Annotated in this window: 47 protein-coding genes and 3 pseudogenes (2 of these 50 running past the window's edge); 26 read left to right on the top strand and 24 right to left on the bottom strand. The window is 62.6% G+C overall.

Features of this window, described 5'->3' with window-relative positions; translation table 11 throughout:
* The 3 genes in view from ACTAQJ_RS03975 to ACTAQJ_RS03965 are tightly spaced (at most 53 nt apart) and all read right to left on the bottom strand, a layout consistent with a single transcriptional unit that may run on beyond the window.
* Positions 1-841, bottom strand: partial view of a DUF222 domain-containing protein gene (locus tag ACTAQJ_RS03975; protein ID WP_498700861.1) — the beginning only. It extends 1,034 nt beyond the left edge of the window; the window shows 841 of its 1,875 coding nt (coding positions 1-841); it begins with the start codon at positions 839-841; its stop codon lies off the left edge, out of view.
* Between the two features lie 53 nt (positions 842-894).
* Positions 895-1,299: a (R)-mandelonitrile lyase gene (locus tag ACTAQJ_RS03970; protein WP_498700859.1), complete on the bottom strand. Its 405-nt coding sequence runs from the start codon at positions 1,297-1,299 to the stop codon at positions 895-897.
* A gap of 22 nt (positions 1,300-1,321) precedes the next feature.
* On the bottom strand, positions 1,322-2,260 hold the full coding sequence (locus tag ACTAQJ_RS03965) for a helix-turn-helix transcriptional regulator (RefSeq protein WP_498700856.1): 939 nt from the start codon (positions 2,258-2,260) through the stop codon (positions 1,322-1,324).
* Positions 2,261-2,390: 130 nt separating this feature from the next.
* Here ACTAQJ_RS03965 and ACTAQJ_RS03960 point away from each other — a divergent pair, with 130 nt between their 5' ends.
* A complete protein-coding gene (locus ACTAQJ_RS03960; RefSeq protein ID WP_498700853.1) occupies positions 2,391-3,434 on the top strand; it encodes an NAD(P)-dependent alcohol dehydrogenase in 1,044 nt (347 codons plus the stop codon).
* 82 nt (positions 3,435-3,516) lie between these two features.
* Entirely contained in the window at positions 3,517-6,225 is a 2,709-nt protein-coding gene (gene hrpB, locus ACTAQJ_RS03955; RefSeq protein WP_498702149.1) for an ATP-dependent helicase HrpB, read from the top strand.
* Positions 6,226-6,243: 18 nt separating this feature from the next.
* Here the strand turns inward: hrpB and ACTAQJ_RS03950 are convergent, their stop codons facing one another.
* Positions 6,244-7,887, bottom strand: coding sequence for an amidohydrolase (locus ACTAQJ_RS03950; RefSeq protein ID WP_498700851.1), 1,644 nt, complete (start codon positions 7,885-7,887; stop codon positions 6,244-6,246).
* Positions 7,877-9,334: an APC family permease gene (locus tag ACTAQJ_RS03945; RefSeq protein ID WP_498700849.1), complete on the bottom strand. Its 1,458-nt coding sequence runs from the start codon at positions 9,332-9,334 to the stop codon at positions 7,877-7,879. Before ACTAQJ_RS03945 ends, ACTAQJ_RS03950 begins: the two co-directional genes overlap by 11 nt.
* Before the next feature lie 155 nt (positions 9,335-9,489).
* On the opposite strand from ACTAQJ_RS03945, the gene ACTAQJ_RS03940 reads away from it, so the two are divergent.
* The 3 genes from ACTAQJ_RS03940 (at position 9,490) to ACTAQJ_RS03930 (ending at position 13,091) form a co-directional block, all read left to right on the top strand.
* Positions 9,490-10,107, top strand: coding sequence for a TetR/AcrR family transcriptional regulator C-terminal domain-containing protein (locus ACTAQJ_RS03940; protein ID WP_498700846.1), 618 nt, complete (start codon positions 9,490-9,492; stop codon positions 10,105-10,107).
* On the top strand, positions 10,104-10,862 hold the full coding sequence (locus ACTAQJ_RS03935) for a M50 family metallopeptidase (RefSeq protein WP_498700843.1): 759 nt from the start codon (positions 10,104-10,106) through the stop codon (positions 10,860-10,862). The genes ACTAQJ_RS03940 and ACTAQJ_RS03935 overlap by 4 nt, the downstream gene beginning before the upstream one ends.
* 144 nt (positions 10,863-11,006) lie before the next feature.
* Positions 11,007-13,091 (top strand): elongation factor G-like protein EF-G2, encoded by a 2,085-nt coding sequence (locus ACTAQJ_RS03930; RefSeq protein ID WP_498700842.1) that lies wholly within the window; start codon positions 11,007-11,009, stop codon positions 13,089-13,091.
* 4 nt (positions 13,092-13,095) lie between these two features.
* On the opposite strand, the gene ACTAQJ_RS03925 is transcribed toward ACTAQJ_RS03930, so the two are convergent.
* A complete protein-coding gene (locus tag ACTAQJ_RS03925) occupies positions 13,096-13,761 on the bottom strand; it encodes an alpha/beta hydrolase family protein (protein ID WP_477515574.1) in 666 nt (221 codons plus the stop codon).
* Between the two features lie 113 nt (positions 13,762-13,874).
* Here ACTAQJ_RS03925 and ligD point away from each other — a divergent pair, with 113 nt between their 5' ends.
* Both ligD and ACTAQJ_RS03915 read left to right on the top strand, forming a co-directional pair.
* Positions 13,875-14,900 (top strand): non-homologous end-joining DNA ligase, encoded by a 1,026-nt coding sequence (ligD, locus tag ACTAQJ_RS03920; protein ID WP_498700839.1) that lies wholly within the window; start codon positions 13,875-13,877, stop codon positions 14,898-14,900.
* Positions 14,901-14,914: 14 nt separating this feature from the next.
* On the top strand, positions 14,915-16,054 hold the full coding sequence (locus ACTAQJ_RS03915; RefSeq protein ID WP_498700837.1) for a serine hydrolase domain-containing protein: 1,140 nt from the start codon (positions 14,915-14,917) through the stop codon (positions 16,052-16,054).
* 24 nt (positions 16,055-16,078) lie between these two features.
* On the opposite strand, the gene ACTAQJ_RS03910 is transcribed toward ACTAQJ_RS03915, so the two are convergent.
* The 7 genes from ACTAQJ_RS03910 to ACTAQJ_RS03880 all read right to left on the bottom strand — a co-directional run bounded on the left by ACTAQJ_RS03910 (position 16,079) and on the right by ACTAQJ_RS03880 (position 23,524).
* Entirely contained in the window at positions 16,079-16,699 is a 621-nt protein-coding gene (locus tag ACTAQJ_RS03910; protein WP_498700836.1) for an L-threonylcarbamoyladenylate synthase, read from the bottom strand.
* Between the two features lie 20 nt (positions 16,700-16,719).
* The gene (locus ACTAQJ_RS03905; protein WP_498702148.1) at positions 16,720-17,535 is read right to left on the bottom strand and encodes an ABC transporter permease; all 816 of its coding nucleotides are present in this window, start codon (positions 17,533-17,535) and stop codon (positions 16,720-16,722) included.
* 103 nt (positions 17,536-17,638) lie between these two features.
* Complete coding sequence (locus ACTAQJ_RS03900) at positions 17,639-18,613, bottom strand: ABC transporter ATP-binding protein (protein ID WP_498700834.1); 975 nt, start codon at positions 18,611-18,613, stop codon at positions 17,639-17,641.
* Positions 18,614-18,693: 80 nt separating this feature from the next.
* Entirely contained in the window at positions 18,694-19,902 is a 1,209-nt protein-coding gene (locus ACTAQJ_RS03895) for a LolA family protein (RefSeq protein ID WP_498700833.1), read from the bottom strand.
* Positions 19,903-20,065: 163 nt separating this feature from the next.
* Positions 20,066-21,136 carry an SIS domain-containing protein gene (locus tag ACTAQJ_RS03890; protein ID WP_498700831.1) on the bottom strand — a complete coding sequence of 357 codons (1,071 nt, stop codon included), beginning with the start codon at positions 21,134-21,136 and terminating at the stop codon, positions 20,066-20,068.
* Positions 21,137-21,176: 40 nt separating this feature from the next.
* A complete protein-coding gene (locus tag ACTAQJ_RS03885) occupies positions 21,177-22,094 on the bottom strand; it encodes an N-acetylglucosamine kinase (RefSeq protein ID WP_498700829.1) in 918 nt (305 codons plus the stop codon).
* Positions 22,091-23,524 (bottom strand): sugar porter family MFS transporter, encoded by a 1,434-nt coding sequence (locus ACTAQJ_RS03880; RefSeq protein WP_498700827.1) that lies wholly within the window; start codon positions 23,522-23,524, stop codon positions 22,091-22,093. Before ACTAQJ_RS03880 ends, ACTAQJ_RS03885 begins: the two co-directional genes overlap by 4 nt.
* 113 nt (positions 23,525-23,637) lie before the next feature.
* On the opposite strand from ACTAQJ_RS03880, the gene ACTAQJ_RS03875 reads away from it, so the two are divergent.
* Positions 23,638-24,384, top strand: coding sequence for a GntR family transcriptional regulator (locus ACTAQJ_RS03875; RefSeq protein ID WP_431115174.1), 747 nt, complete (start codon positions 23,638-23,640; stop codon positions 24,382-24,384).
* A 21-nt stretch (positions 24,385-24,405) separates the two neighbouring features.
* Here the strand turns inward: ACTAQJ_RS03875 and ACTAQJ_RS03870 are convergent, their stop codons facing one another.
* The 3 genes from ACTAQJ_RS03870 to kynA are packed head-to-tail and all read right to left on the bottom strand — an operon-like array spanning position 24,406 to position 27,408.
* On the bottom strand, positions 24,406-25,269 hold the full coding sequence (locus tag ACTAQJ_RS03870) for a PaaX family transcriptional regulator (RefSeq protein WP_431115175.1): 864 nt from the start codon (positions 25,267-25,269) through the stop codon (positions 24,406-24,408).
* Positions 25,266-26,504, bottom strand: a complete 1,239-nt coding sequence (locus tag ACTAQJ_RS03865) for a kynureninase (protein ID WP_431115176.1) — start codon at positions 26,502-26,504, stop codon at positions 25,266-25,268. The genes ACTAQJ_RS03870 and ACTAQJ_RS03865 overlap by 4 nt, the downstream gene beginning before the upstream one ends.
* Before the next feature lie 34 nt (positions 26,505-26,538).
* A complete protein-coding gene (gene kynA / locus ACTAQJ_RS03860; protein ID WP_477515586.1) occupies positions 26,539-27,408 on the bottom strand; it encodes a tryptophan 2,3-dioxygenase in 870 nt (289 codons plus the stop codon).
* Positions 27,409-27,538: 130 nt separating this feature from the next.
* Here kynA and ACTAQJ_RS03855 point away from each other — a divergent pair, with 130 nt between their 5' ends.
* The 6 genes from ACTAQJ_RS03855 to ACTAQJ_RS03830 all read left to right on the top strand — a co-directional run bounded on the left by ACTAQJ_RS03855 (position 27,539) and on the right by ACTAQJ_RS03830 (position 32,215).
* A complete protein-coding gene (locus tag ACTAQJ_RS03855; protein WP_431115178.1) occupies positions 27,539-28,045 on the top strand; it encodes an HAD domain-containing protein in 507 nt (168 codons plus the stop codon).
* 179 nt (positions 28,046-28,224) lie between these two features.
* Complete coding sequence (locus ACTAQJ_RS03850; RefSeq protein ID WP_498700822.1) at positions 28,225-29,430, top strand: inorganic phosphate transporter; 1,206 nt, start codon at positions 28,225-28,227, stop codon at positions 29,428-29,430.
* On the top strand, positions 29,427-29,648 hold the full coding sequence (locus ACTAQJ_RS03845) for a hypothetical protein (protein ID WP_498700819.1): 222 nt from the start codon (positions 29,427-29,429) through the stop codon (positions 29,646-29,648). Before ACTAQJ_RS03850 ends, ACTAQJ_RS03845 begins: the two co-directional genes overlap by 4 nt.
* 92 nt (positions 29,649-29,740) lie before the next feature.
* Entirely contained in the window at positions 29,741-30,730 is a 990-nt protein-coding gene (locus ACTAQJ_RS03840) for a hypothetical protein (RefSeq protein WP_498700818.1), read from the top strand.
* Positions 30,727-31,656 carry a hypothetical protein gene (locus tag ACTAQJ_RS03835; RefSeq protein ID WP_498700816.1) on the top strand — a complete coding sequence of 310 codons (930 nt, stop codon included), beginning with the start codon at positions 30,727-30,729 and terminating at the stop codon, positions 31,654-31,656. Before ACTAQJ_RS03840 ends, ACTAQJ_RS03835 begins: the two co-directional genes overlap by 4 nt.
* A gap of 13 nt (positions 31,657-31,669) precedes the next feature.
* On the top strand, positions 31,670-32,215 hold the full coding sequence (locus ACTAQJ_RS03830; RefSeq protein WP_498700814.1) for a dihydrofolate reductase family protein: 546 nt from the start codon (positions 31,670-31,672) through the stop codon (positions 32,213-32,215).
* A 23-nt stretch (positions 32,216-32,238) separates the two neighbouring features.
* On the opposite strand, the gene ACTAQJ_RS03825 is transcribed toward ACTAQJ_RS03830, so the two are convergent.
* The gene (locus ACTAQJ_RS03825; RefSeq protein ID WP_498700810.1) at positions 32,239-32,703 is read right to left on the bottom strand and encodes a hotdog fold thioesterase; all 465 of its coding nucleotides are present in this window, start codon (positions 32,701-32,703) and stop codon (positions 32,239-32,241) included.
* A gap of 160 nt (positions 32,704-32,863) precedes the next feature.
* On the opposite strand from ACTAQJ_RS03825, the gene polA reads away from it, so the two are divergent.
* Both polA and ACTAQJ_RS03815 read left to right on the top strand, forming a co-directional pair.
* Positions 32,864-35,506, top strand: coding sequence for a DNA polymerase I (gene polA, locus ACTAQJ_RS03820; protein ID WP_498702147.1), 2,643 nt, complete (start codon positions 32,864-32,866; stop codon positions 35,504-35,506).
* A gap of 82 nt (positions 35,507-35,588) precedes the next feature.
* Entirely contained in the window at positions 35,589-36,929 is a 1,341-nt protein-coding gene (locus tag ACTAQJ_RS03815; RefSeq protein WP_498700809.1) for a GNAT family N-acetyltransferase, read from the top strand.
* A gap of 45 nt (positions 36,930-36,974) precedes the next feature.
* Here ACTAQJ_RS03815 and ACTAQJ_RS03810 read toward each other — a convergent pair whose 3' ends face one another.
* On the bottom strand, positions 36,975-37,334 hold the full coding sequence (locus ACTAQJ_RS03810; protein ID WP_498700807.1) for a hypothetical protein: 360 nt from the start codon (positions 37,332-37,334) through the stop codon (positions 36,975-36,977).
* A gap of 65 nt (positions 37,335-37,399) precedes the next feature.
* On the opposite strand from ACTAQJ_RS03810, the gene ACTAQJ_RS03805 reads away from it, so the two are divergent.
* Positions 37,400-38,029: a polysaccharide deacetylase family protein gene (locus tag ACTAQJ_RS03805; RefSeq protein WP_498700806.1), complete on the top strand. Its 630-nt coding sequence runs from the start codon at positions 37,400-37,402 to the stop codon at positions 38,027-38,029.
* A gap of 205 nt (positions 38,030-38,234) precedes the next feature.
* On the top strand, positions 38,235-39,710 hold the full coding sequence (rpsA, locus tag ACTAQJ_RS03800; protein ID WP_498700805.1) for a 30S ribosomal protein S1: 1,476 nt from the start codon (positions 38,235-38,237) through the stop codon (positions 39,708-39,710).
* Between the two features lie 94 nt (positions 39,711-39,804).
* Here the strand turns inward: rpsA and ACTAQJ_RS03795 are convergent, their stop codons facing one another.
* Positions 39,805-39,939, bottom strand: coding sequence for a hypothetical protein (locus tag ACTAQJ_RS03795; protein ID WP_498700803.1), 135 nt, complete (start codon positions 39,937-39,939; stop codon positions 39,805-39,807).
* Positions 39,929-40,616 (bottom strand): annotated as a pseudogene (locus tag ACTAQJ_RS03790) (IMPACT family protein). The gene ACTAQJ_RS03795 and the pseudogene ACTAQJ_RS03790 overlap by 11 nt, the downstream one beginning before the upstream one ends.
* 22 nt (positions 40,617-40,638) lie before the next feature.
* Between ACTAQJ_RS03790 and coaE the strand changes: the two are divergent.
* The 4 genes and pseudogenes from coaE (at position 40,639) to ACTAQJ_RS03770 (ending at position 46,546) form a co-directional block, all read left to right on the top strand.
* Entirely contained in the window at positions 40,639-41,880 is a 1,242-nt protein-coding gene (coaE, locus tag ACTAQJ_RS03785; protein WP_498700801.1) for a dephospho-CoA kinase, read from the top strand.
* Between the two features lie 29 nt (positions 41,881-41,909).
* Positions 41,910-44,007: pseudogene (gene uvrB / locus ACTAQJ_RS03780) on the top strand (excinuclease ABC subunit UvrB).
* A gap of 166 nt (positions 44,008-44,173) precedes the next feature.
* Positions 44,174-45,202, top strand: a complete 1,029-nt coding sequence (locus ACTAQJ_RS03775) for a TerC family protein (protein ID WP_223932894.1) — start codon at positions 44,174-44,176, stop codon at positions 45,200-45,202.
* A gap of 30 nt (positions 45,203-45,232) precedes the next feature.
* Positions 45,233-46,546, top strand: a complete 1,314-nt coding sequence (locus ACTAQJ_RS03770) for an MFS transporter (protein ID WP_498700799.1) — start codon at positions 45,233-45,235, stop codon at positions 46,544-46,546.
* A gap of 64 nt (positions 46,547-46,610) precedes the next feature.
* Here ACTAQJ_RS03770 and ACTAQJ_RS03765 read toward each other — a convergent pair whose 3' ends face one another.
* From ACTAQJ_RS03765 to ACTAQJ_RS03750, 4 genes are all read right to left on the bottom strand, one after another.
* Positions 46,611-47,960 carry an alpha/beta fold hydrolase gene (locus ACTAQJ_RS03765; RefSeq protein WP_498700798.1) on the bottom strand — a complete coding sequence of 450 codons (1,350 nt, stop codon included), beginning with the start codon at positions 47,958-47,960 and terminating at the stop codon, positions 46,611-46,613.
* Positions 47,953-48,465 carry a GNAT family N-acetyltransferase gene (locus ACTAQJ_RS03760; RefSeq protein WP_498700796.1) on the bottom strand — a complete coding sequence of 171 codons (513 nt, stop codon included), beginning with the start codon at positions 48,463-48,465 and terminating at the stop codon, positions 47,953-47,955. Before ACTAQJ_RS03760 ends, ACTAQJ_RS03765 begins: the two co-directional genes overlap by 8 nt.
* Positions 48,466-48,509: 44 nt before the next feature.
* A complete protein-coding gene (locus tag ACTAQJ_RS03755; protein ID WP_498700794.1) occupies positions 48,510-49,892 on the bottom strand; it encodes a CoA transferase in 1,383 nt (460 codons plus the stop codon).
* A 69-nt stretch (positions 49,893-49,961) separates the two neighbouring features.
* Positions 49,962-52,496: a DEAD/DEAH box helicase gene (locus tag ACTAQJ_RS03750; protein ID WP_498700791.1), complete on the bottom strand. Its 2,535-nt coding sequence runs from the start codon at positions 52,494-52,496 to the stop codon at positions 49,962-49,964.
* Positions 52,497-52,566: 70 nt separating this feature from the next.
* On the opposite strand from ACTAQJ_RS03750, the gene ACTAQJ_RS03745 reads away from it, so the two are divergent.
* From ACTAQJ_RS03745 to ACTAQJ_RS03730, 4 genes and pseudogenes are all read left to right on the top strand, one after another.
* The gene (locus tag ACTAQJ_RS03745) at positions 52,567-53,346 is read left to right on the top strand and encodes a trans-aconitate 2-methyltransferase (RefSeq protein WP_498700789.1); all 780 of its coding nucleotides are present in this window, start codon (positions 52,567-52,569) and stop codon (positions 53,344-53,346) included.
* A 157-nt stretch (positions 53,347-53,503) separates the two neighbouring features.
* Positions 53,504-53,884 (top strand): GntR family transcriptional regulator, encoded by a 381-nt coding sequence (locus tag ACTAQJ_RS03740; RefSeq protein ID WP_431120231.1) that lies wholly within the window; start codon positions 53,504-53,506, stop codon positions 53,882-53,884.
* Between the two features lie 65 nt (positions 53,885-53,949).
* A pseudogene (uvrA, locus tag ACTAQJ_RS03735) lies at positions 53,950-56,878 on the top strand (excinuclease ABC subunit UvrA).
* A gap of 111 nt (positions 56,879-56,989) precedes the next feature.
* On the top strand, positions 56,990-57,671 hold the 5' portion of the coding sequence (locus tag ACTAQJ_RS03730) for an HAD hydrolase-like protein (protein WP_498700787.1). The gene runs 35 nt beyond the window's last position; only the first 682 of its 717 coding nucleotides appear in the window; the start codon lies at positions 56,990-56,992; its stop codon lies beyond the right edge, outside the window.

Genomic DNA, 57,671 nt, shown 5'->3' with positions numbered 1-57,671 from the left:
TGGCGGTGCGGGTGAGGGCGTGTTCCATCCGGGTGATGGTGTCGTCATCGGTGAGCTGCCGGACTTTTTCCAGTGCGCTGCTGATGATCGTCGCGGAGCGGGAAGGCACCAGGGCTGAGGAGAGGGCTTCGGCCAGCACTTCGCGCCGGGCCGGGATCTCCTGCCCGGCCATCCCGGCCTGGGGAAGGACATCGGGCGCGAGGGCGAGCCTGCGCCGGGCTTCCCCGATGCTGATCCGCAACCGTGCCCGAAGGAACTCAGCGGCATTCCGGTACCCGTCATCCAGGACGCTGGCCGTTCCCGTAACCGTCGCACCCGTGGCTGGTTCAGTCCAACCGGTCCGCCACTCCGGCGTGCCGGCCGACGACCCCGGCGACGCTTGCTGTGCTTCCTTCCGGGTCCTTTCCACCGCCTGCGCTGCGACAACCTGCAAGTACTCCAAGGACCGGGAGATCTCCTCGATCCTGCCGGCAAAGTCAGCGGCCTCAACAAACCCAAACAGCCGCGCCGCATCGGCCGCTGCGGACAACCGCAAGGGGTCCAGAAGAGCCGCGCCATCCTCAAGAAGAGCCGCCGGGACCTGTCCGGGCGCCGCAGGATTGGGATGCCTATTTTCGAAAGGGGAGTTCGGCTGAGCAAGCGCAGCGTCGTTGCCCAGCCTGGCTCTGTCGCCCAGCCCGTGGAAATGGCCGATCGCGATGATGGACGCCGTCGAATCCTTGAACCCGGCCCTGACCAAGTCCGGCATGCTCAAGAAGCGCTGCGACCGGGCCGCGGCCAGGGCAGCAACAACAGGGGACGGTTCCGTCCGAAGTGCTGTCAGCTGCCCCATATCTTCCATGATCAAATCATTTCATCGGGGGCTGACATTATTAGGAAGCCCGCTAAGAACCCTCAGCCCGGATAGCCATACTCCTCATCTGTCACTAGCTCGCCCCACGTTGTTTCGGAACCGTCGGTGGCTCCGGTTGTCTCCCACATGGCAAGGTGGCTCATGAAATGCTCCGGAGCAGCACCGTGCCAGTGCCATTCGCCCGGAGGCGTATATATGGTGTCACCTAGACGGACCACTTTCACCTCGCCTCCGCGCGCCTGGACCAGGCCCACACCGTCCGTCACGTGGAGAGTCTGACCAGCCGCGTGGGTGTGCCACGCCGTTCTCGCACAGGGAGCGAAGCGGACGATGTTCACCCGCAGTCGGGAGGGCTCGTCTCCCTTGGCGATGACGTCGAAGTAGACGTCGCCGGTGAAGAGCCCTGACGGTCCCTTGGTGCTGGTGGTCTTGGGGGTTATGTCCATTGTTCCTTTTTTCGTTGCGGAATTAGTTGCGGTTCGTCTTGCGGAGGTCGTGGCCGGATTCAGACGCGCCGGATTCGGACGTGCCGGATTCGGACGTGCCAGCTTCAGACGCGAGTGTGGTGGCAGCCCAACTCGCCAGCAACCGCAGGGCATCCTCGGTTCCGGTGCCAGGCTCCGCGTTGTAGATGGTCATGGTCAGGCCGTCGTCGGCGGACAACTCAAACGCCTCATAGAGCATGTGCAGGTCCCCGACGATCGGATGCCTGAACTGCTTCTTCCCGGTGTAATGCTGCCGGACGTTGTGCGCCGCCCAGCGCATGCGGAATTCTTCGCTGCGGGTGGACAGCTCACCCACGAGGTCTGTGAGTCCACGGTCGTAGGGGTTACGCCCGGCCTCGGTCCGCATGATGGCCACGGTGTCGTTCGCAGCCCGTTCCCAATCGGTGTAGAAGTCGTGGCTGCGAGGGTCAAGGAACAGGAAGCGGGCAAGGTTGGGCGGCCCGAAAGGAGTGTCAAAGCTATCCGAGTACAGTGCTCTGCCCAAAGCGTTGGTTGCGAGGATATCGAGCCGGCCATTGCGGACGAAGGCAGGCGAATTCGTGATCGCGTCCAAGGTGAGTTGGACACCCTGTCGGATGGACTGCTTCCGTACCGGACGCCGCCGCAGCCGGCCGCCGTCGTTGGCCGCACGGGCGAGGTCGAAGAGGTGTGCCCGCTCGGCGTCGTCCAGTTGCAGAGCGTTGGCCAGTGCCTCGAGGACGCTCTCCGAGACGCCTGAGAGGTTCCCCCGCTCCAAACGGGTGTAGTACTCAACGCTTACGCCGGCAAGCATGGCAACTTCGCCGCGGCGGAGCCCAAGGACGCGCCGATTGCCGCCATAGGCGGCCAGCCCAGCTTGCTCGGGGGTGATCTTCGCTCTTCGGGTAGAGAGGAAATCGCGCGTCTCGGTCCTGTTGTCCATGTTTCCAACGGTATGGCTTTTGGCCCTCCAAGGGAGTCCCTGTCATTACCCCTAACAGCAGTAACTCCTTGCATTTTGGAAAAGAGGGTTAGATGGAAACATCCACTAATCTTCATCACGCAGGAGAAACATGCCTTCCGCTAACGCTTATGCTTCACCTTCGGCCACGGGCGACCTCACCCTGACCACCATCGAACGTCGCGAGGTTGGACCTCACGACGTCCACATTGACATCAAATTCGCTGGCATCTGTCACTCGGACATCCACACTGTGCGCGGGGATTGGGGTCCCCAGCAGTACCCGCTGGTCCCTGGCCACGAGATTGCGGGCATCGTTACCGAAGTTGGCCCGAACGTCACCAAGCACAAAGTGGGCGACCGGGTTGGTGTCGGCTGCATGGTTAACTCGTGCAAAGAGTGCAGGAACTGCTTGGCGGGCGAGGAACAGTATTGCCTCAACGGCAACGTAGGCACCTACGGCGCAGTTGACCGTGACGGCACGATCACCCAGGGCGGATACTCGAGCAGCGTTGTCGTGAACGAGGACTTTGTCGTCACCATCCCTGAAGCGCTGGATCTCGACGTCGCCGCACCGCTGCTGTGCGCAGGCATCACGACGTTCTCCCCGCTGCATCACTGGGAGGCCGGTCCTGGCAAGAAGGTCGCGATCGTGGGCTTGGGCGGCTTGGGCCACATGGGCGTCAAGATTGCCCACGCCATGGGTGCCGAGGTGACGGTCCTCTCGCAGTCCCTGAAGAAGATGGAAGACGGCCTGAAGCTGGGCGCTGACCACTACTACGCCACCAGTGATCCGGCCACGTTCGAGCAACTGGCAGGCACGTTTGACCTCATCATCAACACCGTCAGCGCGTCCATCGACATCAGCGCTTACCTGCAGCTGCTGAGCCTGGACGGAACGCTGGTGAACGTTGGCGCGCCGGCCGAGCCGCTGCCCGTGAATGCTTTCGCCCTCATCGGTGGGCGCCGCAGGTTCGCCGGCTCCATGATTGGCGGAATCCGTGAAACCCAGGAGATGCTGAACTTCTGTGCCGAGCACGGGCTCGGTGCCGAGATCGAGGTCATCCCGGCCAGCAAGATCAACGAGGCCTATGAGCGCGTGCTCGCCTCCGATGTGCGTTATCGCTTCGTCATTGACACGTCCACCATTGGCTAACAAGCTGGCTTAAAAGCACCACCACTGAAAGGGCCACGCCTCCTCACAGCCGTCAGGTTGACCGAGGGGCGTGGCCTTTTTAGTGCTGGCAAGCAGGGACAATGGTGTGGTGACTTTCAGACTGGACACCATCGGGGCAGGGCTGGTCTTCGCTGATTCCTTGGGGAAGCTCGCCACCGCTTTGGAGAGTCAGGGCGACGGCGGAACGGTGGTCGTCCAGGCACCGCCCGGGACAGGAAAGACCACCCTGGTTCCTCCACTACTGGCCAATCTCGTGGGGGAGAGGCACCCAGGCCAGCCCCGCGTCGTCGTCACCCAACCGCGCAGGGTGGCCGCGCGCTCAGCCGCCCGCCGACTTGCCTCACTCGACGGCAGCCGCCTGGGCAGCCGAGTGGGTTTTACGGTCCGCGGCGAGAGCAAATCGGGTTCGGACACTGTGGTGGAGTTCGTCACTCCCGGCATTCTCTTGCGGCGCCTCCTGGCTGATCCCGGACTTGAGGGAACGCAAGCGGTGATCCTGGATGAGGTCCACGAGCGTGGACTCGAAACCGACCTGCTCGTGGGCATGCTCGCGGAAGTCCAGGAACTCCGCGGCGACCTCACGCTGGTGGCCATGTCGGCAACCGTTGACGCCAGGCGTTTCGCCGCCTTATTGGGGCGAAGTGGGTCGGGAGAGGCCGACGACGGCACGCCGGCTCCCGTCGTCGACTGTCCTTCCGTGTTGCATGCCCTGGAGGTCGACTGGGTTCCGGCCGCAGGTCAGCGCCTGGACGAGCGCGGCGTGGCATACAGCTTCCTGAATCATGTTGCTGAAACAACGGTGGGTGCCCACGAGGAAGCGCTCAGGGAAAACCCCGACGTTGACGCTTTGGTCTTCCTCCCAGGCGTCCGTGAAGTTTCCGACGTCGCCAGTCGGCTCCGCGGGCGGGTCCGGGCCGGTGTTGAGGTACTTGAGCTGCACGGCCAGATCGGTCCCGACGCCCAGGACCGTGCGGTTTCCGGCCGGGAACCCGGCGACCCTCCTCGAATTATCGTGTCAACGGCGTTGGCCGAGTCGTCACTCACGGTGCCGGGTGTCCGGCTCGTCATAGATTCCGGCCTGTCACGTGAACCGCGTCGTGACGCGGGCAGAGGCATGTCCGGACTGGTGACGGTGTCCTGCTCAAAGGCTTCGGCCGAGCAGCGGGCCGGACGCGCAGCGCGCCAAGGACCAGGCAGGGTGGTTCGGTGCTACGACCAGCAGGCCTTCGCCGCCGCGCCAGCGCATCAAACCCCCGAGATTTCGGTGGCCGACCTCACCAACGCCGCACTGGTGCTCGCTTGCTGGGGAGCCCCCGGAGGCCGTGGGCTTGCACTGCCCGACGAACCACCGCGTGCCGCTATGGATGACGCCGTGGAGGTCCTGCGGGAACTCGGTGCGGTGACAGTGGAAGGAACTGTCACGGACTTGGGCAGGACGCTCGCGAAGATCCCGGCAGACCCTCGGCTCGCCCGCGCACTGCTGGATGGTTCTGCGCTGGTTGGCCGTCGCCTTGCCGCTGAAACGGTGGCACTGGTAGCCGGTGATCAACGCGCGCCTGGTGCCGATCTCACAAAGCTCTTGGCGGCAGTTCGTTCCGGATCAGACCCGGCAGCCCGACGATTCGCCGAAGACGTCAAACGGATGGAATCGATCGCGCGCCAGGAGACGTCCTCCACCGTGGATAGAGCTGTGGATCAACAAGGCGTCCATCAACAACCGGCACTGGATGTGTCAGTGGGGGAGGCGCCCGGGTTCGTGGTCGCGTTGGCCTTCCCGGACCGTATTGCCAGGCGGGTTCCCGGCCAAGGGGCACCAACATATCTGCTGACATCGGGCACTAGGGCTGGTCTGCCCGCAGGTAGCTCGCTGGCCGGGCACGACTGGTTGGCCGTGGCGGAGGTTTCCCGCGCCCAAGGCAGGGACGCCGCGGGCACGGGAGCCGTGATCCGATCGGCGGCGCCCCTGTCCGCTGAGCTGGCGGCCGCTGCGGCGCCGGAGCTGTTGGTCGAGAACGTAACGGCACGTTTCGCCCAAGGACGGGTGACCGCCAAGGTTGAGCGGAAGTTGGGAGCCCTTGTGCTGTCCTCGACGCCCCTGCGCCCCAGCGAGGAGCAGGGCCGTCAAGCTGTTGCGGTTGCACTGGAAAAGGCAGGACTCTCGATGATCGGGTGGTCCGCTGCGGCAGATGCGCTGCGCCGACGTCTGGCTTTGTTGCACCGGGAGCTCGGCGATCCATGGCCCGATGTCAGCGAATCCGCGCTGGTGGCCAGGTTGGATGACTGGCTTGCCCCGGAGCTCGAATCCATGGCCACCGGCACCCCCGCCACCGCCATTGACCTCAGCGATCCACTCCGGCGCCTGCTGCCCTGGCCCGAGGCCGGCAACCTGGACAGCCTGGTGCCTGAGCGACTTCAGGTGCCCAGTGGCTCGCGGGTGCGAATCGAGTACCCGGAGGTCTCTGAGGGGTTTGACGGCTCCGATCGAAAGAACGCGGAGCACGACGGCGGTAGCCCGGTTGTGGCGGTCAAGCTGCAGGAGTGTTTCGGCTGGGACCGCACGCCTCGCCTCGTTGGCGGAAGGGTACCGGTGCTATTCCACCTTTTGTCTCCGGCAGGCAGGCCGTTGGCAGTGACAGGTGATCTCGCATCGTTTTGGTCCGGGCCCTATGCCCAGGTTCGGGCAGAGATGCGTGGGCGCTACCCCAGGCATCCCTGGCCCGAGGACCCGTGGACGGCGCTGGCTACGTCCAAAACCAAGAACCGGATGTAGCTCACCGGACTACTAAGGTTAGGCGAGCCTTTCCAGCATGAATTGGATCTTGCCGTCCACGAATGTTCCCAACACGCTGCTGGAGGCAAACTCATCCGGCGCCGTGGTCATTGGATCGCGTTCGAACGCGGTGAAGTCGGCGCGCTTGCCCACCGTGATCGAGCCCGAAACGTCCCACAGTCCCGCAGCCCGTGCCGCATGTGAGGTGTAGCCCTCAAGCGCCTGGAGTGCGGTGAGTGCCTGGGCAGGTGCGATCGGTTCCTGCTCCGGATGTCCTGAACGGCGCCGCAACTGGGCGTCTGCCATGATTGGCAAGGGCTCGTAGGGAGCGATTGGCCAGTCAGAACCGATGCCCACGGTAACTCCAGCCTCACGGAGGTCCCTGCAACGCCATGCGCGGTCGGCACGGACCTTGCCAAGCCTGGTGGACCAATTGTCACTGTGGTCCGCCACGGAATAGTGCGTGCAGTGCGTGGGCTGCATGCTCGCCACCACTCCGGCGTGCTGGAAGCGTTTCACCAGCTGGTCGGGCACCGTTTCGATGTGTTCGATCCTGTGGACGGTCTGGCGGAGCACGTCCGATGGCACAACGCCGCGGAGGGACTCCAAGGCGTCCAGTACATGTTCCACGCCGGCGTCGCCAATGGCGTGGGTCGCCGTCGGGATGCCGCGCGAGGCAAAGTAGCGAACAGCAGAGGTATATTCTTCCGGCCGCGGCCAGAACGGCGCAGTGGATTGGCCGTACAGGTCCGGCTCGTAAAGCCACGCGGTCCCGTTGTCCACGGTTCCGTCAACGAACAGTTTGATGGCCTCGACTGACCAGCGGCGCCCGCCGGTGCCTACAGTGCGGGCAAGTCCCTTCCACTCAACCTCGCCCGTGCCCGGCATGCACCACGGCGCACTCCGCAGCCGCAGGGGCAGCTCGCCGTCGGCTTCCAAAGCCTGAAAAAGTGCCGCCGACTCCTCGTCGTGGTCCATGACGTGCCCGCCGGTCAGGCCGGACCGCGCGAAGTCCCGGAGCAAGTTGCCCAGGCGCGTCTTGCGTTCCTCAAACGATTCCTTGGGAATGTGACACTGCACCAGTTCAATGGCCGCTGCTTCCAGGAGCATCCCGGTGGGGACGCCATCGGCGTCGCAGACCACCTCGGCGCTCTGGTCAAATTCAACGCGGCCACGGATCCCGGCCACTTCGAGTGCCCGGCTGTTCGCCAACGCCGAATGGCCGTCGAACAACCGGATCATGGCCGGCCGGTCTCCGGAGACTTCGTCGATCACACTCCGGTGCAGGGGTACTGGACCAAACGCGTTCGGATTCAGACCCCAGGCACGCAACCAGCCGCCGTCGTTTGCTGGGTTGGCCTGCAGCAGCGCGCGTACTTCAGCCAAAGTGGACGCGCCGGACAGATCGCAGCCAATGGTCAGGTCCAGGCCAAACACGGGGTGGATGTGGCAATCAACCAGGCCCGGCGTGAGTGTTGCACCGCCAAGATCCACTACCCGGGTGCCCGGCTTACGCCACTCCTGCGCATCCTCCCGGGTTCCGACGGCGGCAATCATCCCGTCGATGACGGCAACGGCCTGAATGGCTGGCTGGGAGCCGTTGGCCGGGCGGTCATCGAGCGTGTGGATGGTGTCGGCAAGGACGATGAGGTCAGGAGTCATGGGTTTCGAAGCTTCCAATCCGGGCGAAGATGTCCGGGCGGGTGGTGCGCAATCTACGGGCTATCAGCAGGCCCGCCAGGAAAACGAGGGGGGTCGCCAACAGGAGGATGGTGTTGGTGAAGGCATCGGCGAAAGTCAGGAGCTCGATGTTGATGGCGATCAGGGCAACCACGCCGAAGAGCAGGATGGCTGAAGCGATGCTCAAGGGAATCAGCAGCCGGTTGGTCACGGCCTCCGGATTGCGCCGAAGATAGATGAAAGCTGCCACGGACACCAGTCCCTGCAAGGCGACAATGCCGAAGATACCGGGGGTGTTGACCCAGATCAGCAGCTGCTTGTAGGGATCGGCGCCTGCGATGGCGCAAATGATGATGACGACGGCGGCGAGGGCTGTCTGGATTTGCCCGGCGCGGTGCGGGGACTTGTACTTCGGATGGGTCTTGCCCAGGAATGCCGGAAGGACGCCGTCTTTGGCGAGCATGTAAACGTAGCGGTTGATGGCATTGTGGAATGCCAGCTGGGAGGCATAGACGCTGGTCACGATCAGCACGTACATGACAACTTCTGCCCAAGGACCCACGTAGTGGTTGATGGTGGCGAAGAACATGCCGTCGGCCAATTCACCGGCAGCGGCCATCACGTCACCGTCGCCGTAGGCCTGGATGACTGTCCACACGATGAAGGCGTAGAACACGGACATGAAGCCGACGGCAATGTAGGTTGCCCTGGGCACGGACTTGTCCGGGTTGCGGGCCTCACGGCGGTACAGCACCGTGGACTCAAAGCCCATGAAGGCGGCGAAGCAGATGGCAAGAATGGCCAGGACGCCAGGGGTGAAGGCATGCTCGGGAGAGAACGAGGCAACGCTGATGCCTTGTGCGCCGCCGTGCGCCAGAATGCCGGCGCCCATGACGGCAAGAATGGCGGTCTCGGCAATAAGCAGCACACCCAGGACTTTGGCCCCAACGTCGATGCCCCGATAGCCAAGGAACCAGACGGCGGCAACGGCCACCAAGGCTACGGCCGGCCATGGGACATCCAGGCCGAAGAGTGTCCGGAGCATGGCCTGGGTCTGGACTGCGAAGAGCCCGTAGACGCCGATCTGCAGGCAGTTATAGGAAACGATGGCGAGAATGGCGGAGGCAAGCCCGACCGTTTTTCCTATGGCAAGTGTGATGTAGGTGTAGAAGCCGCCGGCTGCTTTGACGTGCTTGGTCATGGCCATGAAAGCCACAGCGAAGATCAAGAGAACGGCGCCGGCGATGACGTAGCCCATGGGGGCGCCAATGCCGCCGATGCCAATGGCCACAGGTGCCACACCGGCCATCACGGTCAAGGGGGCTGCTGCGGAGATCACCAGGAAGGCAATGCCGCCGGTGCCGATGGCGTTCTTCTTGAGCCCGTTTCCAGCATCCGCTGCAGGAGGGCGGGTTTCGATTTCAGACATGGTGTCCTCGGAGGTCTAATGCGGGGAGATTTGGGGGAGGAGCCGATCGATAAGCGAAAGGCTTTCGTTTATCGTAAGGCCTTGTGATTGGGGGCACAATACCTTTGCCGAAACTTCTGGCTAGAGTCGTAACAACACATTGATTGGAGAACCCAATGCCACGCCCGCTGGTTCCGCTGATATCCATCGACGCACTCGTCACGGCCGCCTTGGAGCTGGTGGACGAGGCCGGGGACTTCAGCCTGCCCAAACTGGCCAAGAGGATCGGCGTCAGTCAATCGTCCATTTACAACCACGTGAGCGGGCGGGAAGAAATATTGGAGCTCATGCGCGGGCGGATCATTGCCCAGAGCCCCTACACCCTCCATGAAGGTATGGACTGGGAGGGTGCTCTCAGGGCTATAGTCCGAAGCTACCGCGACGCGTTCGCCCGGCACCCCCGGCTGGCGCCCCTGCTGGTGTTGCAAACGGTGCAGGACGATCAGGTGCTGGCTCTCTATGAGAATCTCGCGGTCGCCTTGGAAAATGCCGGTTTCCAGGGGCAGGATGTGGTTTCGGCGATCTCCACGATCGACAGCTTTGCCTTGGGATTTGCCCTGGACCTTGCCGCTCCCGACGTCGTGTGGGCACCTCCGGTTCACGGTTACCCGGCCCTTACCCAAGCGCTAACCCACGCGGGTCCGCCGGACCAGCGTGGTGCAGCAGCCTTCGATTTCGGTTTGGAGATCCTGGTTGCGGGACTCCGTTCACGCCTCAAATCCTCTGTGCTGTGAACGGTCCTGTGAACGCAGCTGTGAACCCTGCACAAACCTGGTGGGCGGCTGTGGTCCGTGGCTTCACCGACGTCCACACTACTGCCGTGCCCCTACCTGCGTTGTTGGCGATTCTCGCCGCAGCAACCATATTGAGCATCCCTCGAGCCACCTGGCGATGGTTCGGTCTGTACGTGACCTTCGTCCATGAGCTTGGCCATGCCTATGCCGCCCTCATGACGGGGCGCTTTGTCCACAGTCTTCGCATTGGACTGGATCATTCGGGCCGCCTCGTCAGCAGCGGCCGGAGCCCCTTTGGTGCGGCCTGGTCGGGGTTCTGGGGATATCCAGCGCCCGCAGTCGTGGGACTTGCCTTGATTGCCGCCTTCGCCGCCGGCCGATCAGGGGCTGCGATGTCTTTAGGTGCCCTCATCCTGCTGGTCTCCCTGATTTTCCTGCGCAACCTGACAGGGATCCTCGTGGCGGTGGTCAGCGCAGCTATCGCTCAGCTTTTGGTCTTCTTCGGATCGCCCACCATCGTCAACTATGCTGTGCTGGCCCTGGGGATCGCCCTGTCAGTGGGTGCTGTGCGCGACCTTTTCAAGCTCGCCGGCGTCCATACACGGCGCCGGGACCGGCTCGCAGCGTCGGACGCCTACATCCTTGGCCGAACCACGGGTGTCCCATCATTCCTGTGGCTGACAGGATTCTCCGTGGTCATCACAGGAAGCACAGTCACCTCAGCATGGTTGTTATGGGGGATGGTCCGGGCCTAGTACCCGTTGGCCGCTTCGCCGCCAGCTCTTCGGCCGCGGCTGGGTCTTGCCCTGTGGTCGCCTCAGGGTGTCCAATCCTCTTACACGTTCGAACCTTTCGGCGCGTTCGAACTCCGAGCTTGGATACGACACCAGGAGGTGCTCATGTCCGCGAAGGGCACACGGGAGACGGCCAAGGCGGCCGGACCCGGCACACCCGAGTCCCGACGAAGCGAGAACGGTACGGCTCTGGCGGCAAGTGATCCTGCCAAGATACGCAACGTGGCACTCGTGGGGCATTCAGGTGCGGGGAAATCGATGCTGGTAGAAGCGCTGTTGGCTGCCACCGGCGCCATCGCCAGGATGGGCTCGATCACCGAGGGAACCACCGTCAGCGATTCAGACCCTTCAGCCATCCATCAGCAAAGGTCCGTCACCTTGTCAGTGGCCCCGATCCTGGTGGGCGAGGTCAAAGTGAACCTGATTGACACTCCGGGGTACACGGATTTCACAGGGGAATTACGAGCAGGATTGAGGGCCGCCGATGCGGCCCTCTTTGTCGTCTCCGCCGTGGACGGCATCGACGGCGCCACCATCGCGTTATGGGGTGAATGCGAGAAGATCCGCATGCCGCGGGCTGTCGTAGTCAGCCGCCTGGACCATCCCCGCGCGGACTTCAGCGCCGCCGTCGTGCGCTGCCAGGAAGCCTTCGGTGAGTCTGTCCTCCCGCTCTACCTGCCCTCCGGCGGAGGGTTGGCAGCGGTGCTCGAGGGGAACAGCGATGATCCTGCCGTGGAGGAAGCCCGCGGCCCTTTGATTGAAGGGATCATTGCCGAAAGCGAAGACGAGACTTTGATGGACCGCTACCTGGGCGGTGAAGAGTTGCCGCTGGAGGACCTCATCACGGACCTGGAAATCGCTGTGGCCAGGGGCTCCTTCTTCCCTGTGATGGCTACCTCGGCGGAGACGGGTTTGGGGCTTCCTGAGCTCATGGCACTGATGATTGATGCTTTGCCTTCGCCGCTGGAACGCACGGCGCCACCAGTGATGAAACTCGATGGTTCGTCCTTGAAACCACTGGAGTGCGATCCTGCAGGACGCCTGGCTGCCGAGGTGGTGCGGACCACGGTGGATCCATTCCTGGGGCGCGTCTGCCTGGTCCGTGTTTTTTCCGGGACCCTCCGTGAAGATTCAGCCATCCACATCGGCGGCAGGGGATTGGCGGACAGGGGCCACGAGGACCACGACAGCGATGAACGCGTCACGCATCTGTATTCGCCGGTCGGATCGAGCCTGAAGGCTGTTTCGCAGTGCATCGCCGGTGACATTTGCGCCATCAGCAAGCTGGCAAACGCGGAAACCGGGGATACTGTCTCTGACAAGGACGCTCCACTGCTGATCGAAACCTGGAACATGCCTGAGCCGCTGATGCCCATAGCGATCGAAGGAATGTCCCGTAGCGATGAGGACGCGCTGGCCAAGAGCATTGGCAAGGTAGTCGCAGCAGATCCGACGCTTCGGGTGGAACGCAATCAGGACACGCACCAGTTGATTCTGTGGTGCATGGGTGAAGCTCATGCCGAGGTGATACTGGACAGGCTGCGCAACCAGGGCGTCAAGCTTCAAACAGTGGAGGTCATCACGCCGCTGCGGGAAACCTTCACCAGCAAGGCCGCAGGGCACGGCCGGCATGTCAAGCAATCAGGCGGACATGGACAATTCGCCATCTGCGACATCGAAGTTGAGCCGTTGGCGCGCGGGGAGGGGTTTGAATTCGCTGACAAGACGGTGGGCGGTGTTATTCCCGGTACGTTCGTCACCTCCGTGGAAAAGGGCGTGCGCTCACAGATGCTCAAGGGCGTTTCGGCCGGGTTCCCCGTGGTGGACATCAAAGTCACCTTGGTGGGCGGAAAAACCCACAGCGTGGATTCCTCCGACGCAGCCTTCCAGGCAGCCGGCGCGTTGGCGCTTCGCGAAGCCGCGGCAACGGCCAGGATCCAGTTGCTGGAGCCCGTGTCCGCCGTAGTGGTCAGTGTCCCGGACGAACACGTGGGGGCGGTGATGAGCGATTTGTCGGGCCGGAGGGGACGAGTGACCGGAACAACGGCAGCCAACGGCGAAGGTACTGAGATTACGGCCGAAGTCCCTGACCAGGAACTTCTGCGCTACGCCGTTGAACTTCGGGCTCTGACAGCGGGTACCGGCCGCTTCCGGCGATCCTATCTGCGTCACGAACCGGTGCCGAAGTAGTTCCTCAACTGTTGTCCCTGATGAACCCCGCTACCGCTGGTGCAAGCGAGGCACCTATCTCGGCGGCACTGCGCTTGAGGCCCTTGACCACGAACGAATGGTCGGCATTTTCGCTCCACTGGAGAGTCGCCGTCGGGCCTATCCTGGCCACCACAGACTCCAGAAGTTCCGGCGTCGCGAACGTATCGCGGGTGCCCTGGAGGAAGAGCATGGGCACGGTTATCCCGTAGAGGTGTTCATCGCGGAGCTTCTCCGGCTTGCCCGGGGCATGGAGGGGATACCCGAGGTACACCAGGCCACTCGTCGGCATTCCCTCAGCCACGGCCATGGATGCCATCCGACCCCCAAAAGATTTTCCCCCTGCCCACAACGGTTCATCGCCTGCGAGCTCCTCGGCCTTTTCCATGACGGCCCGCCACGTGGCGATGGCTGCCGGCGGACGGTCAGGGAAACGTCGCCCCGCTTCCCGATACGGAAAATTGAAGCGCAGCGTACTGACGCCTTCCTCCGCCATCGCATCGGCAAATCCCTGCAGGAAGGGGTGTTCCTTTCCTGCTCCGGCGCCATGGGCAACTACGAGGGTGGCGAACGACTTCTCCGGACGAACGTGGATTGCCGATACCTTGGTGTCTCCCACGGCAACAGTCAGGGCGGTTTCAGTGTTTGGCATGTATCCATCATGGTGCAGTTTGGCCTTGGAGCTGTCAGGCACTACTTCGCGCCGCCCGAAAAAAGGAACGCGGGGTGCTGACGGGAACGCCCTGGACGGGGTAGCTTGTGGCCATGGCGAGCGAATCAGCAACAGTCTCCGTGCCCGGTCCCGAGGGCCCCCGCGAAGTCCGGATTTCAAGTCCAAGCCGCGTCATGTGGCCTGAGGCCGGGCTGACGAAACTGGACCTGGCTAACTATTTGGTGGATGTGGGCGATGCTTTTGTGGCGGCCAACGGCAACCGGCCCGTCAGTCTCCAGCGGTACTCGGGCAACATCGAGGGCGAGATGTTCTTCTCCAAGAACCCTCCCAAAGGTGCGCCGGAGTATGTCCGCTCGGTCATGGTGACCTATCCGAGTGCCCGGACCCATCCGCAGTTGGTGATCGACGAACCCGCGGCCGCGGTGTGGGCAGCGCAAATGAACACGGTCGTTTTCCACCCGTGGGCTTCCCGTGCCAACGATCCTGACAATCCCGACCAGCTGCGAATCGATCTCGATCCCCAGCCTGGAACCGACTTTGGCGACGCCATACCGGCTGCGCAGGAACTCCGGGCCTTGTTGGACGAAGCCGGGCTGACGGCCTTCATCAAGACCTCGGGCAACCGGGGGCTGCATGTGTACGCCCCCATCCACCCCAAGCATGAGTTCCTGGAAGTGCGCCACGCGGTGATCGCTGCGGGCCGGGAATTGGAGCGACGGATGCCGGAGAAGGTCACCACGGCATGGTGGAAAGAAGAACGCGGGACCAGGATCTTCGTGGACTTCAACCAGGCCAACCGGGACCGGACGATTGCCGGTGCATACAGCCCGCGTGCCGTGCCAAATGCACAGGTATCGTGCCCGTTGGCGTGGGAAGAGCTGGAGAATGCCGATCCGGCCAAATACACCATCACCACTGTTCCGGACCGGCTTAAGACGACAGGCGACCCTTGGGCCACTATGCATGAGAAGCCCGGAGGCATCGACGTACTTTTGCAATGGTGGGAGCGCGACGTCAAGAACGGCCAAGGCGAAATGCCGTTCCCACCGGAGTTTCCCAAGATGCCGGGGGAGCCCATGCGGGTACAGCCCAGCCGGGCGCGTAAGCAGGAGGAGTAAACGCAGGAGCAGGTGTGCATCCAAGTTCACCCCGGGGCATGGTGACCGCAACACTTGTGAGCGGCCTGTTCCTCGCTGCCTGCACGGGCGAACCGCAGCCCAACCCGCTTCCGCCGGCACCAGTGACAAGCTCGACGGCGGCCCCGCCCACGGGGCCCGCGCCGCCGTCCGGGTCGGCACAGTCCGCGACGGCATCAGCCTCACCACCGGAAACACCCCCCTTTCGCGAGTTGCAGGCAACTTTGGAACTCTTTAGCCGGGAGATGCTCCAAAACGGTGCGCCTGCGGTGCTGATAGAGGCCAGGGCCGGCCAACAAGTGTGGAGGCATGCGGCAGGTGTCAGGAGCCTTGACGGAGGTGCTCCTGTGCAGGCGGATGATCCGATCCGGGTGGGCGGGCTCACGCGGACCATGGTGGCAGTTTCCGTGTTGAAGCTGGTGGAAGAAGGCCGGCTGGTGCTTGAGGATTCGATCGCGAAATACCTGCCGGGGATCGACGTCCTCCTGCCGCCGGAGCCAGACTCGGTGACAGTCCGGCAGTTGCTGGGCCACACCACAGGGATCCCCTATGCCAGCGGGCTTTCGGACTATGCAGTCCTTGGCCTTTTGGTGGAGCGGCTCCGGGGCGCTCCTTTGGCCGCGGTGCTGCGAACGGACATCCTCGATCCCTTGAGTTTGCTCTCAACCACGGTGTTGGGCGAGGGTCCGCTTCCAGACGCGCTGGTCCATGGTTATGCAGTGGTGCGGGATGAAACCGTGGACGTCACGCATTCCGCGCAGCCAGGCGGCCCCGCTTCAGAGGGCGTGATCGCCAGCGTGGGAGACATCAACGCCTTCTACGCAGCGTTGCTCAAAGGGCGGCTGCTGTTACCGGAGAGCCTCGTGGAGATGAAGGGTTCGGTATTCGCCGATTACGGATTGGGGCTGGACCACTGGAAGGACACGTGCACCAACGGCTTCTATTACGGCCACTCCGGTGACGTACCCGGCTATGGCACCATCTCCATCAGCAGTGCTGATGGGAACCGTCAGCTCACCATTTCCTTGGCCTACCCGCCGCTGCCCCTGTCCACGCAGCCCTCGGCCATTGCCTTGGAACTGACAGGACTAGCCCAGGTTGCTTTGAACGCCAGCTGCCGTTTCCAGTTCCGCTGATTGCGGTCGACCCCCGTTGGGACCCTATTCGAACCGTGAGGGATCGCCCGTTCCGCGCCGCACTACTTCTGCCGTGCCGCTGGAGAAGTCGATCACCGTGGTGGGCTCCGAACCTGTATCCCCGGAATCGATCACAGCGTCTACTTCGTTGTCCAGCCGTTCCTTGATTTCCCAGCCCTGTGTCAGTGGCTCCTCCTGGTCAGGCAGCAGGAGAGTGCTGGACAGCAATGGTTCGCCGAGTTCCGCAAGGAGCGCCTGGACCACTTTGTGATCCGGAATGCGCACGCCCACTGTCTTCTTTTTCGGGTGGAGCAGGCGCTTGGGAACCTCGCGGGTGGCCGGAAGGATGAAGGTGTAGCTGCCGGGGGTGACGGCCTTGATGCTTCGGAAGACATCGTTATCGATCATCACGAACTGCCCCATCTGGGCGAAATCCTTGCAGACCAGGGTGAAGTGGTGTTTGTCGTCCAGTTGCCGGATGGTCCGGATGCGATCCAATGCTTCCCTGTTGCCGATCTGGGCACCCAGTGCGTAGCAGGAGTCGGTGGGGTAGGCGATCAGCCCGCCGCTTTGCAGCATCTTAACCACTTGGCTGATGGCGCGTGGTTGGGGATCTTCAGGGTGGACGTCAAAGAATCTGGCCATGCAGAGAGCCTACGGCAAAGCTAGGACAGGATGTCTTTGCTGGAGAACTTCCCGTAAGCCAGCGCGCCGCAGACGGCAATATAGCCGGCTTGGAGCAGCGCGTTTTCGCCAAACGACGTCCAGGAGACCGGCTGCCGCAGGAGGTCGGCGAAGCCCAGCCAGTGGTGGCTGAACAGCCAAGGATGCAGCCACTCCAGTTGTGGCAGGTTATCCAGTACCTGCGATACCACCGAGAGGACGATCGTAGCGGCCATCGCCCCCACAGGTACGTCCGTGAAGGTCGAGATGAGGAGCCCGATCGCGGACAACCCCAGGAGCGAGACCGTGATGTAGGCAGCGATGAGCAACGAGCGCAGTACCGACTCGCCAACCCCGATCGTGTCACCGGAGAGTAGCGTGACAGGACCGATGGGGAAGAACACGACGCCGGCCAAGGCACCTGCGGCTGCGACTGTGGCCGTAGCGGCACAACAGAAAGCGATGGCCCCGGCGTACTTGATCAGCAGCAGGCGGATACGCCCCGCCGGTGCCAGGAGCAGATATCGCAATGTGCCAAGGTTGGCTTCTCCGGCGATGGTGTCGCCTGCCACCACTCCGATGGTGAGGGGGAGGAACAGCGGCACACACACCACAAGGGCTGTCACAGCAACAAAGAGGCCGTTCTGGGTGATGCGGTCCAAGAACAGTGGCCCGCGGCCAGGTGTCGCTGGCCGGGACGAGAGCTTGACGGCAAGGGCAATCAGGATGGGAACGGCGGCGAGGGCCACCAGCATGGCCCAGGTCCGGAGGCGACGAAACAGCACGGATAATTCCGAGCCAAGCAAAGCCCACCCCATCCCCGGACGGACAGCACTGTCTTTCGAAATACCAGTGGTACCAGAAGTACCAGCCCTTCCAGCAGTTCCAGCCATTTTTGCAGTCTCAACACTGTCACCAGTTTCAGCCGACAACGTCGAACCCCTCTCCGGTCAAGGACACGAACCGCTCCTCCAGGCTTGCATTCTCCACAGTGAAGCCCCTGACCCGGACGCCGTCGGCCACCAAGGCGGCAACGATCTCCTCAGGCTCAACGCCGTCCAGTCCGTTTCCCTGGACCACCCCGCGGGCAGGCGCTTCGCCGGGTACCAGACCCAGGCGGGCCAGGACACGGGCAGCACGTTCGACGTCGGGCGTTCGCACTAAGACGTGCGCTTGCCCGGCAGAGCGCAGTTCGTCCAGCGGTCCTTGGGCCACCAGCCGTCCGGCACTCATCACCCCCACATGGGTGCACATCTGTTCCACCTCGGCCAGCAGGTGGCTGGAAACGAAGACGGTGGTCCCGCCGGCGGCAAGGGAGCGCACCAGACTGCGCACCTCCCGCGTACCTTGGGGGTCCAGCCCGTTGGTTGGTTCGTCGAGCACCAGCAGTTCCCGCGGCCGGAGCATGGCATTGGCAAGCCCGAGGCGCTGTTTCATGCCCAGTGAGTAGGCACGCACTTTCTTCCCCGCTGCATGGCTGAGGCCTACGCGGTCCAACGCTTCGTTGACGCGCTGGCGTCGGGTGGCAGAGGATGCATGGCGGTCAGCGGAGTCCAACCGCAGCAGATTGGCCGCTCCGGAAAGAAACGGATAGAAGCCCGGCCCCTCCACCAGCGCGCCGACCCCGGGCAACACCGAAGCCAACTGCTGGGGCATCTCCCTGCCCAGAACCCGTATTTCACCGCTGTTCGCTGAAGCGAGCCCCAACAAAACCCGGATGGTGGTGGTCTTTCCCGAACCATTGGGCCCCAGGAAGCCGTAAACCGCACCACGGGGGACCGCAAGGTCAATGCCGTCCACCGCGGAACGGTGCCCAAAGCGCTTCACGAGGCCATGGGTTTCTATGGCAAGGTCAATCGGTTGGGAGCCGGGTGCAGCTTCACGGATTTCCGTCACAGGGCGCCGATCATTGGGCGCCGTTCATTGGGCGCCCATCGTAGGGCGCCATGCACAGGTTGCCGTCCGTTGTGCACCGATCATTGCGCGCTCGCGGCTGATTCCAGCCGCTCCAATGGCACCAACCCGGCAAACACGCGGCCGTCGTCGAGAATGAGGACGCTCACCAGGGAGGTGGTCAACGCCCGTCCGCCACTCACGGGTTGCAGGGCCTGGGCGAGTTGCGGGTTCGATGTGAGTTCGGCGGGCGCCGTTCCAGCGGGCAAACCGATCACCGTGGCCCACCCTTCGCCGGTCACTGAAGGGCTGGGGTGGGGGAGCATAGGAACGGCTGATCCCTCAGGTGTTGGAACAACAGCATCCGGCGCCGGAGCAGAACCATCCGGAGCAGAACCATCCGGAGTGGGCGCATTGGGGGCTGGGACGGGAGCATCCGGAGCTGGGACGCCAGGATCTTCCATGGCAGGAGGCAATGGCTTGATGGGGATCGGCTTCTCCGTGACAGTTGCACCGGCCGGAGGAGTGAAGTTGAACAAGGCCGCGTCAGGTGTGGAGAAGTTCACGTCGGTATAGGCAAGTGAGTACGCGGGCTCCGGCTGGCCCTTCGCTCGGACCTCGACGCCCAGCGGCAAACCAGTTTCGGAGTCGACGTCGATCGATACAGAATCAACCAAAGTTCCGTCACTGCGCGGCGCCAGACTCAGCCGGTAGGCGCTGCGACCCGCCACAGTGGAAGCTTCGCCCACCGTTACCTCAGTGCTGGAATCAATGGCTGACAGGAAGCGACCGGCCATTGCCTCCGGAGTGGGCATGTCAGGACGGGTTGTTTCGCTTGGAAGGAATTCCTTCCGCTCGGCCAATGAAGGCACCGGCACGCTCAGGTGTGTCGCGCTGTTGTCCGCGGAGTTGTAGAACCAGGCATCGCCGCCATTGACCACAAAGTCACGTTCGGCCATCCGGTCCAGGATCTGCAGCCTGGCCTTGGAAGGGCCGTCCACGTATACCCGCGCTGTGTGCGAACCCGTGAGGAGTTCAAGTGCAGACGTGGCTCCGGGCACGATTCCCGGGCCAGCAGTTGGAACTTCAGGCAGCCCCAACTCCGCAGTTTGCACAACAGTGCCGGATAAGGCCCGCACCTCTGTACGGGCTATCATCGCCAGGATCTCGTCGGCCGTTTTGGGCGGCAGCGAGACAGTTGCGCCGGCCTGGACGGAGCCAATAAGCGCCGCCAGTGCCAATGCAAGGGGAATCAGGAGAGCTGGCAGCCACCGCTGCCGGGCCCGCCCCATTGCTACCGACCACCACTCGTGAGAGGCATGAATCCAGACTACTCCCGATACCTGAACGCATCATCGGTCCGCGTGGCTGGATGCGGCCTGCACATCCAGCCACGCACGGGCGCGCACCAGGATGCTGCGCCTACCAGGTTGCTGCGCCTACCAGGTTGCTGCTCTACCAGGTTTCAGTGACCTTCAGCAGGCCGCGCGGCGCATCCGGATCATTGCCGCGCTCCACCGATAACTGCAGGGCCAATCGCTGGAGGGGCAGGATCTGCAGGATAGGAGACAACTCCTCGGGCACGCCCGCAGGCAGGGGAAGGACCAAACTACCTGGAAGGGCGGCAGAGGGATCGCCCACAACACACACGTGCGCGCCGCGGTCTGCGAGCCTCTCCAGGACAGGGCGCATGGCCGTGCCTCCGATTCCCTGCGGCACAACGGCAATCACCGGGTGCTGGGAGTCGATCATCGCGAACGGCCCGTGCAGGAGGTCCGCGCCAGAGAAGGCCTGGGCAGGAAGGTAAGAGGTTTCCATGAGCTTCAAGGCACCCTCCCTCGCCGTGGGGTAGGAATAGCCACGACCCGTAGTGATGATCCGGTCGGCAAAGCGGTAACCACCAGCGACCTCCATCACCGTGTCGTCCGCAAGGACGGAAGCGGCCCACTCCGGAAGGCCCGCCGCGCCGGCGGACGTCCCACCACGCCACGCATCAACCAACAACCACAGGGCCAGAAGCTGCGCTGTGTAGCTCTTGGTAGCGGCAACGGCAGTTTCGCTGCCCGCCCCAATATCCAGGTGATGCTCCGCGGCCCCAGCCAGCGGGGATTCCGGCGAGTTGGTCACCGCAACAGTGAGAGCGCCCAGACGACGCGCCGCCGCCGTCGACTCCACCAGGTCCGGCGAGCCGCCGGACTGGCTAACCGCCAACCACAGCACGCCCTCCAGTTGGGGCGTGGCGCCATAGGCGGTAAGGGTCGACGGCGACGCGAGGCCAACAGGCAGCCCCAAGCTGATTTCAATGAGGTACTTCGCGTACAACGCCGCATGGTCACTCGTGCCGCGGGCAGCGAGCAGGACAAACCGTGGGGATGCCGTCTTGATGATGTCCGCCATGGCCAGGAACTGGTGGCGGCCCGAATCCAGGAGTCCGGCAAGTACCTGGGGCTGCTCGCCGATCTCGTTCGCCATCTTGACGCCGGGAGTATGGTGCGAGACGTCTGGGGAGGTAGGAGTGATGATCATGGTTCCTGTCTGTTGTTCGAAGGGGCAAAATCTCTGGAAGTCAGGGCTGGATCAACTGCCGCGCGAGCTTTACGGCTCCGTGCACCGGCGCCTGGCTCTGGATCCTGATCAGCGACGGATCCTCCAAGGCAACTTTGCGGGCAACAGCGCCCGCCAACTGCTGCTGATTGACCAGGAGGCCACCAGCCATCACCAATGGCAGGTCCAATCCGAGCTCGCCCAGCACTTGCCGGGCCAACGTGGCCAGGGAATGCGCGGCTTCGGCTTGAATCCGCAATGCAGCAGGATCACCTTGAACCGCAAGATCCAGGACCATCGGGGCAAGGCCCGCCCAATGGTCCGGCTCCGGCTTGGCATAGAAAAGATCCATAAGCTGCAGCGCGTCCGCGCTCGCCGTCGCAGCCAAAAGGGCGCTGACCATCGTGCCGGGTTCCAGTCCCGCATAGTACTCGCGCAGGGCCTCCCGGACGGCGTCACGGACCACGGAGTACCCTCCGCCTTCATCCCCGAGCAAGTAGCCGTAGCCGCCGCTGCGCGCTTCGCGCCCTTCCCGGTTCCGGCCCCAAGCTACCGAGCCGGTGCCTGCGACAAGGACCGCACCGGCGTCGAGGTCTGCTGCGGCGAGGACGATGCGGGTGTCATGGACCACCTCAATCCTGGCGCCGGGAAAATACCCGGTAAGCAAAGCACTCAGGACTGCCCTGCTGGCAGGAGTATCCGCCCCTGCAGCACCGGCGCAAACCGCCTCAACACCATCACCGACGGCGGCCGCGATCCGCCGCAGCACTGCATCTGCTCCCTGATGACCCACTGAGGACAGGTTGGCGCTCGCCTCGGTGATCTCCAGAGGTGCCTCGCTGCTCGCCTCCGCGCCCTGGCCCGAGTCAGAGTCCAGGTCCGAACGGACAGCATGTGTCTTGGAACCTCCAATGTGAAGGCCCAACACCGTCGGCGTCACCGGACAACCGCCGGTTCGGTGTTTTCCTGTGCGGGGATCTGTCCGGCCGCGTCAGGCTCCGGCCACTTCCCACCGTTTTCCCAGTACTGCTGTATTTCCTCCAAGGGGCGGCCCTTCGTCTCGGGAGCGAACTTGCGGACAAACATAAAGCCGAGGATAGCCAGAACACCGAACACTGCGAAGGTGCCTGCACCACCCAATCGCTGGAGCATGGTCAGGAAGAAAGCTGCCACCAGGACATTGGCCACCAGATCGGAGGTCAGCATCGCGCTTGCACCGAGTGAGCGGAGCCGGGAAGGGAAACTCTCGCCGGCGTACACCCACACCAGTGCACCGAACCCGAACGTGAAGCCAACCGTGAAAAGAAGGACGCCAAGGAAGCCGAGGACAGTGAGCAGCCCGCCGAAGTCCTTGCCGGCCATGAAAACACCTACCAACAGGACGTTGGCCACCACCATCATCCCGATACCGGTCAACAGCACCGGGCGGCGGCCCAGCCGGTCCACCAAGGCCAGGGACACGAAAACAGCGACGAGCGAGGCCACCTGCACTGCTGCGGGAAGCAGCAGGAGCGCTGCGTTGCCGCTGAAGCCCATGGCTTCGAAGATCCTTGGGCTGTAGTAGACCACAGCATTGATGCCGGTGATTTGGATGAAGAAGCCCAAGCCAACCACAAACACGGTGGCCCGAAGGTAAGGAACGCGCAGCATCTCGCGGAGGCCGCCGCCGCGTTCTTCGCTGATGGCCCGCTGCATCTCCGCCAATTCTGCTTCCACGTCCGCGTGGGGTTCAATGGCGGACAGAGTTCGCCTGGCATCAGCACTCCTGCCTCGCATCATGTACCACCGGGCAGTATCCGGCAGCTTGATCACTATGGCGAGGACAATGACTGCGGGGATCGCAGCAAGGCCAAGCATCCACCGCCAGGAGCCCGTGCCGGCAAGGGCGTAGGCGGCCAGGTAGCCGACGATGATGCCGAAGACGGTCGCCACTTGGTACGCCACCAAGAGGGCGCCGCGGACCTTCGCCGGCGCCGACTCGGCAACGAATACGGGAACCACCACCACGGAGACACCGATGGTGAGGCCCAACAGGAGGCGGGCGATGAGCAGCGTCGGCACATCGCTGGACATTGCGCTGAGCACCGCGAAGAGGGCGTAGCCGATCGCGAGGCCCACCATGCAGGCTTTCCTGCCCACGCGATTGGATAGCCAGCCACCCACCAACGCCCCAAGGACTTCCCCGGCAACCACTGCGGTGGTCACCAGCTCCTGCTGGGATGTGGTGAGGCTGAACTGCTTGGTGATGAACAGCAGGGCGCCGGCAATGTTGGACATGTCGTAGCCGTAAATCACACCTATGGTGGCGGCGGCGCCGCCCACCAGGAGCCCGAGCTTGGGTGTTTGCCGTAGGTCTTGCAGGATCGACATCTTTGTCCCTTGGATCTGTGGAAAAGTAGGGGGTTTTGCGGAGTTTCTCCGAAATTGGTTTAGACCAACCTGCACAAGATTGGCATAGACCAATGGCATTGTCTACAAGTAGGATGTCCAATATGTCCACAGATGTCCCGCCGGCAATGCCCAAGTACTACGTCCTCAAGACCGAGCTGCTGGCCTCGATCGCCGGAGAGCAGCCGGGCACGCTCATTCCCACGGAGCGGGCGCTGGCAGAGAAGTACAAGACGTCCCGCACCACCGTGCGGCAAGCCATCAGCGAGCTGGTTGCAGAAGGGAAACTGGGCCGCATCCAAGGGCATGGCACCTTTGTGGCGCCGCCAAAAATCACCCACGTGCGGCAACTCACGTCCTTCTCCGACGACGCGAGGAGCCAAGGCCTACGGCCTGACTCGCAGCTCCTGTCCCTGGCAATGGCAAAGGCGGACATCGACGTCGCGGCGCATTTGGGGCTCGACGTCGGCGCTGTTGTCACCCGGCTTGAGCGAATCCGGTTGATCGACGGCGAACCGCTGGCGCACGAGATCGCCTACCTCCCGGGCAAGCTGCCGCGCTTCAAGGCAAACCTCGAGAAGGCCGGCTCGCTCTACGCAGCACTGGCCGACATGTACGGCATCCACATCTCCGACGTCGAGGACACCGTGGAGACGGCACTGGCTGGGCCGGAGGACGTCCGGCTGCTCGGAATCGAAATGGGGGCGCCGCTGCTGGTGGTGCACCGCCTGGCACGGGACGCTGCAGGGGTTTCCGTCGAATGGACGCGCAGCACGTTTCGCGGCGATCGCTTCCGGTTCGTCTCGCGGGTCAAGAGCAGCGCTTCAGCGAGCACAATCTAAAAACAGCTGCCGGCCAACCGCTCAGGGAACCGCGATCGCCAAGTCGCTCCCAAGTGTGTGGCGCACGAACTCGGCACTGGGTTGTGCGTACGCGTCCATTATCCGCTTGAACAACGCTGTCCCTTCGGCCCCGGGCCAGTCTTTGGGCAGGAACGTAGCAGGCAACCCCGGGTCCAGGTACGGGATGATCCGCCAGCGATCGATGCACTGGACAAAAATGGCGAACGCCTGTGCTGTCGCCTCAACGCCCGCGCCGTCCTGCCAAGGCACCGCGGCGCCGTGCTCCCGGATGAAATCCTTGTGCAGCTCCGCCACCGAGTCCAAATCCCACCAAGCGGACGCAGCGTCCTGGAGGGTGCCGCCCACCAGTGGGGTTTGCGTGACGAAGAGGGTTGCCATCCCTCGGAGTTCGAGGTCGGCGAGGATTTCCTCCACCTCATCGCGAAGGGTATCCGGGCAGATCCACAGGCCGGCGGCCACAGTCCCGCAACCGATCCAGTGGAGCCTTCGCCGCAACTGGTGGCGCTTCTCCCGCTCCGTCTCCGGAATCGAAAAGGAGACCAAACACCACGAATCGGTCGGTGACATGCTGATGGGGTTGTAAATCCTGCGGTCGCCGCGGGCCAGCATGGTGGCGGCTCCCTCGGTCAGGGTAAACCCGGGGATCCCGTCGCGCGTCTCCTGAAGGACAACGTCCTTTTTCCGGAGGCGGCCCAGGGCCGTCCGGGTCACTGTTCCGGACGTGCCCAAGGCCTCCATGAGGACGACCATGTCCTTGGCGGACATCCATCCACCGGCCTCCCGCAAATACAGGCCGATAACTGTTCGCAGCAACGATGTGGTACTCCCGGGACGGGAGTCCATGTCGTCAAGAACGGCGCTCACAGCAGTTCGGCGAGGGCGTAGCGGATAGCGGTCACTCCCATCTCAACCTCGGCGTAGCTTGTGCTCAAGGGAGACAGGCCGATGCGCAGGCCATGCGGGGGACGGAAGTCCGGGATGACGCCCTTTTCCCAGAGCCTGGCTGTGACGTCGGCAAAGAGCGGGTGGTCCACTGTGATGTGTGAGCCACGCTCGGCGGCGTCGCGGGGGCTCACGATTTCCACTCCAAGTGGTACCAGGAGCTCATCTGCCAGGGCAATCGCGTACTCCGTGAGTTTGACCGACTTCTCCCGGACGGAATCCATGCCCACAGAGGCGATCAGCTCCACCATGTCCTTGATCGGCTGCATGGCAAGAACCGGGGGAGTACCTGTGATGAACCGGCGGATTCCCTCTGCGGGGCGGTACGAATCCGTCATGCCGAACGGATTGTCCGCCCCCATCCAGCCCCAGATTGGCTGCTGGAGCAGGTCTTGCCGTGAGGCGTTGACATATGCGAAGGCGGGGGAGCCCGGGCCACCGTTGAGGTACTTGTAGGTGCAGCCGACGGCCAGGTCAACGTTCCAGGCATCAAGGTCCAACGGGACGGAACCTACGGAATGGCACAGGTCCCAGAGCATCAGGGCACCGGCTTCATGTACTTTGCCGGTGATTGCCTTCGCGTCTGCCAGGAACCCGGAGCGGTACGCCACATGGCTAAGAACCACGACGGCGGTCCGCTCGCCAAGGAGCCCGTCGAGGTCCGCTGCACGGACGCCGCTGGCGGGGTTGGCTGCGATCCATTTGATGCTTGCCCCGCGTTCCTTGGCGATTCCTTCGATGATGAAGCGGTCCGTGGGGAAGTTGTCGCGATCGATGATGATCTCGTCACGGCCCGGCTGGGCATCTACTGCTGCCCGGATCAGCTTGTACAGCATGACCGAGGTGGAGTCGCCCACAGTGACCTGCCCGGGAGCCGCACCAAGGGCCACTTCGCCGATGCGGTCGCCAACGCGCGTAGGCTCATCCATCCACTGTTCGTCCCAGCCGCGGATCAGCCGGCTGCCCCAGGCGTCCTGGACAAACGACTGCAGATTGGCAGCAGTTGCCTTCAAGGGACGCCCGAGGGAGTTGCCGTCCAGATACGAGGTGAGTTGGCCGGCGTCGGGCGTGTAGAAGGCCTCACGCTGGGCGGCGAGCGGATCTGCGGCGTCCAGTTCGGCCGACGTTGGCCGTTGGGTCTGCTGGGCGGTAGTCATGGTTCCCTCCTGGGGAGTGTGGGCCGGAAGTTTGTTAGTTGCCGATCTCAGTGCGGACGGCGTAAAGCTCGGGGAAGAAGGTGAGGTCAAGGGCACGTTTGAGGAAGTCCACACCTGAGGAGCCGCCGGTGCCCACTTTGAAGCCGATGGTCCGCTGGACCGTGCGCAGGTGGCGGAACCGCCAGGCCTGGAAGTTGTCTTCGATGTCCACCAGGTCTTCGCACGCCTCGTAGAGTCCCCATTGGGTATCGTCCGATTCGTAGATCTTCTGGAAGACGGGGACCAGATCCTTGCGGAAGGTCCACGGCTCGCTGGTGTCCCGCTCAAGGATGTCTGTTGGAATGTCGTATCCGGCGCGGGCGAGCACCGCCAGGAAGGCGTCGTACAACGTGGGCTCCTCCAGCAGCCTGCTGAGCAGCGCATGTGCCTCGGGGTCGCTTTCGAAGACCCGCAGCATGCCACGGTTCTTATTGCCCAGCAGGAATTCAACGCCACGGTATTGGTAGGACTGGAAACCTGAGGAACTGCCCAGGAAGCCGCGGAACTGTGCATACTCGCGGGGCGTGAGCGTACCCAGGACCGACCACTGTTCGGTCATGGTGCGCTGGATGGCCTTGACGCGGGCGATGCATTTCAGGGCTTTGCCAAGGTTGTCCTGGTCGAAAAGCCTGCGGGCTTCCAAGAGTTCATGAAGGACCAGCTTGAGCCAAAGCTCACTGGTTTGGTGCTGGATGATGAACAGCAGTTCGTCGTGGTGCTCCGGCTGGCTGAGCGGATGCTGCGAGTTGAGCAGGTGGTCCAGGTCCAGATAACCGCCATAGGACATCGCATGCCGGAAATCGGTGCGCACTGAGTCTTCTATGTGGCGGACACTTTGGGGGGAATGGACTGGGGGCTTTTCCATACCTTTGAGATTATCACTTCCATGACGAACGTCAAGAGAATGATTTTGATGCCACTTTCTTCCCGTGAAGTTCTCCGCAGTACCGTACGCTGGGCTTGATACACAAGAACCTGGGGGAGGGAGGACAGCCATGGCCTCCAACATGCCGGTGTCCATATATTTGGACGTCGACGGCGTGGTGAACCCGTTCGGACCCCAAGGCGTCACTGATTGGGGCGGCGAATGGAAAATCGCCGACGCTGGAATCCTTGACGTCGCGTTCGCGCCAGAGGCAGTGGCTGAACTCAACGAGCTCGCGGCTCATCCGTCCGCCCGCTTTGTATGGCTCACCACGTGGGAGCGCCTTGCCCCGGAGTTCCTCTGTCCTGCCATTGGACTGAAGGGCGAGGATTGGCCTGTCCTTTCCAGCCAGGGGTGGGACCAAAGCCCGGAATGGTGGAAACTCGGGGCGCTTCAGAAGGACCTGGCCGCGATGGGAGCTGAGCGCTTCGTGTGGCTGGACGACCAACTGGGCCAGGAGTCAGACGCCCGTTCCTGGGCTGAATACCACCAGGACCGTGTGCTTTGCATCTCACCGGATCCGCGGAAGGGACTCTCCCGCAGCGATCTTGCCGCGGTCCGCACCTTCCTCGGTTGACCGAAGCGCTGGTGCATGTTTGTCCGCTCGGTGGTTGGCACGTAGGATTCTTAAGGTTTCAAGCCCGCCGGATAGAGTGCGGCAAGTCCAGTCAGGTGAACAATGGCTGAACTATGCTGTGCATGGCAGGTATGGGGAAGTGGAACTGCTGAACGTCGACTCTGCAGATTGGGCAACAGGTGGAAATCACCTTCATGGTCGCGCTTGTCATAGCGTTGGCCCTATTCTTTGACTTCACCAACGGCTTTCACGACACAGCCAATGCGATGGCTACGCCTATCGCTACGGGGGCGATCAAGCCCAAGACGGCGGTTGCGCTGGCTGCCGTGCTCAACCTTGTTGGGGCGTTCCTATCAACTGAAGTGGCAAAAACCATTTCCGGCGGACTCATCCGGGAAGGCTCGGACGGTATCCACATCACGCCGGATATCATCTTCGCCGGCCTGATGGGTGCAATCCTCTGGAACATGGTCACCTGGCTCAAGGGCCTGCCCTCCAGTTCCTCCCACGCACTGTTCGGCGGCCTCATCGGCGCCGCCGTGGTAGGTATCGGAGTGCACTCCATCAACTTTGAAACAGTGCTGCAGAAGGTGATTCTGCCGGCTGTCTTTGCACCACTCATCGCAGGCGCTGTGGCATACCTTTGTACCCGCCTGGCCTATGCGCTGACTTCCCGGCACGATCCGGAAACAGGCGACAAGCTCACGCAGAAACGCGGCGGTTTCCGGACCGGCCAGATCTTCACGTCCAGCCTCGTGGCCCTCGCACACGGCACCAACGATGCCCAGAAGACCATGGGCATCATCACCCTGGTCCTCATCGCCGCTGGTACGCAGGCGCCGGGATCCGGTCCACAGTTCTGGGTTGTGACCGCTTGTGCTTTGGCCATCGCCATCGGTACGTATGCCGGCGGCTGGCGCATCATCCGCACCATGGGTTCGGGCCTGACCGAAGTAAAGCCTGCGCAGGGCTTCTCGGCCGAGACCAGCACTGCCTCAGCCATCCTGGCTTCTTCCCATCTGGGCTTCGCGCTCTCCACGACGCAGGTCGCCTCGGGCTCGGTCATTGGCTCCGGTCTGGGCCGAAAGGGCACCTCCGTGCGCTGGGGCACTGCCGGCAAGATCGCTTTGGGTTGGCTGTTTACCCTGCCGGCGTCGGCCATCGTGGGCGCACTGACCGCGCTCCTGGTGAACATCGGCGTCGTGGGTGTGGTCATCGCCGCGGTTGTCGGTAGCTCCGCCGTCGTCTTCATGTTTGTTGCCTCGCGTAAATCGCATGTCGGCCACCACAACGCAGTGGAAGTCGAAGAGGCCGGCCACGCAGTCAAGTTCAGCAAGAAAAAGAAATCCCGAAAGTCCGTCAACAACAAGGATGTGCAGCGATGAAGTGGCTGGAATTGCTTCAGGTTGCCGGCGTCACGCTCGTTGCTGCTGTGACCCTGGTGGTCCTTTACTCCCTGGGAGTACGCCTCACCGCAATTGCAGGTGACGCCCAGCAGAAGTCGCCCGCACTGGTTCGCTCCCTGGCGGCCGTATGCTTTGCCGTCTGCGGGCTCGCTGTGCTGTTCGGCATCTACTTGATCGTGCCCTACTTCGGAAAGTAACGCCCTCTCTGGCAGCAAAGTCCATTCGGGAGAATAATCAGCAGTGAAGTTACATCACTGCGTGGTCGTGATCCGGCAGATGTGGGGCTGTCATGAAGTGCCATTCCCGAAGCCATCTCATCGGACTGGCGCTGGTTCCGGTCCTGATGCTGGCACTTTCTGCCTGCGTTCCCAACACCGCCGCGCCAGGTAGTCCTTCCCCCAATCCGGCTCCGCCCGTCACCACCGCAACATCACCAGCGGTTCCCACCGCCGTCGATCCCACCGCGGGGCCGCCCGCAGGTCCGGCGGGGCCCGGAGCTCCACAAGCAGAAGCGCCGGTGGTGCGTTGGGTGCCCATTGGACCGGTAGGCCCCAACGATCCCACATCGGGTCAACGCTATCTCCTGCTGCAGCAATTCCAGTGCGATGCCCTGGCCCAGAGTCTGGAAGGCGCGGAAGATGCTGCCGTGTGGCAAGCGGGCGCCGCTGTCTGCAAGGCACTGCAAAGTGGTACCCAGCAGGACTGGCAACGGGCTTCGAACGCCGTTGCAGCAACACCGCGCATACCGCAGACCCAGTGTCTTGAGTTCACGGTGGCCGCAACGTCAGCCTCTGCGATCGCCCAACGCCGCAGCAACCCGGGAGTTCCACTAAAGCCCGAGACCGCCCCGGGTGAAGCTTGCCCTCGGCACTTGAGCGGCCTCACGGTGGTAGACAACGACCTCAGGCCGGTGGCAGGCACAGCACGTGCCTCCGGCCCCCGATCAGGCGGAACTGTCGTCAGGCTGGATGGCTATTACGTCAGGGTTGCGGACATCCTGTTCGACGGCGTGCCGGCAGCCCCCGAAATAGTTGCCGGGGGAGGGGATTACGAAACGCTATACCTGAGGATGCCGCCCTCCGACGGCCGCGACTCTGTCCGCATCTCCATTACGGACACTGTGGACGTCAGCGGCACAGTGACGTTCTTCTATGACGATTCCACGCCGACGGGCCCATCCTCGGGGGGAACCACCGGAGCCCGGCCAAGCGCTGAGCCCACGCGGAGCGCCCCGCCACCCATCCCATCTGTTGGCGCGTCCCCCACGGCAACTCCATGAGCGTCCCCCAGGAGTCCGCTGCGTCACAAGAATCCGATGCGTCACAAGTAGCCGATGAGCGGAACCTGGTCAACAACCGCTGGCAGCGGACCCTGGACGTCCTCTCCGTTATTGGTCCGCCCCTGACCGTGGCCACGGCGTTGTTGGTCTACTTCGGCTGGGCGCGGACGGATGCCCAGGCGAAGGCCATGGGCCTGGACGTCAGCCTGTTTGGTTATTCCGTGCAGGACTTTATCTTGCGGAGTATCCAGTCGCTCTTTCAGCCGTTGGCCTGGCTCGTGGTGATCGGGTTGTTGTGGCTCATGGTGGACCGGCTCGTTTCCCGGCTCCTGGGCGCCGCACGCTACCGGACGCTCCTGCGAAGGGCCGCCCTGGTGGTGCTGGTTCTTGGCTTCGCCTACGCGGCCGTGATGTGGGTGGCGATCGTGACCCAGCCGGGACGGATCCTGCTCTATGCACCCTTCCTCATCGCCGCCGGCCTCCTGGTGGGGGCGTGGGGACTGAGTGTGCGTCGCCGGGCCGCTGATCCCGCCCAGCGGGTACTCCGCGCCGCCACTCCGCGCTCGCTCGAAAGATCCCTTGTGTTCGTCCTGGTCACCCTGCTGCTTTTCTGGGGAACCTCCGATTACGCGCAAGCCCTTGGGCGGGGCGCGGCCATCGATTACCAGGAAAGATCCAGCCTGCTGCCAACAGCCGTGGTGTACAGCAAAGAGCGGTTGGCCGTGACAGCGCCCAACGTCCATGAGGACTCCGCTGGTACAGACGCCGAGCCGTTGTACCGCTATACGGGCCTGCGGCTGCTGGTGGTCAGCGGAGGAAGGATCTTCCTGCTCAACGATGGATGGACGCTTGCCCAGGGCCGGGTGGTGGTACTCCGCGATGATGGCAGCGTCCGTGTGGAGTATGGGAACGCCAGCGCCAACTGACTAGTCTGGGGCCATGTCGATCTTCCAGTACTACGTGGCATCCACCGTTGACGGTTTCATTGCTTCCGAGGATGACGATCTCGGCTGGCTCCTGCAATTCGACCAGGTTGAAGGCGTGAGCGGCAGCTATGAATCCTTCTTCGCAGGTGTGGGTTGTATCGCGATGGGCGGCGAGACCTATCGTTGGCTCATGGAGCACGAGCCCGGCAAGTGGCCTTACCCGGACACCCCCTGTTGGGTGTTCACGCATCATGAATACTCTGCTCCGGCCGGTTCCAACGTCACATTCGTCCGTGGTGACGTGCGGGAGTTCGCACAGGATCTCCTCGCCGACGCCGGAGACAAGAACGTCTGGCTGGTGGGCGGCGGGGACCTCGTGGCCCAGTTCGCCAACGCCGGTTTACTCCACGAGATGATCGTCACCATCATCCCTGTTGTACTCGGCGCCGGTAAGCGGCTGCTGCCGCTGAAGGGCCCGACCGCGCCACTTGAGTTGATCTCCTCGCGCATCCTTGGTGGGGCGGCGGCTGAGCTGCATTACCGCATGCCGCCGCAGTAACTGTTTAGGCAGTAGCTTGTTGATCAGTGGCGGTTGTTCCGGATCATGTTGGTAATCCGGGCAGTTGAAAGCCGGCGGCCTTTTTCGTCGGTGATAACGATCTCGTGGGTGGCCAAGGTCCCGCCCAGGTGGACGGCAGTACACGTGCCGGTGACCGTTCCGCTGGCAATCGAGCGGTGATGCGTCGCTCCGACTTCGATTCCCACAGCGTGCCGGCCCCTGCCGGCGTGAAGCGATGCCGCAAATGAGCCCAGTGTCTCCGCGAGGACCACGTGGGCTCCGCCGTGAAGGATGCCGGCTACCTGCGTGTTCCCTTCCACTGGCATGGTTGCCACAGTTCGTTCGGCGCTGAGCTCGGTAAACCGAATACCCATTTTCACCACAAGGGAGCCAACACCGTGCCCGGAAAGCCAATCATGGAACTCTTCGGGCACACCTGCCTCGTTGAGTTCATCGACAAACCGGTTCGGCGTGAAATTGTCCATCATGCCAACTAGGCTGGCACCTGTGAGTGAAACAACCAAACCGGACCAGGTTCCAACGGCCCAAGCTGCTGCCATTGCAACAGCACCCACCCCCTCTTCCACCCCTTCATCCAGCACCACGGGGGAGGGCCGGCCCAGGTTGCTGGTCCTGGATGGCCATTCCATGGCATTCCGGGCCTTCTACGCCCTTCCTGCTGAAAACTTCTCTACCGCCAGAGGCCAGTACACCAACGCCGTGCACGGATTCACCTCCATGCTGATCAACCTGATCAAGGACCAGAAGCCCACGCACGTCGCCGTCGCGTTTGATGTCTCTGACGACACCACGTTCCGCAAGGCCGAGTACAGCGAGTACAAGGGTGGCCGCAACGCGACGCCCTCGGAGTTCCAAGGCCAGATCGCGCTGATCGCGAGGGTCATGGAGGCATGGGGTATCAAGACCATTGCGCTGCCCGGTTACGAGGCTGATGACATCCTGGCCACCCTTGCTGCCCAGGCGGACGCCGCCGGCTTTGAGGTCCTCCTGGTGTCGGGGGATAGGGACTCCTTCCAGCTCATCAATGACAACGTGTTTGTGCTCTATCCCAAACAGGGCGTGAGCAACATCCCCAAGCTGGATGCCGCTGCCATTGAAGAGAAGTACTTCGTTAAGCCCGCCCTGTATTCGGACCTCGCGGCCTTGGTGGGCGAATCCGCGGACAACCTTCCGGGCGTACCGGGCGTGGGGCCAAAGACTGCCGCCAAGTGGATCAACCTCTACGGTGGCCTGGACGGCATCCTGGAGAACCTGGACGCCATCGGCGGCAAGGTGGGCGGAGCACTCAAGGAGAACCTTGAGAACGTCAAACGGAACCGCAGGCTGAACCAGCTGCTGACGGACCTCGAACTGCCCGTCAGGCTGGAGGACCTCCACGAGCCGCGCCCCGACCGGCAGGCCATCGAGGAACTGTTCGAGGAGCTGGAATTCCGTACCCTGCGCGCCCGGTTGTTCGATCTCTACGGCGACGACACCACCGGTGCTGCCCCGGACACCATCGAAGCCCCCGAGTTTGCCACCATCAAGGACGCCGCTGAGCTGGAGGCCTTCTTCAGTGCCGGTTCCGGCACACGTGCCGCGATAGCCATCCAGCCGGTCCACGGCCGTATAGGCGAGGATGCCAGCGCGTTGGCCGTGGTCCGGAACAATGGCGCTGCCTTTATCGACCTCACGGAGTTGGATTCAGCGGCCGAATCAGTGCTGGCGCGTTGGCTGCGGGATCCCGAAGAAGCCAAAGTAGTACATGAGTTCAAAGCTGCACTCAAGGCACTGCACAACCGAGGCTTGGGCCTGGAAGGCGTTGTGGATGACACGTCGATTTCCGGATACCTGATCCAGCCGGACCGCCGCAGCTACGACCTCCCGGAGCTCGCCCAGGTCCACCTCAAGATCTCCTTGGGCGTTGTGACCGCATCCGCCGGGCAGTTGGAGCTGGACCTCACGGGAGGCAGCGACCAAGCCGCGGCCGCAGCGCTCGTCCAGCAGGCCGCCGTCGTGCATGCCCTCAGCAAGCACTTCGAAACGGAACTTGCCGGTATCAAGGCCGACGCCCTGCTGACCACGCTGGAGCTTCCGGTGTCCCGCGTCCTGGCACAGATGGAACTGACCGGTATCTACGTCTCCACGGACCGCATGGACGAACAGCTTGCGGACCTTACCAAGGTGATCGAGAACGCCCAGGAACAGGCGTTTGCGGCAATCGGGCATGAGGTAAACCTGGGATCACCCAAGCAGCTCCAGACTGTCCTCTTCGAGGAACTTGGGCTTCCCAAGACCAAGAAGATCAAATCCGGCTACACCACCGACGCCGCATCCCTGAAGGGCTTGCTGGAAAAGACCGGCCACGAATTCCTGGTGCAGCTCATGGCACACCGCGAATCCTCAAAGCTCGCCCAGATGGTGGAAACCCTCAAGAAGTCGGTGGCGGAGGATGGACGTATTCACACCACCTACGCTCAGAACATTGCTGCTACGGGCCGGATCTCCTCGAACAACCCCAACCTGCAGAACATCCCGGTCCGTAGCGAAGAAGGACGCCGGGTCCGTGGGATCTTCGTGGTTAGCGATGGGTATGAATGCCTGCTGTCCGCTGACTACTCACAAATCGAAATGCGCATCATGGCCCACCTCTCCGGTGACGAGGCACTGATCCAGGCATACAGGGACGGCGAGGACCTGCACCGCTTCGTGGGCTCGCGGATCTTTAACGTCCCTCCTGCCGAAGTCACCAGCGCGATGCGTTCCAAGGTGAAGGCGATGTCCTACGGCCTCGCTTACGGGCTGACCTCGTTTGGCCTCTCAAAGCAGCTGGAGATTTCCGTGGACGAGGCCAGGACCCTGATGAAGGACTACTTCGATCGTTTCGGCGGTGTGCGTGACTACCTCAGGGGCGTTGTGGACCAGGCGAGGGTGGACGGTTACACAGCCACCATTGAAGGTCGCCGCCGTTACCTCCCGGACCTCACCAGCACCAATCGCCAGGCCCGTGAAGCAGCCGAGCGCATTGCCCTGAACTCGCCCATCCAGGGTTCCGCCGCCGACCTCATCAAGCGCGCAATGCTGGGCGTCTCGGCCGAACTTGCAAGCCAGGGCTTGAAATCGCGGATGCTTCTCCAGGTCCACGATGAACTCGTCCTGGAGGTCGCACCGGGAGAGCGCGACGCGGTCGAAAAACTGGTAGTAGAGCAAATGGGGTCCGCTGCTGAGCTGTCAGTCCCGTTGGACGTTCAGCTCGGCGTAGGTTCCAGCTGGTACGAGGCCGGCCACTAGCCGCCGTAAGTTCCAAAGGTTCGCCGGAGGGCGCGCCGCCTCGATGGTGGCGCGCCCTCCGGCGTCTGGCTAGGCTCGGGGCGTGGCTGATCCCAATGAAAGTTATTCCGAAACGAACTCCGCCGAGAAATATGCCGAAAAATACAGGGTGCAACAATTCCGTGCAGTAGCTGATCGTGAGGACCCTGCCTACTCCCGCTGTGCCGCATGGGTCCAGGCGGTCTCGCACGGCTTCCACCAGCACAGGCGCGACGACGACTACATCGCCAAGACCCTGGGGGCTTACCTCGCAGACCACCGCGAATTGACCGGGGTGTACATCAACGGTGACGTTCCCGAGCACGCTCTGGGTGCGGAGGTCCCAGTGGCAACGTACGGCACGATGCGAAAATCCCTGAACATCGGGTTTGGCAGACAACTTGAATCAAACCTGGTGACCAACGTGACCGTCCGTGGAACGCACCGGCGCAAAGGGCTGCTCCGGGGCATGATCACCGCTGACCTTGCGGGCGCAAAGGACGATGGTCTCGCCATGGCAGCGCTGACCGCCTCAGAGGGTTCCATCTACGGACGCTTCGGTTTTGGCGTGGCTACATTTGAACGCAGCATCAAGGTCGATACGGGTCCTCGTTTCCGTCTCAAGGGGCCGGCGACGGGAACGGTAGAGGTGGCGGATCCGGCCGTGCTCCTGGACGTTGCGCCGCAGGTCTTCGGCCACGTCCAGCGGGCAACTCCTGGCTCAGTGGACCGTCAGGAGTACTATCGCTTGCTGGCTTCCGGAGCGATCGGTCATGACGGGAAGCCGGACACTGCTGTCAGAAGCGCCCTGCACTACAACGCCTCCGGGACCCCGGACGGCTACGTTTCCTATCGTTTCAAGGGCTGGGATGCCAGGCCCTACACCATGGAAATTGTGGACCTCGTTGCTGGTACCAATGCGGCCTATCTAGATCTCTGGCGATTCCTTGGGAGCATCGATCTCATTGACCAGGTGACCTGGTCCGAGGCTCCCGTGGATGATCCGTTGACGTGGGCCCTGGAAGATCCCAGGTGCATAGACTCCTCGGACGTGCGGGACATGTTGTGGCTACGGATCCTGGACGTTCCGGCAGCGCTGTCCGCCCGCCGGTACCCGGTTGCCGGAAAGCTCGTCGTGGAAGTCTCGGATACCCTTGGTATGGCTGGTGGCACGTGGGCGTTGGAGTCCGACGGCGGTGCTACCGCGGCCGTCACCGAGGCATCCGGCCAGGAACCCGATCTGTGCATGGATGTCGCCGATCTCGCGTCCATCTATCTTGGTGCTGTGTCCCCAGTGACGCTCACTGCTGCCGGGCGGATGAGTGAAGGCAAGCCCGGTGCCGCGTTCGCAGCCCAGCAGCTTTTTGCTGTGGAACGGCCAGCACACTGCCTCACGCATTTCTAGAAAAAAAGCTCCTGCAAGAAGCACCTTCACAACAAACTCAAATGCTCAATAGACAAGGACATCCATGGGGGATTCCAAGCGGCGGCCGTTGGCCGGCCGGCGTTCAGTGCTGCTTGGAATGGCGGGGCTGGTAACCGCAGCCCTGGCGGCTTGCGCGGACAACGGGAGGGCGGCGCTCCCGGACGCCGCCGGACCAGGGCAGTCGACGCCTGGCACCCCACCGAACGGTCCCGGATCCGGCCCTGCCACGCCACCGCCCTCCATCGCCGCGCTGTCCAGCGAGCAGGCTGCTGCTGCCCTCGCCGCCAAACCCGGCAGCGGTGAGGGAGGAAGCGGCGACACAGGCGACCAGACTCCAGTGCCGCCGTCGAACCCTCCCGCATCGCCAGCCGCAATCACGGGCAAGCCGCAGATCCTGGCAGAATTTCGGACCCCTGCGGCCGCAGGAGTGGGGCCTTCACGTTACGGGTGTGGTGAACAATTCTGCCTCCCGGCATGTGGCCCTCACGTTCGATGCCTGCGGCGGCCCCGGCGGAACCGGCTGTGACCACAAATTGCTGAAGTCGCTTCGCAGCCTCAACGTCCCGGCCACCCTTTTCATTAACAGCCGTTGGATTGCCGCGAACAGGTCACTTGCCGCGGAACTGGCCGCCGACCCCTTGTTCGAGCTCGCGAACCACGGCACACTCCACCTGCCCTTGTCAGTTAATGGCAAGTCCGCCTACGGCATTGCCGGAACGGCAAACCCGGCCGCAGTGTACGAGGAATTGATGGGCAACCAGGCCCTGATGCTTGAGTTGACCGGTGTTTCCCCGCGCTTCTTCCGGCCAGGAACGGCGTTCTACGACGAAGTTGCTGCGAGCATGACCCGCAGGCTCGGGATGCTGCCGGTCAACTTCACGGTAAACGGCGACGGCGGGGCCACCTTTGCTCCGGCTACCGTCGCCGGGGAACTGGCCAAGGCAGCGGCAGGAGACATCGTCATCTCGCACTTCAATAGGCCGGGCGCGGGAACCGCAGAGGGTTATGCGAGGGCTTTGCCTCGCTTGCTGGACCGCGGGGTTACGTTTGCGCGGCTCGGAGACGTCCTGCCTGTGTGAAGGCCTTCTCTGGTCCTCCCGGGGTCCTTTTGACCCTGCTTTGCAGATACGACTAGAATAAACGGGCGTGTACTACGTGCATGCGTCCATTTTGTATTAATCCACAAATCAGGATGACCCGGTATTTTGCCGTGTTCTGCCGTCCGGACCCGGACGGCAGCGGTTTGCCTGACCGACACACTATCCACAACGGAGCCCCTACTACATGACCATCACCTCCACCGAGAAGCCCGGTACCCCCGTAGTCGCCATTAACGACATCGGTACCGCTGAGGACTTCCTCGCAGCTGTCGACGCCACCATCAAGTACTTCAACGACGGTGACCTCGTCGAAGGTACCGTCGTCAAGGTCGACCGCGACGAAGTCCTGCTCGACATCGGTTACAAGACCGAAGGTGTCATCCCTTCCCGCGAGCTTTCCATCAAGCACGACGTTGACCCCGGCGAAGTTGTTGCCGTTGGCGATCAGGTCGAAGCTTTGGTTCTCACCAAGGAAGACAAAGAAGGCCGTCTGATCCTCTCCAAGAAGCGTGCTCAGTACGAGCGTGCCTGGGGCGACATCGAGAAGGTCAAGGAAGAAGACGGCGTCGTTACCGGTACCGTCATCGAGGTTGTCAAGGGTGGCCTCATCCTGGACATCGGCCTGCGCGGCTTCCTGCCCGCATCCCTCGTCGAGATGCGTCGTGTCCGCGACCTCGCTCCGTACATCGGTCAGCAGATCGAAGCCAAGATCATCGAGCTGGACAAGAACCGCAACAACGTTGTGCTGTCCCGCCGTGCATGGCTCGAGCAGACCCAGTCCGAGGTCCGCTCCACGTTCCTCAACAAGCTGGAAAAGGGCCAGGTTCGTCCCGGCGTCGTTTCCTCCATCGTCAACTTCGGTGCATTCGTGGACCTTGGCGGCGTAGACGGCCTCGTTCACGTTTCCGAGCTCTCCTGGAAGCACATCGACCACCCGTCCGAGGTTGTCGAGGTTGGCCAGGAAGTCACCGTCGAGGTCCTCGAAGTGGATCTGGACCGCGAGCGTGTCTCCCTGTCGCTCAAGGCTACGCAGGAAGACCCGTGGCAGACCTTCGCCCGCACCCACGCCCTCGGCCAGGTTGTTCCGGGTAAGGTCACCAAGCTGGTTCCGTTCGGTGCGTTCGTTCGCGTCGAAGACGGCATCGAAGGCCTCGTTCACATCTCCGAGCTGGCTGTCCGCCACGTTGAGCTCGCCGAGCAGGTTGTCTCCGTTGGCGACGAACTGTTCGTCAAGGTCATCGACATCGACCTCGAGCGTCGTCGCATCTCCCTCTCCCTCAAGCAGGCTAACGAGGGCGTTGATGCTGACAGCACCGAGTTCGATCCCGCTCTGTACGGTATGGCCGCTGAGTACGACGAAGAGGGCGACTGCAAGTACCCCGAGGGCTTCGACCCCGAGTCGAACGAATGGCTCGAAGGCTACGAGACCCAGCGCGCCGCTTGGGAGCAGCAGTACGCTGACGCCCAGACCCGTTGGGAAGCCCACAAGAAGCAGGTTGCACAGCACGCTGCTGACGACGCTGCCGCTGCAACGTCCGGTGAGAGCGATTCCGGCACCACCAGCTACTCCTCGGAGCCGGCTGCTGCTGAGTCCAACGCCGGCACCCTGGCGTCCGACGAAGCTCTCGCAGCACTGCGCGAGAAGCTGACCGGCAACTAATTCCGCAACCCCTCACGGGATGCGCTGAATAGCCAAAGAAGGACCCCTGCCATGCGGCAGGGGTCCTTCTGCTTAAGCTTTTCGCAAGAAGCCCTTATCGGAGCACCAGCCGTGCCGTGACCTCATCGGCGCTGGCCTGCGACAGCGCCACGGCAAGCAATTCCTTGAGCATTTCCTCGTCAACGTGGGCCAGTGCCACTTGGGGTTCCACAGTTGATTCAGGGCACATCGATCCACTCCGTTCCTTGCGGACTCAGTGCGCCGGTGCCTGCAGTGAGGGCCGCTACACGGGAATGCGCGTCCGCGATGGCATCGCTGTTGTCCGCCAGCGCGACCCGGAGGACCGTGTGCTTGGCTTCATAACTGGTGTTCGCCATGACAAAGCCGGAGCCGCGCAGTTCGTTCTCCAACCGTCCGGCGTCCCGCGTGCGGCACGTCGATCTCACAAAGCCGCAGCCGCCGACGCTGCACCAGGGGCGCCAGTTCCAAAGCTGCAGATACCGATTCGGAGTAGGCACGGACCAGCCCGCCCGCGCCCAGGAGGATTCCGCCGAAATAGCGGACGACGACGACGCTTACGTCGCTAAGGTCCGTCACCCCGGGCGCGGTCTCACGCTTGAGCAGTGACTCCAGCATGGGGATACCCGCCGTGCCCGACGGTTCGCCGTCGTCACTGGAACGTTGAATCATCCTGTCCGGACCCACAACGAAAGCCGAACAGTGGTGCCGGGCGTCATGGAACTCGCGTCGCAGCGCAGCCACCAGGGAGCGTGCAGTATCTTCGTCCGGCGAGCGGCGGAGGACTGTGATGAAGCGTGAACGCCGGATCTCCAGTTCGTGGCGGAAATCCGGACCCTCAGCCAGCGTTGTGTAACTGGTTGCACGGCTGTCATCCTCAATTTCCACCGCTTCAGTCTAGTGTGGAGGGGTGTTGAAGATTGGGCTGACGGGCGGTATCGCCTCGGGAAAATCGCTGGTGGCTGCCAGACTTCAGGAGTTGGGGGCTGTGCTCATTGATGCTGACCTCATTGCCAGGCAAGTGGTGGAACCCGGAACTCCGGGCCTCGCTCGTGTAGTAGAGGCTTTTGGGCCAGGGATCCTGGGCCCTGAGGGGAGACTGGACCGGCCCGCCCTTGGCGCCATAGTTTTCCAGGATCCCTCGCGGCGGGAAGTACTCAATGGCATCATCCATCCGTTGGTCCGGGAGTCAGCAGCGGCAATCGTCGCCGAAGCCGCGGATGAGGACATTCTGGTCCAGGACATTCCCTTGTTGGTTGAGACAGGGCAGGGGAGCGCTTTCCATCTGGTCATTGTGGTGGACGCCCCCGATGAGGTGCGGATTCAACGGATGGTGGGTCTTCGTGGAATGAGCCTGGAGGACGCGCGTTCCCGAATGGCGGCCCAAGCCAGCCAGGAGGCAAGAAACGCTGCAGCGGACATCGTCCTGGAAAATTCCGGTAGCCGGGAGGAACTGCTCGCCACAGTGAATGCCTTGTGGTTCGGGCGATTGGTGCCTTTTGCAGATAATTGCCGGCGCGGAGTTCGTGCCCGGCGGATAAATGGTCCCGTCCTTTCCGCCTCGAGAACCGGCTGGGGCCTGGAAGCGGCCAGGCTCTGCGCACGCATCCAGGCGGCAGCACCGGAGGACATCCTTGCCGTGGACCACATTGGGTCAACGTCCGTGCCCGGATTGGCCGCCAAGGATGTCATAGACCTTCAAGTGACTGTTTCCGACCTTGAGGTCGCGGATCGCATTGCACCGCGTCTGGCCGCAGCAGGATACCCACGTGTTCCCGGCGTTTTCGCTGACACCCCGAAGCCGTCGGAACCTGATCCAGCCCAATGGCAGAAGCGCTTCCATGCCAACGCGGATCCGGGACGCCCGACGAACCTGCATGTGCGCGTTGCCGGCTCGCCCGGCTGGAGATACGCCCTGCTGTTCCGTGACTGGTTGAGGGCGGAACCTTCTGCCGTTGCCCTGTATGAAGCGCACAAGCGCCAGCTTGCTGCACAGCATGCCACTGACCCCGGCACCGCTGCCTATGCCGATGCCAAAGAACCCTGGTTCACGGATGTGGCCTGGCCGCTGATGGATGAGTGGGCAAGCGTCACCGGCTGGCAACCGCCGTCGTATTCTTCTATTGCAGCGGGACATAAATCCGGACAATAACTGTCGGGGTGCGGGGGTAGATTGGTGTCATGAGCCTTGCCCAGGAGATCAACCGTGTCGTCGCGCCCTTCGAAGTCGTCAGCGATTACAAACCCGCCGGCGACCAGCCGGCGGCCATTGCGGAACTGACAGAACGCATCAACAACGGCGAGAAGGATGTCGTCCTTCTCGGCGCTACTGGTACGGGCAAGAGCGCCACCACAGCCTGGCTTATTGAGCAGGTGCAGCGTCCCACGCTGGTCATGGTTCAAAACAAGACCCTGGCAGCCCAGCTGGCCAACGAGTTCAGGGAACTCCTGCCCAACAATGCAGTGGAGTACTTCGTCTCGTACTACGACTACTACCAGCCGGAAGCGTACGTACCGCAGACGGATACGTTCATCGAAAAGGACTCCTCGGTCAATGAGGAAGTCGAGCGACTTCGGCACTCGGCCACTAACGCGCTGCTGACCCGGCGCGACGTCATCGTAGTAGCCACAGTCTCCTGTATCTACGGCCTGGGAACACCCGAAGAGTACATCGCGGGCATGGTGACGCTCACCAAGGGCGCCGAAATGAACCGGGACCACCTCCTTCGCAAGTTCGTTTCCATGCAGTACGCACGCAATGACATGGACTTCCACCGGGGCACCTTCCGCGTCCGTGGTGACACTGTAGAGATCATTCCCATGTACGAGGAACTCGCACTCAGAATCGAATTTTTCGGCGACGAAATCGAAAACATCTACACGCTGCATCCGGTCACCGGCGAGGTTATCCGCGAGGAAACCGAGATGTACGTCTTCCCTGCTTCCCACTACGTGGCAGGCCCGGAGCGAATGGGCCGTGCAATCACAGCCATTGAAGACGAACTCGCCGAACGCCTGAAGGTGCTGGAGAGCCAGAACAAGCTGGTGGAAGCCCAGCGACTGCGGATGCGGACCACCTACGATCTCGAAATGATGCAGCAGATGGGTTTCTGCAACGGCATCGAGAATTACTCCCGGCACATTGACGGCCGTGCAGGCGGTACGGCTCCGCACTGCCTGCTGGATTACTTCCCTGACGACTTCCTCCTGGTCATCGACGAATCCCATGTCACCGTCCCGCAGATCGGCGCCATGTACGAAGGCGATATGTCCCGGAAGCGCACGCTGGTGGACCACGGGTTCCGGCTGCCCTCGGCCATGGACAACAGGCCCTTGAAGTGGGACGAGTTCCTTGAACGCATCGGGCAGACCGTGTACTTGTCGGCCACGCCCGGCAAGTACGAGCTCGGGAAGGCAGACGGCACTGTCCAGCAGATCATCCGGCCCACTGGACTCATCGATCCCGAGGTGATCGTGAAGCCCACCAAGGGACAGATCGATGACCTCCTGGGTGAAATCCGCCAACGCACTGAACGGGATGAACGCGTCCTGGTAACCACCTTGACCAAGCGTATGGCCGAAGACCTCACGGACTACCTCCTGGGCCACGGCGTCAAAGTCCAGTACCTCCACTCCGACGTCGATACTCTTCGCCGGGTTGAGCTGCTGCGCGAGCTGCGGATGGGAGTCTTTGACATCCTGGTCGGCATCAACCTCCTGCGTGAAGGCCTGGATCTGCCTGAAGTCTCGCTGGTCAGCATCCTGGATGCGGACAAGGAAGGCTTCCTCCGTTCCTCTACGTCCCTCATCCAGACGATTGGCCGCGCCGCCCGAAACGTGTCCGGCCAGGTCCACATGTACGCGGACAGGATCACGGACTCCATGGCCCACGCCATCGAGGAAACGAACCGTCGCCGCGCCATCCAGGTCAAGTACAACACCGACAACGGCGTTGACCCCCAGCCGCTTCGGAAAGAAGATCGCCGATATCACGGACCAACTGGCACGCGAAGATGCCGATACCCAGGAGCTCCTGAACAACAACAGGCTCGCCAAGGGAGCCAAACGTACATCGGGCAGCAAGGGTGCAGCCACCGTCCGGAAGGACGGGCTGGCCGCGGCTCCCGCGGAGGACCTGGTTGGCCTCATCGAACAACTCACGGAACAGATGCACGGGGCCGCTGCCGAGCTGCAGTTCGAGGTCGCCGCTCGAATCCGTGACGAAGTGGGGGAGTTGAAGCGGGAATTGCGTCAAATGCAGTCCGCAGGGCACGCCTAAGGTAAGGTTATGGTCACGTAGGGGAGTATCCCAAGCGCTACGTCCGTCAGCACGCAAGGCACAGATGCCTCGCCGGACTTAGTGGGCCGCTGAATGTGCATTCACCGCACTGGCAGGCCGGAGAGACTTACACCGCTTTCCCGTACCCTGCGAAAGGCCCACATTAATGGAGCTTCCAATCTGGTTTGAGGTCGGCTCATTCGTCGCCCTCGGAATCATCCTGCTCATCGACCTCCTGCTGGTGGTCAAGCGTCCCCACGAACCATCAATGAAGGAAGCCGGCCTGTGGGTCGCCTTCTACGTTGCCTTGGCCCTGGTCTTTGCCGGTGCCATGTTCTACTTCACCGGCCCCGAATACGGCAGCCAGTTCGTCGCCGGCTGGGTTACTGAATACAGCCTGAGCATCGACAATCTGTTCGTCTTCATCATCATCATGGCCCGCTTCTCCGTGCCCCGGAAATACCAGCAGGAAGTGCTGATGGTGGGCATCATCATCGCACTGGTCCTCCGCGGTATTTTCATCGCCTTGGGCGCGGTAGTCATCGAGCAGTTCAGCTGGATCTTCTACATCTTCGGCGCGTTCCTGCTGTGGACTGCCTGGAAGCAGGCCACGGATTCCGGTGAAGACGAAGAAGAAGGTGCTGAGAACCCGCTGGTTGCGCGGCTGCGCAAGGTCCTGCCGATGTCTGAAAAGTTCGACGGCGGCAAGCTGCGGACCACGGTAAACGGCAAGAAGGTCTTCACCCCGATGCTGATCGTCTTCGTGACCATCGGCATGACCGACCTCCTGTTCGCGGTGGACTCCATTCCCGCGATCTTCGGCCTGACCCAGAGTGCCTTCATCGTCTTCACAGCCAACATCTTCGCGCTCATGGGCCTGCGCCAGCTGTACTTCCTGCTGGGTGGACTGATGAGCCGCCTGATCTACTTGAAGCACGCCCTGTCAGTCATTCTTGCCTTCATTGGCGTCAAGCTCGTCCTGCACGCTATGCACGTCAACGAGCTTCCTTTCATCAACAACGGCCACCACATCGAGTGGGCTCCGGAGATTCCCACCTTCGTTTCGTTGGCAGTCATTATCGGCACGATCGTCGTAGCCGTCGTGGCCAGCTTGCTCAGCCCGGCGGCCCGCCAGTCCAAGCTGGACGCGCGGTTGGAAGAGGACGCGAAGAAGAGCTTGAGCGAAGCAGAGTAACCGGGCTGTGAAAGTTGTAGTCTCTGTGAAGTGACTACCACTTCTACTACGGCGCTGGACCCCCAACGGGTTCAGCGCCGTACTGTTTTCCTGCTCAGCTCGGCCCAGCTCCTCAGCGGAATTGGTAACGGCGCAACGTTATCCATTGGATCGCTCCTGGCCGTGGATCTGTCCGGATCCGAGGCGTGGGCGGGATCGATCACTACTGTGCTGACCCTCGCGGCTGCATTGACCGCTCTGCCACTGGCACGGCTGGCCGAGGCACGCGGACGGCGGGTGGGCCTGGTCTCCGGCCTGGTCGCTGCGATGATCGGGGCGCTCCTGGTGATGGCATCCGTGGTGGGTGAGCCTTTCCCGCTCCTGCTCGCTGCCGGTTTTCTCGGCCTTGGTACAGCCGCCAACCTTCAAGCGAGATTCGCCGCCGTCGACCTCGCCCACGCTGAGCACCGCGGCAGATCACTGTCCACTGTTGTCTGGGCAATCACGATCGGCGCCGTGGCCGGTCCAAACCTCATCCAGCCCGGTGCCGCTGTGGGGGCCGCGTTGGGCCTGCCGCCCATTGCCGGGCCTTTCGTATTTTCAGCCGCAGGTCTGTTCTTGGCGGCGGTGCTGCTCTTTGCCGGTTTGCGGCCCGACCCGTTGCTGCTGGCCCGGCGGTTGGCCTCGGAGTCCGCAGGCACGGGGACTCTCCCCGTCAGGGGCACTATCCGCTCGGGCCTTCAGGCTGTTCGTTCCTCGCCCCGGGCCATCCTTGCGCTTGCAGCCGTGGTCGCTGCCCACGGCGTCATGGTGGCCATAATGTCCATGACCCCCTTGCACCTGCAACAGCTGGTGGGCGGTTCACACGCAGGCCATCACGGCGGAACAACTGACAGCACCGACGCCCTGGTTGTCATTGGGCTGACCATCTCGCTGCATATCGCCGGCATGTTCGCCCTGTCCCCACTATGGGGTTGGCTGACTGACAAAGCCGGCCGCATCCAGACCATCGCCATGGGCCACGGGCTTCTGCTGGTGGCCGTGCTGATCGCTGGAATCGGCCAGCAAGAACCCGTGCTGGTCACTACTGGGCTGATCATCCTCGGCCTTGGATGGTCCGCCGCGACCATCGCAGGATCCACCCTCCTTGCGGAGAGCGTCGCCCAAGAACAGAGGGTAACCGTGCAGGGCGTTTCCGATACGCTCATGGGCGCGGCGGGTGCAACGGGCGGGGCTACGTCCGGACTTGTCCTCGCCTGGCTCGGCTACGAAGGGCTGAACATAGCCGCCGGCGTGCTGGCCGCCGTCATGCTGGCCTTAACGGCCGTCACCGCGGCCCGGGTGCGCCGTTCAATCCCTCTGTAGGACCAATCCCCGTGTAGGACCAATTCCGGTGTAGGAACAATCCCCGTGTAGGAAACGCGTGGGGTTAGCGGGAACCCCGCACCAGCCCGAAGAGCCGCCCAAAGATGCCTTCGCCGTCTTCCCCTATGCCGTCATGGTGGAAGTCGTCCGTGACCCAGGTTTGAAGCCCACGGACTGCCGCGGCGGTTTCCATTGAGAGGTCATGGTCCACGTAGATGTCGTCCTTGTAGACGGCGGCTGCAACTGGAACCTTGTTGACCGCCAACTGCTGGTGGTCGTACAGGGGACACCAGTCCGACTTGGCAGCCAGCAAGGCAGCTACGTCGTGGAGCGGGATCAGTGCCGGATCCTGTTCGAAGTACCAGGGGTAGACCATTTCTCCGGTGAGCAAGGGGGCCTCTGCTCCCGGCTTGAACTCCGGAAATTCTTCCAGCACGCGCCACGCTGCCCAGTCCGTGGCCTCGCCCTGCCCGTAGATCGATTCATGGAGGACCGCGTACAAGGGATTCCCTGCGCGGCTCACGAAGCTCCGCACTTGCTCCAGGAACACTTCCGACAGGCATTCGCCCAAAGGTGTTTCGATGAAAGCGTCCTCCAGGAGGTAGTGCAGGGAGTCCACCCGGGTGTTGCCGCCAAGGAACGATCCCACCATCTGGAACCGCTCGGGCGTCAGCCGTTCTCCGCTGGCCAGGAACTCCTCATGCTGTTCGAGGTGGCGGACGATCCTGGTGACAGTTTCGCGGTCTTCCGGATACCAGGCGAAGTACTCCGCGTTCCGCTCCGCCACCCGCCGGAAAGTGGCACGGTACACGCGCTCGGCCGGGCCGTGCAGCGGAGCAAGTCCTCCAGTGATGAGGACCTCCCGCAGCCCTTTCGGGGCGAACGACAAATAGGTCAATGCGCAGAACCCACCAAAGCTCTGGCCAAGCACTGACCATGGTCCGGAATCCAAGGCGTGCCGGATGAACTCGGCGTCAGCCACGATCGAATCAGCCCGGAAATGCGTCAGGTAGTCAGCCTGGGCTGCGGCGTCACCGCGGAGCGCCAAGGACTGTCGCTCCACAGGAGTGGAAAGGCCCGTGCCGCGCTGGTCCAGCATCAGGATCCGAAAATCCTTGGCCGCTGCCTTCATCCAACCTGAAAGGGACGTGACGCGGTTCCCGCGCCCGCCAGGCCCTCCTTGGAGGAACAGCAACCATGGAAGTTTGGCGGCCTCCTCCTCTGAGTGATCGGTGGAGGAATACTCCCGTGCGAACACAGTGATTGTTTCGTCGGTGGTCTGGTCATCCATGGCGGATTTAGCCGAACCGTGGTCCAGGGGGACCGTGAAGTAGTGCTCGGTGGTTCGGAGGCCTCGAAATTCGTGCCGGGCGCGGATGCGGTGAGCGTCAGTCAGGGCTCGCGTCTCAGCCATTGGCAAGAGCCTTGTTGATTGTGCTGGCATCTGCTCCGAACGCTTCCAGCGCCTCGCCGGTGAGCCTGAACGTAGACCACTCCTCCATGGGGAAGGCGCCAAGGTTCTTATAGAACTTGATGGACGGCTCGTTCCAGTCCAGGACGCTCCATTCCACCCGGGCATAGCCGCGTTCGACGGCGGTCGCGGCCAGATGTTGCAGCAGCGCCTTGCCGTGGCCCTCGCCACGCGCGTCCGGAACGACGTAGAGGTCTTCCAGGTAGATGCCGTGAACACCTTCCCACGTTGAGTAATTCAGGAACCACAGGGCAAAGCCCTGCACTGTACCAGCAGCATTACAGGCCATGCTCGCGTACACCCGCGGGTTCTCTCCGAACAACGCCTCGGTCAGCAGCTCCGGGGTATTCCTGACGGCGTCGGGTTCCTTTTCGTAGATCGCAAGATCGTGGATCATGCGCAGTATCGCGGGAACGTCTTCAACGGTGGCAGGGCGGATTACACTCATGCATCAGAGCTTACTAGGGGCCGGGCTTACCGGGGGTCGGCCCCCTACCGCCAACGTAGCGCGGAGGAACCGTACGTGGCGGGCGGTCCTTGATAACGAACGGGAACACCATCCACCATGATGGGCGGGCCGACGTACCGGAGACGGCCGTAGGGGCTGTCTACCTCCTGGTAGTCGGGCTCTGGCAGCTCGACGTCAGTCCCGGTGCCCGCCGGAAGGAGAAGGAGCTCTTCCGCTGTCCGGGCCAGCGAAAGCCGCGCCGTTCCGCCACGTCCCGTACCCAGTCGCTGGGTCAGCAAAGCGAATACTGCCGCTGCAAGGCCATAACCCGTGGCGTGATCCAGTGTCTGCACGGGTAGCGCGCCAGGCCTCCACCCGCCGTCGTCGAAATGGCCATATCGATCAGCTATGCCGCATGCTGCCTGCACCAGGCTGTCAAAGCCACGTCGCCGCTGCCAGGGACCTCCGTGGCCCCATGCGCTCAAGGCCACCACTACGAGATCGGCGCGGCGCAGCAGCAGCGCGTCAGCGGTCAATCCAAAACGATCCAGCCCGCCGTCGCGATACCCCATGACCACCACGTCTGCCGTCTCCAGGAGACCCATGAACGCAGCCAGATCGTCCGGATCCCGGAAGTCTGCTTCGGCGCTGCGCTTGTCAAAGCCTGCGTCAATGAAGGCGTCTGTCAGCTCCGGAAGGTGCACAGGGTCTATCCGGAGGACGTCCGCGCCCAAGGCTCCAAGGAGCCGGGTTGCTACGGGGCCGGCAATGACGCGGGTCAGGTCAAGGACTTTGAGACCTGTCAAAGGACGGTCTGGAACCACGGAAGGAACCCACGACGACGGGCGGCTCGTATCCGTGGATGGTCCCAGGTTATCGAAACTGATCCACGGCCCCTCACTGGCCGCTTCAAACATGGGAGCGGCTGCCCACTCGTCCCTGGTACGGACGGAGGCAGCTACGCCGTTGTTGCCAGTAATAAGGTCTTCGGCTTCCAAAGACGTCATGGCCAGTAAGGCGCGGTCCACATCGGCGGGCTCGCTGGCCGAAACCGCCTCCATGAGCCGGGCGGCATGGTGTGGGTAGTTGGCGTGGAGGCGGATCCAGCCATCAGCGGTTCTTCGAAAACCGGACAAGGGAGCGAACCCTTCGGGTTTCTGGCCACCTATCCGCAGGTGCCCCAGGGAATCGAACGCAGCCGCCGTGGGTCCGGCGGCGACAGAATACCTGAGCGTCGTTCCCGTCAAGGCGTTCAGTGCCGTAGCTGCAGCCCGCACCGCGCCCAAAGCCAGGCCTTCCACGTCCAGTGCAGGAACGCCATCTGCGGAGGCCCACCATCGCCGCGATCCGGTCCAAGGAGCTGTAGGTTGCGCGCTCATTACCTTCAGCGCCCGCAAGCTGCTGCCGAGATCAGGGACCAATTCCATGGGGGGCCTCCTCAGCCGGTTGACCCTAAGCCGATTGATTTAGAGCCGTTTGACCGTGAGCGGATTGGCTTAGAGCCGGTTGACGTTCGTCACTCGAACCACGGCAGTGCCTGTCTCATCGGAAGCCGCGAGATCGACATCGGCAGAGATGCCCCAGTCGTGGTTTCCGGCGGGGTCGTCGAAGATCTGGCGGACCCGCCATGTGCCGGGTTCTTCGGTGATGATAAGCAATCCGGGCCCACGGGCATCGGGGCCCGTGCCGATGTCATCGTGTTCATCGAAGTAGTCGTCCAGAACCTCTTCCCAGCGTTCGGCGTCCCAGCCGGCGTCGGCGTCCAACTCACCCAGCGCGGCAGAGTCTTCGTCCGCGAAGAGCTCCACCCTGCGGAACATCTCGTTCCGGACCATGACCCGGAAAGCCCTGATGTTCGTGGTCAAAAGCGGCGGCGGTGGCGGGGGAGCGTCATGTGGTGTTGGCGTAAGTCCTGAGGTGAGCTCCTCCCACTCATCAAGGAGGCTGGAGTCCACTTGCCGGACAAGTTCACCCAGCCAGGCGATGAGGTCTTCAAGGTCCTCGCGCAGCAGGTCCTGGGGCACGGTCTGCCTGAGTGCACGGAATCCATCCGCCAAGTAGCGCAGGACGATGCCTTCGGAGCGGGCCAGGCCGTAGAACTGCACGAACTCTCCGAAGTTCATGGCACGTTCATACATGTCGCGGATGATGGATTTGGGCGCCAACTCGAAGTCGCCCACCCATGGGGCAGCCTTTCGGTACACCTCGAAGGCTTCACCGAGGATCTCCGCCAAGGGCATCGGGTACGTCACGTCGTCGAGCATGGCCATGCGCTGGTCATATTCGATGCCGTCAGCCTTCATGGCGGCAACCGCCTCGCCACGGGCCTTCTTCTGCTGCGCAGAGAGAATCTGGCGTGGCTTCTCCAACGTGGCCTCGATAACCGAAACAACGTCCAGCGCATACGATGGCGACTCTGGATCCAACAGTTCCAGCGCGGCAAGCGCAAACGGTGAAAGCGGCTGGTTGAGGGCGAAGTTGGCCTGCAGGTGGACTGTCAAGCGGACAGAACGGCCTTCGGATTGTTGTTCGTCTTCCGGAATGCGTTCAACCACACCCGCGGCCAGCAGTTCGCGGTAAATGCCCAACGCCTTCTTCATGAGTTTCAACTGCGCAGGGCGCGTCTCGTGGTTTTCGCTGAGCAAGCGCCGTGTCGCCTGGAAAGGGTCACCGGGGCGTTCCATAAGGTTAAGGAGCATCGCGTGGGTGACCGTAAAGCTCGATGTCAGGGGCTCCGGAACCGACTCCACCAGCCGCTTGAAGGTTGATTCACCCCAGGAAACGAAACCTTCCGGTGGCTTCTTCTTGACCACTTGGCGAAGCTTCTTCTGATCGTCGCCGAACTTTGCCGTTGCCTTTGCCATGGCCTTGGCATTCTCCACTACGTGATCCGGTGCCTGGACCACCACGGTGCCGGCGGTATCGTATCCTGCGCGACCAGCCCGGCCGGCAATCTGGTGGAACTCACGCGGGTTGAGCACCCGGGTGCGTACGCCGTCGTATTTGCTCAAGGCCGTCAACAGAACCGTGCGGATGGGCACGTTGATGCCTACGCCCAGGGTGTCAGTGCCGCAGATGACCTTCAGGAGCCCGGCTTGTGCCAGTTGCTCCACCAAGCGGCGGTACTTGGGCAGCATGCCGGCGTGATGGACGCCAATGCCATGGCGGACCAGCCGGTTCAGTGTCTTTCCGAAGCCCGCGGCGAACCGGAAGCCTGCGATGAGCTCTGCGATGCGGTCCTTTTCTGCCCGGCTGCACATGTTGATGCTCATCAGGTTCTGGGCGCGTTCAATCGCTTCTGCCTGGCTGAAGTGCACAACGTAGACGGGGACCTGCTTGGTGGAGAGCAGCTCTTCCAGGGTCTCGTGAACCGGCGTGAGGTGATAGTAGTAATGCAGTGGAATTGGACGCTCCGCAGAGCTGACGGTAGTGGTGGGCCGCCCGGTGAGCTCAGTGAGGCCGGCTTCGAAACGGCTGACGTCGCCCAGCGTCGCGGACATGAGCAGGAACTGGGCCTGGGGGAGTTCAAGCAGGGGAACCTGCCAGGCCCATCCGCGCTGGGGATCGGAGTAGAAGTGGAATTCATCCATGATCACAGCGCCAAGCTCCGCGGAAGCTCCCTCGCGGAGGGCAATATTGGCCAGGATTTCGGCGGTGCAGCAAATAATCGGCGCATCCTGGTTTACACCGGAGTCACCCGTAATCATGCCAACGTTTTCGGCACCGAAGATATCGCAGAGCGCGAAGAACTTCTCCGAGACCAAAGCCTTGATGGGGGCGGTGTAGTAACTGCGTTGACCACGGGCCATTGCCTCGAAGTGGGCCGCAATGGCGACAAGCGATTTGCCCGAGCCCGTGGGCGTAGCCAGGATGACGTTGGCGCCGGAGGCGAGCTCCATGATGGCCTCGTCCTGGGCAGCGTACAACTGCAAGCCGCGGCTTTCTGTCCACTCAACGAACCGCGTATAGATCTCGTCCGGACCCAACGGGTTGGAGGGGGTGGAACCAGGGAGCTGCTCAAGAAGTTTCATTGGTTTCCAGCTTAGTGCCCGGACGGTTTAGGCTCGCCCCAGCACTGCAGCCAAACGCAAGGAGCCTTATATGAGGTGGGATCCGTCCAAGTATGTGGAGTTCGGCAATCACAGGGACAGACCGTTCCATGACCTGGTGGCCAGGATCCAGGCTGAGTCGCCGCGGAAAGTGGTGGATCTTGGATGCGGCCCCGGTAACCTCACAGCCACGCTGGCTGTTCGCTGGCCTGATGCCCGCGTGGTCGGCCTCGATTCCTCCGGCGAAATGCTTGCGAAGGCAGCTGGACGGGCCCGGAATTCTGCCAACCTGGAATTCGAGCAGGCGGATATTGCTGACTGGCAGCCTGACCAGGAGACCGACGTCGTAGTAACCAATGCCGCGCTCCAGTGGGTTCCCGGGCACCAAGCCATGCTCGGTCACTGGCTAAGTGCACTTAAACCGGGCGCATGGTTCGCCCTGCAAGTGCCGGGAAACTTCACATCCCCTTCGCACACGCTCATGAGGGACCTCGCCGAGTCACCCAAATGGTCCTCCCGCCTCGGCGGCGTTCTTCGGCATGAGGGCATTGTGGGCAGTCCAGCGGACTACCTGGGTATTATGCTCGACGCCGGCTGTGCAGCTGACGCTTGGGAAACCACCTACCAGCAGCTGCTGCCGGGCAAGGACCCGGTACTTGAATGGGTGCGGGGCACGGGACTGCGGCCCGTCCTGGCCGCCTTGTCTCCCGGCGACGCCGCCGACTTCGAGCAGGAATACTCTGCTTTGCTGCGTGAGGCGTATCCGGCCACAAGCCACGGGACGGTGTTCCCGTTCCGCCGGATCTTCGCGGTGGCCCGGAAAGACCTATGAGCCGCCAAGACCTGTTGCCGGTCGTAGCAATTAAGTTTCCAGCCGTCGGTGGCTTGTACCCTTTCCGCGTCGCTGGTCTAATTCTCGGCATGGACCATGGACGCTTCATTCAGCAGCAAACGCCCGCATGGGTCCCGGCGCCTGGCCGGTGTTCGCGATGACTGCCATGGACGGCTTTCCCGGGAACTGGCGCCCCAACACCAGCAGCGGAGTTGCCCTTTTTGAGCAGCTGAGGCTGCGCATCATCGAACTGGCAGACTCCGGGGTCCTCGCAGTTGGAGCGAAGCTCCCTCCGGTTCGCAACCTGGCGGGCGTGTTGGATGTTGCCCCACATACCGTGGCCCGCGCCTATAAGGAACTGGAGACTGCTGGCGTCGTCGCTACGAGGGGACGCAACGGCACCATCGTGTGTGCCCGGGATGACCGCTGGGGCGCGCTTGCGGAAGTCGCCGCCCAGTATGCTGCTGCGGCCAAAGCCCAAGGAGCGTCATTCGCGGAAGCTGTGCAGCTTCTTGCGGCCGCATATGACGCTGATTGATACCGATCAGTAGCATGTGAGGCACGACATGGAAATTCGAAGAAGTTTTCGATTAGCATTGGTAGGTGCCCAAAGCCTTAGCTGAAGATGCAGCCATCAATGCCCTGAAGAGCGTAGCCGTCGTTCCCGATACCAAGCCCACCAGGCCGGACCTGTCCCGGTTGGTAGTCAAGGGCGCACGTGAACACAACCTGCGCAATGTAGATCTGGACCTCCCCAGGGATGCGATGATCGTGTTCACGGGCCTTTCAGGTTCGGGCAAGTCCTCCTTGGCGTTCGATACGATCTTTGCCGAGGGACAGCGGCGGTACGTGGAATCGTTGTCCGCCTATGCCCGCCAGTTCCTGGGCCAGGTGGACAAGCCGGATGTGGACTTCATTGAGGGCCTGTCGCCGGCGGTGTCGATCGACCAGAAATCCACCAGCAAGAACCCTCGTTCCACCGTGGGCACCATCACGGAAATTTACGATTACATGCGTCTGCTCTGGGCGCGCGTAGGCCGCCCGCACTGCCCTGTCTGCGGCGAGCCCATCGCCCGGCAAACCCCGCAGCAAATCGTTGACCAGCTGTTGGAACTGGAAAAGGGCACACGATTCCAGGTTCTCGCTCCCGTAGTTCGCGGCCGCAAGGGCGAGTTCGTGGACCTCTTCAAGGAATTGACGGCCAAAGGCTATTCGCGCGCCCGGGTGGACGGCGAACTCGTCCAGCTCAGCGAGCCGCCCAAGCTTGGCAAGCAGTTCAAGCACACCATCGAGGTGGTAGTGGACCGCTTGGTGGTCAAGGAAGACATCAGCCAGCGGCTTACCGATTCCATTGAAACTGCCCTGGGCTTGGCAGAAGGCCGGGTGCTGATTGAGTTCGTGGACCTTGAGGCCGGGGACCCCGCACGTATTCGTGCCTTCTCCGAGAACCTCGCGTGCCCCAACGAGCACCCCCTGGCCATCGATGAAATCGAGCCACGCTCTTTCTCGTTCAACAACCCCTTTGGCGCCTGCTCAGCGTGCAGCGGGATTGGAACCAGGCTTGAAGTGGACGAGGAACTGATTGTTCCCAATCCCGAGCTTTCCCTGGCACAGGGCGCCATCGCTCCCTGGTCCCTGGGCACCGCAACCACCGAGTACTGGAACCGCCTTCTGGAGGGCCTGGCCCACGAACTCGGCTTCTCCATGGACACCTCGTGGGAAAAGCTCCCCAAGGATGTCCGGGAACACCGTGCTGCACGGCAAGGACCACAAGGTAGTCGTCCAGTATCGGAACCGGTTCGGCCGGGAACGCAAGTACAGCACCGGCTTTGAAGGTGCCATCCAGTATGTGCACCGCAAGCACGGCGAAACCGACTCGGATTGGGCGCGGGACAGGTACGAAGAGTACATGCGCCAGATTCCCTGCCCCGAGTGCAACGGCGCACGGCTCAACCCTGCCTCGCTGTCTGTGTTGATCAATGGCAAGTCCATCGCTGAAGTAGCGGCCCTTCCCATGCGTGAATGCGCATCGTTCCTGGGCAGCCTGACCCTGACCGACCGCGAGGCGCAGATTGCCCACCAGGTCCTGAAGGAAATCCAGGCCCGCTTGACGTTCCTTTTGGACGTGGGACTTGAATACCTGAACCTGGAACGTCCCTCCGGGACCTTGTCCGGCGGTGAAGCCCAGCGCATCCGCCTTGCTACGCAAATTGGTTCCGGCCTCGTGGGAGTCCTCTACGTCCTGGACGAGCCATCCATCGGCCTGCACCAACGCGATAACCGCCGCTTGATCGAGACGCTGACCCGCCTGCGGGACCTCGGCAACACCCTGATCGTGGTGGAGCATGACGAGGACACCATCCATGAAGCAGACTGGGTGGTTGACATTGGACCCGGCGCGGGCGAGCACGGCGGACAAGTGGTGCATTCAGGTACATACAAGGACCTGCTGGAGAACAAGGAGTCCTTGACGGGCGACTACCTGTCCGGCCGCCGCAAAATCGATATCCCGGCCAAGCGCCGCAAGTACGACAAAAAACGTGAGTTGAAGGTTGTCGGTGCCAGGGAAAACAACCTGGACAATGTGGATGCCACGTTCCCGCTGGGGCTCTTCACGGCAGTGACGGGCGTCAGCGGTTCGGGCAAGTCCACGCTGGTGAACGAAATCCTTTACAAGGTCCTCGCCAACAAGCTCAATGGCGCCAAGCAGGTTGCCGGACGGCACCGGAGCGTGAATGGCCTGGAGCACCTGGATAAGGTGGTCCACGTTGATCAGAGCCCCATCGGACGCACACCGCGCTCCAACCCGGCAACGTACACAGGCGTGTTCGACAACATCCGGAAACTGTTTGCTGAAACCACCGAAGCAAAGGTCCGCGGTTACCAGCCCGGGCGCTTCTCGTTCAACGTCAAGGGCGGCCGCTGCGAAGCATGCTCCGGAGATGGCACGTTGAAGATCGAAATGAACTTCCTGCCTGACGTCTACGTTCCCTGTGAGGTGTGCCACGGCGCCCGCTACAACCGTGAAACCCTTGAAGTGCATTACAAGGGAAAGACGATCGCCGACGTCCTTAACATGCCCATCGAGGAAGGCGCTGACTTCTTTGCTGCCTTCACGCCCATCGCGCGGCATCTGAACACCTTGGTAGACGTGGGCCTGGGCTACGTCAGGCTGGGCCAGCCAGCCACAACCCTGTCCGGTGGTGAAGCGCAGCGCGTGAAGTTGGCCGCAGAACTCCAGAAGAGGTCCAACGGCCGCAGCATCTACGTTCTGGACGAACCCACTACCGGCCTGCACTTCGAGGACATCCGGAAGCTGCTCATGGTCCTCCAGGGGCTGGTGGACAAGGGCAACACCGTGATCACCATTGAGCACAACCTGGACGTCATCAAGTCCGCGGACTGGATTGTGGACCTCGGGCCGAACGGTGGTTCAGGTGGAGGCAAAATCGTCGCAACGGGCACACCTGAGCAGGTTGCCAAGTCCACTGACAGCCACACCGCGACGTTCCTTGCGGAAATTCTGCGGTAACTGTCGGACTGCCTCGGCCGGACGCCCAAAGAATATCCTCGGCACGGCAGAAGTATTCCAGTAGCGGCATGCGAGTTTCAGGCATGCCGCTACTCGTGAGAAACTAACCCGGTGACTCAAACAACGGTGCCCGTAATTTTCGATCTGGACGGCACCCTTGTCGATCCAGCCGGCGGTATCACAGGAGGAATATCCGCGGCCCTGCGCGAAATGGACCTCCCGGTTCCGGAACAGGCCGTGCTGAACGCCATGGTTGGCCCCAAGCTCAGCGATGCACTCCTGCATTTAGCGAATGTCCCGGCGGAATTGGTCGATGAAACCATCACCCGCTACCGGCGGCATTACAGGGAAACAGGTATTGCCCAGAGCAAGTTGTATCCGGGAATCTTCGACCTCCTTGAATTCTTCGCCGAAACAGGGCGGGCCGTCGCCGTCGCAACCCAGAAGCCCCAAGGTATTGCCCGGATTGTCCTTGAGCATCACGGTATTGCGGATTTCTTTGTGTCCATTAGGGGAGCTGCCGACGACGAATCGCTGGCGGCCAATTCGGCGTCCGGCAAGATCGAGATTGTTGGCGCAGCCTTGGCGGATCTCCACTCCCAGCCTGCTGTGATGGTGGGAGACCGGCACCAGGACGTTGCCGGAGCAATGGCCAACGGCCTGGATTGCATTGGGGTCCGTTGGGGCTTCGCTTCGGACGGCGAGTTGGAGGAAGCCGGTGCGGTCGCCGTGGTCGGCACCGCCCTTGAGTTGCGAACCAAAATTGAAGAACTTGACGCTGTCCGCGCGGCGG

The sequence above is a fragment of the Arthrobacter sp. alpha11c genome (genome assembly GCF_054149985.1).
Note: the sequence above shows the minus strand (reverse complement) of the source record. Positions and strands in the feature narration are given on the sequence as shown.

Excerpts from the sequence above, each read along its gene's own strand:
- ACTAQJ_RS03830 (WP_498700814.1), top strand. The coding sequence starts at position 31,670 with ATGTCGATCTTCCAGTACTACGTGGCATCCACCGTTGACGGTTTCATT.
- ACTAQJ_RS03760 (WP_498700796.1), bottom strand. The coding sequence starts at position 48,465 with ATGAGTGTAATCCGCCCTGCCACCGTTGAAGACGTTCCCGCGATACTG.
- ACTAQJ_RS03755 (WP_498700794.1), bottom strand. The coding sequence starts at position 49,892 with ATGGAATTGGTCCCTGATCTCGGCAGCAGCTTGCGGGCGCTGAAGGTA.
- ACTAQJ_RS03895 (WP_498700833.1), bottom strand. The coding sequence starts at position 19,902 with ATGGGGCGGGCCCGGCAGCGGTGGCTGCCAGCTCTCCTGATTCCCCTT.
- ACTAQJ_RS03945 (WP_498700849.1), bottom strand. The coding sequence starts at position 9,334 with ATGTCTGAAATCGAAACCCGCCCTCCTGCAGCGGATGCTGGAAACGGG.
- ACTAQJ_RS03890 (WP_498700831.1), bottom strand. The coding sequence starts at position 21,136 with ATGATCATCACTCCTACCTCCCCAGACGTCTCGCACCATACTCCCGGC.
- ACTAQJ_RS03950 (WP_498700851.1), bottom strand. The coding sequence starts at position 7,887 with ATGACTCCTGACCTCATCGTCCTTGCCGACACCATCCACACGCTCGAT.
- kynA (WP_477515586.1), bottom strand. The coding sequence starts at position 27,408 with ATGGAAAAGCCCCCAGTCCATTCCCCCCAAAGTGTCCGCCACATAGAA.
- ACTAQJ_RS03940 (WP_498700846.1), top strand. The coding sequence starts at position 9,490 with ATGCCACGCCCGCTGGTTCCGCTGATATCCATCGACGCACTCGTCACG.
- polA (WP_498702147.1), top strand. The coding sequence starts at position 32,864 with ATGGCATTCCGGGCCTTCTACGCCCTTCCTGCTGAAAACTTCTCTACC.
- ACTAQJ_RS03875 (WP_431115174.1), top strand. The coding sequence starts at position 23,638 with ATGTCCAATATGTCCACAGATGTCCCGCCGGCAATGCCCAAGTACTAC.
- ACTAQJ_RS03795 (WP_498700803.1), bottom strand. The coding sequence starts at position 39,939 with ATGTGCCCTGAATCAACTGTGGAACCCCAAGTGGCACTGGCCCACGTT.
- ACTAQJ_RS03905 (WP_498702148.1), bottom strand. The coding sequence starts at position 17,535 with ATGGGGTGGGCTTTGCTTGGCTCGGAATTATCCGTGCTGTTTCGTCGC.
- ACTAQJ_RS03835 (WP_498700816.1), top strand. The coding sequence starts at position 30,727 with ATGAGCGTCCCCCAGGAGTCCGCTGCGTCACAAGAATCCGATGCGTCA.
- ACTAQJ_RS03765 (WP_498700798.1), bottom strand. The coding sequence starts at position 47,960 with ATGGCTGAGACGCGAGCCCTGACTGACGCTCACCGCATCCGCGCCCGG.
- ACTAQJ_RS03965 (WP_498700856.1), bottom strand. The coding sequence starts at position 2,260 with ATGGACAACAGGACCGAGACGCGCGATTTCCTCTCTACCCGAAGAGCG.
- ACTAQJ_RS03740 (WP_431120231.1), top strand. The coding sequence starts at position 53,504 with ATGACTGCCATGGACGGCTTTCCCGGGAACTGGCGCCCCAACACCAGC.
- ACTAQJ_RS03750 (WP_498700791.1), bottom strand. The coding sequence starts at position 52,496 with ATGAAACTTCTTGAGCAGCTCCCTGGTTCCACCCCCTCCAACCCGTTG.
- ACTAQJ_RS03880 (WP_498700827.1), bottom strand. The coding sequence starts at position 23,524 with ATGTCGATCCTGCAAGACCTACGGCAAACACCCAAGCTCGGGCTCCTG.
- ACTAQJ_RS03840 (WP_498700818.1), top strand. The coding sequence starts at position 29,741 with ATGAAGTGCCATTCCCGAAGCCATCTCATCGGACTGGCGCTGGTTCCG.
- ACTAQJ_RS03865 (WP_431115176.1), bottom strand. The coding sequence starts at position 26,504 with ATGACTACCGCCCAGCAGACCCAACGGCCAACGTCGGCCGAACTGGAC.
- ACTAQJ_RS03825 (WP_498700810.1), bottom strand. The coding sequence starts at position 32,703 with ATGATGGACAATTTCACGCCGAACCGGTTTGTCGATGAACTCAACGAG.
- ACTAQJ_RS03745 (WP_498700789.1), top strand. The coding sequence starts at position 52,567 with ATGAGGTGGGATCCGTCCAAGTATGTGGAGTTCGGCAATCACAGGGAC.
- ACTAQJ_RS03960 (WP_498700853.1), top strand. The coding sequence starts at position 2,391 with ATGCCTTCCGCTAACGCTTATGCTTCACCTTCGGCCACGGGCGACCTC.
- ACTAQJ_RS03925 (WP_477515574.1), bottom strand. The coding sequence starts at position 13,761 with ATGCCAAACACTGAAACCGCCCTGACTGTTGCCGTGGGAGACACCAAG.
- ACTAQJ_RS03855 (WP_431115178.1), top strand. The coding sequence starts at position 27,539 with ATGGCCTCCAACATGCCGGTGTCCATATATTTGGACGTCGACGGCGTG.
- ACTAQJ_RS03845 (WP_498700819.1), top strand. The coding sequence starts at position 29,427 with ATGAAGTGGCTGGAATTGCTTCAGGTTGCCGGCGTCACGCTCGTTGCT.
- ACTAQJ_RS03910 (WP_498700836.1), bottom strand. The coding sequence starts at position 16,699 with ATGGCCAGATTCTTTGACGTCCACCCTGAAGATCCCCAACCACGCGCC.
- ACTAQJ_RS03775 (WP_223932894.1), top strand. The coding sequence starts at position 44,174 with ATGGAGCTTCCAATCTGGTTTGAGGTCGGCTCATTCGTCGCCCTCGGA.
- ACTAQJ_RS03930 (WP_498700842.1), top strand. The coding sequence starts at position 11,007 with ATGTCCGCGAAGGGCACACGGGAGACGGCCAAGGCGGCCGGACCCGGC.
- ligD (WP_498700839.1), top strand. The coding sequence starts at position 13,875 with ATGGCGAGCGAATCAGCAACAGTCTCCGTGCCCGGTCCCGAGGGCCCC.
- rpsA (WP_498700805.1), top strand. The coding sequence starts at position 38,235 with ATGACCATCACCTCCACCGAGAAGCCCGGTACCCCCGTAGTCGCCATT.
- ACTAQJ_RS03970 (WP_498700859.1), bottom strand. The coding sequence starts at position 1,299 with ATGGACATAACCCCCAAGACCACCAGCACCAAGGGACCGTCAGGGCTC.